The 57,409-nt window shown below is 56.7% G+C and carries 55 protein-coding genes (1 of these 55 cut by a window edge); 16 read left to right on the top strand and 39 right to left on the bottom strand.

Annotated elements, in window-relative coordinates:
* Both ytfR and ytfQ read right to left on the bottom strand, forming a co-directional pair.
* Positions 1-625, bottom strand: the 5' portion of a protein-coding gene (gene ytfR / locus G9X48_RS19725) for a galactofuranose ABC transporter, ATP-binding protein YtfR (protein ID WP_097641365.1). 878 nt of this gene lie to the left of the window's left edge; only the first 625 of its 1,503 coding nucleotides appear in the window; its start codon is at positions 623-625; the stop codon falls past the left edge of the window.
* Positions 626-915: 290 nt separating this feature from the next.
* Positions 916-1,872 carry a galactofuranose ABC transporter, galactofuranose-binding protein YtfQ gene (gene ytfQ, locus G9X48_RS19730; protein ID WP_012123718.1) on the bottom strand — a complete coding sequence of 319 codons (957 nt, stop codon included), beginning with the start codon at positions 1,870-1,872 and terminating at the stop codon, positions 916-918.
* 401 nt (positions 1,873-2,273) lie between these two features.
* Here ytfQ and ppa point away from each other — a divergent pair, with 401 nt between their 5' ends.
* A complete protein-coding gene (gene ppa / locus G9X48_RS19735; protein WP_004388179.1) occupies positions 2,274-2,801 on the top strand; it encodes an inorganic diphosphatase in 528 nt (175 codons plus the stop codon).
* Between the two features lie 51 nt (positions 2,802-2,852).
* On the opposite strand, the gene G9X48_RS19740 is transcribed toward ppa, so the two are convergent.
* The 13 genes from G9X48_RS19740 to tamA form a co-directional block, all read right to left on the bottom strand.
* Positions 2,853-4,448, bottom strand: a complete 1,596-nt coding sequence (locus tag G9X48_RS19740; RefSeq protein WP_012123717.1) for a methyl-accepting chemotaxis protein — start codon at positions 4,446-4,448, stop codon at positions 2,853-2,855.
* Positions 4,449-4,612: 164 nt separating this feature from the next.
* Positions 4,613-6,232, bottom strand: a complete 1,620-nt coding sequence (locus G9X48_RS19745; protein ID WP_097640956.1) for an O-antigen ligase family protein — start codon at positions 6,230-6,232, stop codon at positions 4,613-4,615.
* 243 nt (positions 6,233-6,475) lie between these two features.
* Positions 6,476-7,003 carry a fimbrial protein gene (locus G9X48_RS19750; RefSeq protein WP_165770211.1) on the bottom strand — a complete coding sequence of 176 codons (528 nt, stop codon included), beginning with the start codon at positions 7,001-7,003 and terminating at the stop codon, positions 6,476-6,478.
* 8 nt (positions 7,004-7,011) lie between these two features.
* The gene (locus G9X48_RS19755; RefSeq protein ID WP_015386328.1) at positions 7,012-7,503 is read right to left on the bottom strand and encodes a fimbrial protein; all 492 of its coding nucleotides are present in this window, start codon (positions 7,501-7,503) and stop codon (positions 7,012-7,014) included.
* The gene (locus G9X48_RS19760; protein ID WP_097640961.1) at positions 7,500-8,429 is read right to left on the bottom strand and encodes a fimbrial protein; all 930 of its coding nucleotides are present in this window, start codon (positions 8,427-8,429) and stop codon (positions 7,500-7,502) included. Before G9X48_RS19760 ends, G9X48_RS19755 begins: the two co-directional genes overlap by 4 nt.
* A 29-nt stretch (positions 8,430-8,458) precedes the next feature.
* On the bottom strand, positions 8,459-9,013 hold the full coding sequence (locus G9X48_RS19765) for a fimbrial protein (RefSeq protein ID WP_097640955.1): 555 nt from the start codon (positions 9,011-9,013) through the stop codon (positions 8,459-8,461).
* Between the two features lie 43 nt (positions 9,014-9,056).
* The gene (locus G9X48_RS19770; protein WP_097640954.1) at positions 9,057-9,815 is read right to left on the bottom strand and encodes a fimbria/pilus periplasmic chaperone; all 759 of its coding nucleotides are present in this window, start codon (positions 9,813-9,815) and stop codon (positions 9,057-9,059) included.
* A gap of 40 nt (positions 9,816-9,855) precedes the next feature.
* On the bottom strand, positions 9,856-12,363 hold the full coding sequence (locus tag G9X48_RS19775; RefSeq protein ID WP_158686275.1) for an outer membrane usher protein: 2,508 nt from the start codon (positions 12,361-12,363) through the stop codon (positions 9,856-9,858).
* A gap of 72 nt (positions 12,364-12,435) precedes the next feature.
* Positions 12,436-12,996 carry a fimbrial protein gene (locus G9X48_RS19780; RefSeq protein WP_237728413.1) on the bottom strand — a complete coding sequence of 187 codons (561 nt, stop codon included), beginning with the start codon at positions 12,994-12,996 and terminating at the stop codon, positions 12,436-12,438.
* Positions 12,997-13,067: 71 nt separating this feature from the next.
* Complete coding sequence (locus G9X48_RS19785) at positions 13,068-13,601, bottom strand: fimbrial protein (RefSeq protein ID WP_007852288.1); 534 nt, start codon at positions 13,599-13,601, stop codon at positions 13,068-13,070.
* A gap of 386 nt (positions 13,602-13,987) precedes the next feature.
* Complete coding sequence (locus G9X48_RS19790; RefSeq protein ID WP_004387569.1) at positions 13,988-14,323, bottom strand: gamma-glutamylcyclotransferase; 336 nt, start codon at positions 14,321-14,323, stop codon at positions 13,988-13,990.
* 2 nt (positions 14,324-14,325) lie between these two features.
* Positions 14,326-18,102, bottom strand: a complete 3,777-nt coding sequence (locus G9X48_RS19795) for a translocation/assembly module TamB domain-containing protein (protein WP_097640952.1) — start codon at positions 18,100-18,102, stop codon at positions 14,326-14,328.
* Positions 18,099-19,832: an autotransporter assembly complex protein TamA gene (gene tamA, locus G9X48_RS19800; protein WP_014728014.1), complete on the bottom strand. Its 1,734-nt coding sequence runs from the start codon at positions 19,830-19,832 to the stop codon at positions 18,099-18,101. Before tamA ends, G9X48_RS19795 begins: the two co-directional genes overlap by 4 nt.
* Before the next feature lie 224 nt (positions 19,833-20,056).
* Between tamA and msrA the strand changes: the two genes are divergently transcribed.
* From msrA to G9X48_RS19815, 3 genes are all read left to right on the top strand, one after another.
* Complete coding sequence (gene msrA / locus G9X48_RS19805; protein WP_097640951.1) at positions 20,057-20,695, top strand: peptide-methionine (S)-S-oxide reductase MsrA; 639 nt, start codon at positions 20,057-20,059, stop codon at positions 20,693-20,695.
* Between the two features lie 105 nt (positions 20,696-20,800).
* Positions 20,801-22,216 carry a DUF1996 domain-containing protein gene (locus G9X48_RS19810; RefSeq protein ID WP_097640950.1) on the top strand — a complete coding sequence of 472 codons (1,416 nt, stop codon included), beginning with the start codon at positions 20,801-20,803 and terminating at the stop codon, positions 22,214-22,216.
* A 198-nt stretch (positions 22,217-22,414) separates the two neighbouring features.
* Entirely contained in the window at positions 22,415-23,746 is a 1,332-nt protein-coding gene (locus G9X48_RS19815) for a hemolysin family protein (protein ID WP_004387563.1), read from the top strand.
* Between the two features lie 63 nt (positions 23,747-23,809).
* Here G9X48_RS19815 and G9X48_RS19820 read toward each other — a convergent pair whose 3' ends face one another.
* A complete protein-coding gene (locus G9X48_RS19820) occupies positions 23,810-24,016 on the bottom strand; it encodes a DUF1107 domain-containing protein (RefSeq protein WP_004387562.1) in 207 nt (68 codons plus the stop codon).
* A gap of 327 nt (positions 24,017-24,343) precedes the next feature.
* On the opposite strand from G9X48_RS19820, the gene G9X48_RS19825 reads away from it, so the two are divergent.
* Entirely contained in the window at positions 24,344-24,901 is a 558-nt protein-coding gene (locus G9X48_RS19825) for a YtfJ family protein (RefSeq protein ID WP_012123710.1), read from the top strand.
* On the opposite strand, the gene cysQ is transcribed toward G9X48_RS19825, so the two are convergent.
* Positions 24,891-25,634, bottom strand: a complete 744-nt coding sequence (gene cysQ, locus G9X48_RS19830) for a 3'(2'),5'-bisphosphate nucleotidase CysQ (RefSeq protein ID WP_007702003.1) — start codon at positions 25,632-25,634, stop codon at positions 24,891-24,893. The two genes, G9X48_RS19825 and cysQ, sit on opposite strands and share 11 nt — an antisense overlap.
* Positions 25,635-25,855: 221 nt before the next feature.
* Between cysQ and G9X48_RS19835 the strand changes: the two genes are divergently transcribed.
* Positions 25,856-27,799, top strand: coding sequence for a bifunctional 2',3'-cyclic-nucleotide 2'-phosphodiesterase/3'-nucleotidase (locus G9X48_RS19835; RefSeq protein ID WP_097640949.1), 1,944 nt, complete (start codon positions 25,856-25,858; stop codon positions 27,797-27,799).
* A gap of 244 nt (positions 27,800-28,043) precedes the next feature.
* Here G9X48_RS19835 and G9X48_RS19840 read toward each other — a convergent pair whose 3' ends face one another.
* Positions 28,044-28,424 (bottom strand): helix-turn-helix domain-containing protein, encoded by a 381-nt coding sequence (locus tag G9X48_RS19840; protein WP_014728010.1) that lies wholly within the window; start codon positions 28,422-28,424, stop codon positions 28,044-28,046.
* An 88-nt stretch (positions 28,425-28,512) separates the two neighbouring features.
* Here G9X48_RS19840 and G9X48_RS19845 point away from each other — a divergent pair, with 88 nt between their 5' ends.
* From G9X48_RS19845 to G9X48_RS19865, 5 genes are all read left to right on the top strand, one after another.
* The gene (locus G9X48_RS19845; protein WP_097640948.1) at positions 28,513-29,367 is read left to right on the top strand and encodes an SDR family oxidoreductase; all 855 of its coding nucleotides are present in this window, start codon (positions 28,513-28,515) and stop codon (positions 29,365-29,367) included.
* A 97-nt stretch (positions 29,368-29,464) separates the two neighbouring features.
* Complete coding sequence (locus G9X48_RS19850; RefSeq protein WP_004385319.1) at positions 29,465-29,836, top strand: lysozyme inhibitor LprI family protein; 372 nt, start codon at positions 29,465-29,467, stop codon at positions 29,834-29,836.
* Positions 29,837-29,921: 85 nt separating this feature from the next.
* Positions 29,922-30,779 carry an AraC family transcriptional regulator gene (locus G9X48_RS19855; protein WP_097640947.1) on the top strand — a complete coding sequence of 286 codons (858 nt, stop codon included), beginning with the start codon at positions 29,922-29,924 and terminating at the stop codon, positions 30,777-30,779.
* Between the two features lie 12 nt (positions 30,780-30,791).
* Complete coding sequence (locus G9X48_RS19860) at positions 30,792-31,373, top strand: DUF1349 domain-containing protein (RefSeq protein ID WP_012123703.1); 582 nt, start codon at positions 30,792-30,794, stop codon at positions 31,371-31,373.
* Positions 31,374-31,452: 79 nt separating this feature from the next.
* The gene (locus G9X48_RS19865; protein ID WP_097640959.1) at positions 31,453-32,421 is read left to right on the top strand and encodes a DMT family transporter; all 969 of its coding nucleotides are present in this window, start codon (positions 31,453-31,455) and stop codon (positions 32,419-32,421) included.
* Positions 32,422-32,452: 31 nt separating this feature from the next.
* Here G9X48_RS19865 and G9X48_RS19870 read toward each other — a convergent pair whose 3' ends face one another.
* On the bottom strand, positions 32,453-34,126 hold the full coding sequence (locus G9X48_RS19870) for a methyl-accepting chemotaxis protein (RefSeq protein ID WP_097640946.1): 1,674 nt from the start codon (positions 34,124-34,126) through the stop codon (positions 32,453-32,455).
* Between the two features lie 242 nt (positions 34,127-34,368).
* On the opposite strand from G9X48_RS19870, the gene ytfE reads away from it, so the two are divergent.
* Positions 34,369-35,034 carry an iron-sulfur cluster repair protein YtfE gene (gene ytfE, locus G9X48_RS19875; RefSeq protein WP_014728005.1) on the top strand — a complete coding sequence of 222 codons (666 nt, stop codon included), beginning with the start codon at positions 34,369-34,371 and terminating at the stop codon, positions 35,032-35,034.
* Between the two features lie 69 nt (positions 35,035-35,103).
* Here the strand turns inward: ytfE and cycA are convergent, their stop codons facing one another.
* Entirely contained in the window at positions 35,104-36,516 is a 1,413-nt protein-coding gene (cycA, locus tag G9X48_RS19880; RefSeq protein ID WP_004385314.1) for a D-serine/D-alanine/glycine transporter, read from the bottom strand.
* Between the two features lie 289 nt (positions 36,517-36,805).
* Positions 36,806-37,426 carry an FKBP-type peptidyl-prolyl cis-trans isomerase gene (gene fklB / locus G9X48_RS19885; RefSeq protein ID WP_007702034.1) on the bottom strand — a complete coding sequence of 207 codons (621 nt, stop codon included), beginning with the start codon at positions 37,424-37,426 and terminating at the stop codon, positions 36,806-36,808.
* A 201-nt stretch (positions 37,427-37,627) separates the two neighbouring features.
* Here fklB and G9X48_RS19890 point away from each other — a divergent pair, with 201 nt between their 5' ends.
* Complete coding sequence (locus tag G9X48_RS19890) at positions 37,628-38,206, top strand: LysM-like peptidoglycan-binding domain-containing protein (protein WP_038878617.1); 579 nt, start codon at positions 37,628-37,630, stop codon at positions 38,204-38,206.
* A 72-nt stretch (positions 38,207-38,278) separates the two neighbouring features.
* On the opposite strand, the gene rplI is transcribed toward G9X48_RS19890, so the two are convergent.
* The 5 genes from rplI to yjfP form a co-directional block, all read right to left on the bottom strand.
* Positions 38,279-38,728 (bottom strand): 50S ribosomal protein L9, encoded by a 450-nt coding sequence (rplI, locus tag G9X48_RS19895; protein WP_004385310.1) that lies wholly within the window; start codon positions 38,726-38,728, stop codon positions 38,279-38,281.
* A gap of 41 nt (positions 38,729-38,769) precedes the next feature.
* Positions 38,770-38,997: a 30S ribosomal protein S18 gene (rpsR, locus tag G9X48_RS19900; RefSeq protein WP_000135199.1), complete on the bottom strand. Its 228-nt coding sequence runs from the start codon at positions 38,995-38,997 to the stop codon at positions 38,770-38,772.
* Positions 38,998-39,001: 4 nt separating this feature from the next.
* On the bottom strand, positions 39,002-39,316 hold the full coding sequence (priB, locus tag G9X48_RS19905; protein ID WP_015742584.1) for a primosomal replication protein N: 315 nt from the start codon (positions 39,314-39,316) through the stop codon (positions 39,002-39,004).
* 5 nt (positions 39,317-39,321) lie between these two features.
* Positions 39,322-39,717 (bottom strand): 30S ribosomal protein S6, encoded by a 396-nt coding sequence (gene rpsF / locus G9X48_RS19910; RefSeq protein ID WP_001216673.1) that lies wholly within the window; start codon positions 39,715-39,717, stop codon positions 39,322-39,324.
* Between the two features lie 171 nt (positions 39,718-39,888).
* Complete coding sequence (gene yjfP, locus G9X48_RS19915; RefSeq protein ID WP_097640945.1) at positions 39,889-40,617, bottom strand: esterase; 729 nt, start codon at positions 40,615-40,617, stop codon at positions 39,889-39,891.
* 202 nt (positions 40,618-40,819) lie between these two features.
* On the opposite strand from yjfP, the gene bsmA reads away from it, so the two are divergent.
* From bsmA to G9X48_RS19930, 3 genes are all read left to right on the top strand, one after another.
* The gene (bsmA, locus tag G9X48_RS19920) at positions 40,820-41,128 is read left to right on the top strand and encodes a biofilm peroxide resistance protein BsmA (protein WP_007852316.1); all 309 of its coding nucleotides are present in this window, start codon (positions 40,820-40,822) and stop codon (positions 41,126-41,128) included.
* Positions 41,129-41,263: 135 nt separating this feature from the next.
* A complete protein-coding gene (locus tag G9X48_RS19925) occupies positions 41,264-41,539 on the top strand; it encodes a DUF1471 domain-containing protein (protein ID WP_004385306.1) in 276 nt (91 codons plus the stop codon).
* Between the two features lie 147 nt (positions 41,540-41,686).
* Entirely contained in the window at positions 41,687-43,618 is a 1,932-nt protein-coding gene (locus G9X48_RS19930; RefSeq protein ID WP_012123695.1) for a methyl-accepting chemotaxis protein, read from the top strand.
* Here G9X48_RS19930 and G9X48_RS19935 read toward each other — a convergent pair whose 3' ends face one another.
* The 13 genes from G9X48_RS19935 to hfq all read right to left on the bottom strand — a co-directional run bounded on the left by G9X48_RS19935 (position 43,619) and on the right by hfq (position 57,406).
* A complete protein-coding gene (locus tag G9X48_RS19935; protein ID WP_097640943.1) occupies positions 43,619-45,253 on the bottom strand; it encodes an isovaleryl-CoA dehydrogenase in 1,635 nt (544 codons plus the stop codon).
* A gap of 90 nt (positions 45,254-45,343) precedes the next feature.
* Positions 45,344-46,531: a glutathionylspermidine synthase family protein gene (locus tag G9X48_RS19940; RefSeq protein WP_097640942.1), complete on the bottom strand. Its 1,188-nt coding sequence runs from the start codon at positions 46,529-46,531 to the stop codon at positions 45,344-45,346.
* Positions 46,532-47,188 carry a DUF1190 domain-containing protein gene (locus G9X48_RS19945; RefSeq protein WP_004385302.1) on the bottom strand — a complete coding sequence of 219 codons (657 nt, stop codon included), beginning with the start codon at positions 47,186-47,188 and terminating at the stop codon, positions 46,532-46,534. It lies immediately after the preceding gene.
* Positions 47,189-47,209: 21 nt separating this feature from the next.
* Positions 47,210-47,608, bottom strand: a complete 399-nt coding sequence (locus G9X48_RS19950; RefSeq protein WP_004385301.1) for a DUF350 domain-containing protein — start codon at positions 47,606-47,608, stop codon at positions 47,210-47,212.
* Between the two features lie 156 nt (positions 47,609-47,764).
* The gene (gene rlmB / locus G9X48_RS19955; protein WP_004385300.1) at positions 47,765-48,496 is read right to left on the bottom strand and encodes a 23S rRNA (guanosine(2251)-2'-O)-methyltransferase RlmB; all 732 of its coding nucleotides are present in this window, start codon (positions 48,494-48,496) and stop codon (positions 47,765-47,767) included.
* A gap of 81 nt (positions 48,497-48,577) precedes the next feature.
* The gene (rnr, locus tag G9X48_RS19960) at positions 48,578-51,043 is read right to left on the bottom strand and encodes a ribonuclease R (RefSeq protein ID WP_097640941.1); all 2,466 of its coding nucleotides are present in this window, start codon (positions 51,041-51,043) and stop codon (positions 48,578-48,580) included.
* Between the two features lie 36 nt (positions 51,044-51,079).
* Positions 51,080-51,505 carry a nitric oxide-sensing transcriptional repressor NsrR gene (gene nsrR, locus G9X48_RS19965; RefSeq protein ID WP_004385299.1) on the bottom strand — a complete coding sequence of 142 codons (426 nt, stop codon included), beginning with the start codon at positions 51,503-51,505 and terminating at the stop codon, positions 51,080-51,082.
* Between the two features lie 154 nt (positions 51,506-51,659).
* Positions 51,660-52,958: an adenylosuccinate synthase gene (locus G9X48_RS19970; RefSeq protein ID WP_004385298.1), complete on the bottom strand. Its 1,299-nt coding sequence runs from the start codon at positions 52,956-52,958 to the stop codon at positions 51,660-51,662.
* Between the two features lie 102 nt (positions 52,959-53,060).
* A complete protein-coding gene (locus G9X48_RS19975) occupies positions 53,061-53,276 on the bottom strand; it encodes a DUF2065 domain-containing protein (RefSeq protein ID WP_097640940.1) in 216 nt (71 codons plus the stop codon).
* A 44-nt stretch (positions 53,277-53,320) separates the two neighbouring features.
* Entirely contained in the window at positions 53,321-54,325 is a 1,005-nt protein-coding gene (gene hflC / locus G9X48_RS19980) for a protease modulator HflC (protein ID WP_007778385.1), read from the bottom strand.
* A 2-nt stretch (positions 54,326-54,327) separates the two neighbouring features.
* Entirely contained in the window at positions 54,328-55,572 is a 1,245-nt protein-coding gene (gene hflK / locus G9X48_RS19985) for an FtsH protease activity modulator HflK (protein ID WP_004385295.1), read from the bottom strand.
* Positions 55,573-55,743: 171 nt separating this feature from the next.
* Entirely contained in the window at positions 55,744-57,024 is a 1,281-nt protein-coding gene (gene hflX / locus G9X48_RS19990; protein WP_004385294.1) for a ribosome rescue GTPase HflX, read from the bottom strand.
* A gap of 73 nt (positions 57,025-57,097) precedes the next feature.
* Positions 57,098-57,406, bottom strand: a complete 309-nt coding sequence (gene hfq / locus G9X48_RS19995; RefSeq protein WP_004385293.1) for an RNA chaperone Hfq — start codon at positions 57,404-57,406, stop codon at positions 57,098-57,100.
* Between the last annotated feature and the right edge of the window lie 3 nt (positions 57,407-57,409).

A 57,409-nucleotide genomic window follows, 5' to 3' on the forward strand; every position in this document is an offset into this window, starting at 1 on the left:
AGACCTGATCGAGAAAGTGCGTGACGAAGACAAGGCTGACGCCCTGGGCGCGCAGCTGGCGCATCAGGGTAAAGAGCATCTCGACCTCTTTGGCGTCGAGGCTCGCGGTGGGTTCATCAAGGATCAGCACGCGCGCGGAGAGATCGATGGCGCGGCAGATAGCGACGATCTGCTGCATCGCCACCGAAAAGCGGTTCAGCGGCTCGCGGACGTCAAGATGAAAGCCGTAGGATTCAAGTAGCGCCGTGGCGCGCTTTTCCATCTCTTTGCGGCGCAGCAGGCCGAAGCGGCGCGGCTCGCGGCCAATAAACAGGTTGTCCGCCACCGACATGTTGGGCAGCAGGTTAACTTCCTGGTATACGGTGCCGATGCCAAGCTGTTGCGCGTGCGCGGTGTTGCGCGGCCGCACGGCCTCGCCGCCGAGATAAATAGTGCCACCATCGGGCTGATAAACGCCGGTGAGCGCTTTAATGAGCGTCGATTTTCCGGCCCCGTTTTCCCCGAGCAGCGCCATGATCTCCCCGCGCCGCAGGCTGAAATCGACATGGTCGAGCGCCTTTACGCCGGGAAACGTTTTGCTCAGGCCTTCCGTTCGCAGGATTTCCTGATGGTTATCGTTATGCATGGTCGGACTCTCCTGTTGCCTGAGCCTGGCGTGTTGCGGTTAGCGTGATGTTGGTTGGCGCGGCGGGTGCGCTGCCTGGACACGGCGGGTGCGCTACGCTTACCCGCCCTACAAAACTTACGCCTGCTGGCGGGTGCGCTACGCTTACCCGCCCTACAAAACTCACACCTGCTGGCGGGTGCGCTGCGCTTACCCGCCCTACATATTGCCCGCTTTTTGACAGGTAGGGCGGGTAAGCAACGCGCACCCGCCGCCGTAAGAACACCTCAAAAACCCGTCACGCTGGTCAATCAATACCCCATCGTTTTCTTCTTCTCTAACATCTCTTTGGCGGTATCCGGCAGGTAGAGCACCGACTCGGTAATCGTCAGCTTCGGAGGCTGCGTGCCGTCTTTCTTGAATTTCTCCAGCGCGTCGAACGCCGGGCCGGCCATGTTCGGCGTCAACTCTACGCTCGCGTTCGCCTCGCCATCCGCCATCGCTTTGAAAATATCCGGCACGCCGTCGATGGAGCCGGTCAGGATATCTTTGCCCGGCTTCAGCCCGGCCTCTTTGATGGCCTGAATCGCGCCGATCGCCATATCGTCGTTATGCGCGTAAACCATGCAGATGTTTTTGCCGTTGTTCTCGGCTTTGATAAAGCTCTCCATCACTTCCTTACCCTTTGAGCGGGTAAAGTCGCCGGACTGCGAGCGAATAATCTTGATGTTCGGCGCTTTGGAAATCGCCTCGGCAAACCCTTTCTTACGATCGATAGCCACGCTCGCGCCCACGGTGCCCTGCAACTCCACGACGTTACACGGTTTGCCCGCAACGGTTTTCACCAGCCAGTCGCCGATAAGCTTGCCTTCCAGCACGTTGTTGGCGGTAACGGTAGTCATGTAGAGCGACTTGTCTTTAACATCAATCGAACGGTCGAGGAGGATCACCGGGATTTCCGCGTCTTTTGCCTCTTTCAGCACCGGCTCCCAGCCGGTCGCCACCACAGGCGCGATAAAGATCGCGTCCACGCCCTGGGCGATAAACGAACGCACCGCTTTAATCTGGTTTTCCTGCTTCTGCTGGCCATCAGCGACTTTCAGCGTAATGCCGCGCTTCTGCGCCTCGCTTTTCGCAACGCTGGTTTCCGCCGCGCGCCAGCCCGATTCAGAGCCGACCTGAGAAAATCCCACGGTTAACGGGGCAGCCAATGCCATAGACGACATGGCTGCCGAAACTGCTGTGACAACAAGTAAGCGCTTCCACATAAGGGTATCCTCGTAGGGTTATTGTTGGGTAAGAGTCCACCTGTGGCGAAACTATAGACAAGCGTGGATGTAACTGAATGCGTTACATCACAATTCAAAAAAGTAACGAAAAAGTTAAAATTCAGAAATGACGGGATTTAACGCCAGCCGGGATACGGCGCGGCAAGCGCCAGCGCGGCATCGGCCAAAAATTTTTAGCGTAAAAAGGGTTACCAGACACGTAATGTAAACGTTTTCAGTAATTTATTGAGGATGCAGCTGGCTTTATGGATGAACGTGTCATGGGAAAACGCTGAAAGGTGCAGCAGGCTCACCGGTGAAACAAAAGAGTCCACGACTTTCCATTGCAGTTGGCTATAATACCTGGCACTTGTTTGCCATACATTTTTAAGGAAACAGACATGAGCTTACTGAACGTACCTGCGGGCAAAGATCTGCCGGAAGACATCTACGTTATTATTGAAATTCCGGCTAACGCTGATCCTATCAAATACGAAGTGGACAAAGAGAGCGGCGCGCTGTTCGTTGACCGTTTTATGTCCACCGCGATGTTCTACCCGTGCAATTACGGCTACATCAACCACACCCTGTCTCTGGACGGCGACCCGGTTGACGTGCTGGTCCCGACGCCGTACCCGCTGCAGCCTGGCTCTGTGATCCGCTGCCGTCCGGTTGGCGTACTGAAAATGACCGACGAGTCTGGCGAAGACGCCAAACTGGTTGCGGTACCGCACACCAAGCTCTCTAAAGAGTACGATCACATCAAAGACGTGAACGATCTGCCGGAACTGCTGAAAGCGCAGATCACCCACTTCTTTGAACACTACAAAGATCTGGAAAAAGGCAAGTGGGTTAAAGTGGAAGGCTGGGATAACGCCGAAGCCGCTAAAGAAGAGATCCGCGCCTCTTTCGAACGCGCGAAGAAGTAATTCGCCGCGAATGAAAAAACACCGCCCGAAGGCGGTGTTTTTTTATGGGCGTTACGCCAGCGCTTCGTCCCGGTGCGCCGCCAGACGGAAGACGCTGACGGAATCCAGCAGCTTCTCGGCCTGATACTGCATCGACTGCGCCGCCGCGGCGGACTCCTGCGACAGCGCGGCATTCTGCTGCGTCGAGGCGTCCATCTGCGTCACGGCAATATTAACCTGATCGATACCGGTGCTCTGCTCGCGGTTCGCCATCGAAATCGTCTCGACCAGTTCACTCACGCGCTGCACGCTTTTCAGAATATCTTCCATCGCGCTGCCTGCGCCTTTCACCAGGCTGTTGCCCTCGGCGATACGGCTCACGGAACGGTCAATCAGGTTACGGATATCCTGCGCCGCCGAGCTGGAACGCTGCGCCAGCGCGCGGACTTCCGCCGCCACGACCGCAAAGCCGCGTCCTTCCGCGCCTGCGCGTGCCGCTTCGACCGCCGCGTTGAGCGCCAGAATATTAGTCTGGAAGGCAATACCGTCGATAACGCTGATAATGTTGCTGATTTCGGTAGAGAACTGGTGGATTTCGCTCATGGTCTGCACCACGCGCTCAACCACTTCGCCACCCTGCCCGGCCACCTGGCAGGCATCGCGCGCGATATCGCTCGCAAAGCGCGAGTTCTCAGCGTTGTTTTTCACCACCGACGTCAGCTCTTCCATCGACGCCGCGGTCTCTTCCAGCGCGCTCGCCTGCGCTTCGTTGCGTGCTGAAAGCTCACGGCTACCGGTGGCGATTTGCGCCGACGCGGTGGCGATGGTCTCTGTGCCGCTGCGCACGCCAGAGACGATGCGGGTGAGGTTACCGTTCATCTCCTGGAGCGCGCCCATCAGCTCTGCGGTCTCATCGCGGCCGCTGACGGTGATTGTCGTTTGCAAATCACCGGCAGCAACGTTACGAGCAATAATCACGGCCTGCGCCAGCGGGCGCGTGATGCTGCGCACCAGCCAGAAGGTGATCAGAATGCTCGCGATAAGCGTCAGCGCCATCGTAATAAGCAGCATCGTGCGAGTCTGCTGATACTGCGCCAGGTTGCGCGCCTCGGTCTGACGGGTCAGCGCATCCGCCTGCTTCAGCGTTTTCGCGACGACGTCATCAATCATCCGGGTCGGCTCGCGGTCGATACCGCTCACCAGCTTATCGACATGCTGGGCGCTCGTCGGGTCGGCGATATTGTATTGCGCAATCGCCGCCAGATAGCTTTTTTCAAGCTCCTCGTGCTTTGCGATAGTCTGGCGCACCTCATCCACGCCCATGCCAAGCTGCGGCAGCAGCGTCGCAAGACGGTTTAACAGCGCCTGGGTTTTATCGCTCTGATCGACAAACGCGGCTTTGTATTTATCAAACGCCGCCTGCCCCTGCGTGCCGCGCAGCAGCGTGTTTTTCCACTCCTGTACCTGGATTTTGAACTGCACCTGCGCGTTCCGCGCGGTGTCGATGCTCTCTGCTATCACCTTTTCCGTGGCCATAATGTTGTTGTTTTGCTCAAGCCCGTCGGCGTTGATAGTCAGACCGCGAATGCCGATAAAGAGCACCGCGACAAGCAGTAACGCCGCCAGCAGACCGAGTCGTTGCCCGATTGTCAGGTGGTTTAATTTCATACTCTGTTTCCCATGGTGAAGGCACGCCTGAAAGGGGCGCTTCGGATCTATCGGCCTGCGAAATACGAGCTTTATGGGGCGGAAACACGCGGAAATGGTAGCAGAAGTTAAGTACTTAATTAGTCACGCTAAAACTTTTATGGCAGTTTTATGACAGCGCAGATTTACGGCGAATCGCTGGTTTGAACAACAGGAAACAGGCGATTGTACTGCGCGCGCAGACGGGCTGCCGCAGCGGTATCGCCTTTATATTGCGTAATCACGATCATGCTCTGCCAGACGTTTTTGTCGTTATGACGCAGTGAATACCGCGCAGCCCAGGTCATAAACGTGTCGAGATCGGCGCTGTTATGGGTGCGATTGTAGTCGATCAGGCGTGACACATTTTCATCAAATTCTGCCCGTTCGCCCTGCAGCGCGAAATACCACGGCGCAGGGCGCGGGAAATTCGCCAGATGGCCGCGCTCAAGCATCGTGAGCTGATAACCGGCGTAGTGCGCCGTCAGGCTAAAGGCCATCAGCGCAGCCGCCGCAGCAGCGATCGTGACGCGCAGGCTCAGCTTTGCGCGCTGTGTCTGGCAATGCGGTTTGTCGATAACGCCGAGGCGCAGCAGCAGAATAAACAGCCCGAAGTGTACGAACGACTGGTAAAACGGATACTCCAGATTAAGATGCACCAGCAGCGGAATAATCAGCAGCGCGTAGCCTGTCTGCACACGGCCCTGCCGCCAGGCGCTCATTACGATTTTCACCCAACCCGCGAAGAGCAATAACATCCCCGACAGCGCCACCACACCGCCCTGGAACCAGGCGTAAAGCAGTTCGTTATGGGGGTGAGTGACGATGCTGGAATAGGTGTAACCATATTCCGGATGCGCCAGCACAAAGCGGCTGAACGCATATTCAAACGTGCCGTAGCCCCAGCCAGCCCAGGGATGCAACATAATCATATGCCAGGTAATACACAGCATCTGCCAGCGTTCGCGCGTCGATTCACCATAACTGCGCGCCAGCGAATATGGCACGCCGTTGACCAGCACCGTCGTATGCTGCGTGATGTACCAGGCTGAGGCCGCGCTTATTATCATGAGCGTTAACGCCGACGCGCTGCGTGCCGGATGCTGACGCCATAGCAGGGCTGCGAGGCAGAGTACAATCAATAGCGCGCCAATGGCTCCGGCGCGGGACTGATTCAGCACCAGTACAAACGTCAGCAGGCTCAACCCGGCGGTACACAGCAGCACGTTCCTGCGCAGTCGTTGTTGCATTAGCAGCAAAAAACCGCAGCCGATGCCGGAGGCCAGAAAACTCGCGAGCAGATTCACCTGCTGGAAAATACCATAAGGGCGGCCGTGATTACGCAGCCAGTCATATTCATAAAGCCGCATGGCGAGAGGTGGACAGAAAACCTGAAGCAGGCTCACCGTTGTCTGGCCGAGCGCCAGCACAAATACAACCACCAGAATCGTACGCCTGTAGCGTGATGTGAATGACAGATGCCGCAGGCCCTGCCACAGAAAGACAGCACCCAGCAGCACCCATACGCCGGGATTTACCTTTACCTGCATAAAGCCGGATACCAGAAGTAACAACCCACCCGCTAACAACAATGGCTGGCGATCTGCATCGCCTTTTCTGTACCTCCAGATGAGCAGCATCACAAGGCTCCCCAGCCAGCACAGGAAAGTCAGATTAAAAGGCAGCGCGATACCGTAACCGCCAGAGTTGGCAATATAAAACAACGTCAGAATAAACAGAGGGATAACGGAAAATAAAGGAGTCATAGTGTTCTAATTTAATCATAGAAAAAGGAAAGCCCCGCCTTTCCTTTTATTTCTGACTGAAAAGCATATCCTGAAGATGTTTATTAACAGATTATGGCCATGCTTTATAAAATATTAATAAAAAGGCCAACAAAACCGATTACGATCTCTTTTTAAGGAGGCTTAGCCTTTCTGTATGAAAGTTATGTTAGTTTCTATAAAATTTAAATTTTATAAATACCCCATCTCTTTTATAAATAAAGCTTACTGATAATCCAGCACAAAACTGCTGGTGGCGGTAAAGTCACCCACTTTCAAAGATTCATTTGTTATTACTGATGGCTGCGCCTGTATATAAGCATTAAAAGTAAGCGGGTTATTACCACTAGTCAGCTGGAAATAAGGCGTCGGTTTGTTGATCGGCAGTGGTGTGCCATCCATTCTTTCCAGGCCGATAGCTACGCCTTGAGCAGTACTTCCCGCATCCAACGAGAGTGAATCGGTTAATTCGCTATCTGCCGCACCTTCAAAAGTAATATTTACCGTTTCGGCGATGGCCGGATTACAATTTTCCAGATGAATCGTAAATGACTGGCTTTTGGTACGATGATATTGATAAAGGGCCTTTTCAGTTACCGTACCAAAATCGAGATGAATATCCTGGTCGCTTTCCGGAAGTGTGCAGGACTCTGCAACCAGTGCGCCCGAAAAATGCACGTTATCTGCTGCCTTAACATAATTAAATAAAGCTAATGCTATTAGCGAGACAGTCAACAGAGCAGAGCTTTTCATAAACGTCCTCACATATAATCGACGCGCAGCGTCATCGATGCTTCAAATGCACCGGCAGTCAGCATGACATTACCCGACTGTACCGGTACCGCCTGAATCAGGGGCGGCGTGCCAATGTCAGTAATAGCGACACGTTGTCCAAAGGTCACCGGCAACCCATTCACCAGAATATGGAGACCCAGGTCCGTTTTACTGGTCTGAATCGCTGATTCATCGAATGAGGTCGGGCTTGCCGTCTCTATTACGATAGCGAGATTATTTGGCGTATAGCCTGCTGCGCAGACGACGTTGTAATTCACTGGCTGCAGATAGTGAGTACCATCAATTTTTTCGATGGCCAGATAGTCGCCAAACGTTACCTCGATCGTCTGTTCATTACTGATAGTGCAAGGAGGCGCTACCAAAGTTCCGTGAAAAGACATATTTGCATCCTCGGCAGCGACCGAATAAGCCACGTAAGCCGCCGACGCAAAACATACCGCACGCAGAAAATGCTTCATTGATATTCCACTCTCATCGTTGCACTGGCTGTAAAATCGCCGGCAGGCAAGTGTGAGCCAGCTTGTTGGGTTAATATCGCTTTCAGCACAGGTTTTGCGGCGGCAGAAGCAAAATTAAATTCGGTATTAAGTGGAAAATCTATTCCATCCGCTTTGAATTTAATACCCAGTTCATTAATGTTTGTCTGGAGAAGATCATTATTAAATGCCGCTCCTGTGCCTAATATTCGAACCTTAAGGCCGTAGTTGTCGTAGCTACAAGTAAGTTTATAATCAATGGATCTTTCAATTTTTCCGCTTGCTACGTCAGTTGTGGCTATAGCGCTACCAAAATCAACATCAATGGGTTTGCCATCATTCAAATTACATGCGGGTAAAGAAATTGATGCGTTATTGAGCCACACTTCAACAGCGTGGGTGCCAAAGTCATCCGCAATATATCCCACAAACCCCGTATCAAGGCTGCCGCCAGAGGTCACTTCACCCGTTTTAATAATTGAAAATTCAACATATCCAGAGTGTACGTTATTGTAACTGTCCCATATTGCAGGATGTCCATCAATGGGAGAGAACCACCAGTCTCCACCACGAGCCCCCACCCTGATGCCGACGCCAGGTATATTGGTTGCATAGGTATTATCAACACTTGTGGAGGTTACCCACGGTGGATTCAGCCAATAATGAATTGTGCCGCCAGTCTGGCAGTAGATATGGACATCGCCATTATTCCCTTTTGCTTGTGAGGCCAGTACCGTTCCTACAGGAGCATTAGGCGGAACGACAATATTTCCAAAGTCGAAATGATGATTAAGCATATTCGGTGTTTCAGCCGTCCAGAACTGGCACGTGGCAAAAACAGACGAGGAGTAGAGGCTTGCAATAAAAAAACCGAAAAAGCAGAAAAAATAAAATCTAACCTTTTTCATATAACACCTCACGTCGGGAATTATCATTTTCACTCATACATCATGCTGAAATGGATCAGTGCATGATAAGAGCCCGGAACTAATGGCGCATTGGTACGCTCGACCTGCAGCGTATAGGTCACGCTATCCTGGCCTGGGTTGAGCAAAACGGTGTCTCCCTGCTGCCCCATGTTCACGGTTTGCCCGCGACTGTCTTTCAACCGCAACCCGATGCCGGATGCGCCCGTCACTTTGATAAGCTCCGGCCTCAGCGTATCGGTCGCAGCCAAAAAGCGCGCCTGGTACGCAGGCTGCTGTGTACTGCGGGTGTGCGTCAGCGGCGTGATATTCGCACTGCGAGTCGGGATTTCCGGACAGTCACGCAGATAGAGCGTCACCGGAATCGGCTTCGTCATTTTGCCCACAAGGTTCACATCCGCGCGGGTGATATTGCCAAGATCGATGTCCTGCCACGCGGAATCCATCTCCAGTCGACAGGTATTTTCACGCAAAGCCCCATGCACATAGAGCGTACCGCCATCGGCTGAAACCGGCTCATCAGCAAACACAGGCGGTATGACACAGAGCGCCGCGCCGAGCGCCATAAGTTGAGTCATCCTTTTCATCACAATGGTTTCCCGTGGCTGATTAGTTTTGATCTTTCAGCAATTTCGCTGTGCAGGTCGTTCCGCTACAGGCGAACTGCAGGTGCGGGCGTCCACCGTAATCATTCACATACGTCAGCACCGGGTTATTACCAAAAGCGGCAGCAGACGCTTCAATCGTCGCGCTGGATTTCGGGCTGACCATCACAGGCTCAAAGCCCACCGTTTTCCCTTTGACGCCAGTAGCGCCTTCGACAATGGTCAGGAAATAAGGCGTCGGGTTATTGACCATAAATTTATCGCCCTGGCGCGTCAGCGTGACTTTTTCCACCCAGTCGCCCTGCGCCGCCTGCGTTTTATCGAGCGCGATAGCTTTCGGACGGTAAAACAGTTTGATGCGGGTCTGCAGAGCAATTTGCAGCGTGTTCGGTTTATTGCTGCGCGGCGGAATTTCACGCAGGTTGAAATAAAAAAGCGATTCTCTGTCTTGCGGCAACGACGCGATCGCTGGCGAAGCCTGCACTTTCACCTGGCTTTTCGCGCCCGCTTCTACGCGCTGCACAGGGGGCAGCACATTCAACGGCGAGGTAATTTTGTTCCCTTGCGCATCTTCAATCCAGGCCTGGGCAAGATAAGGCAGATTCTTGTTTTCATTGCTGATGCCCAGGCTAATGGATTTCTCTTCGCCGTTATAAACTACGCGGGTGCGATCGAGCGCGATGGCCGCAAAAGCCTGTTGAGTTGCCATTACGCCAGACAGCGCCAGCGCGGCGGCAAATATGGTTTTATTCATGGTTAACATAATTAATGACCTGTTAAGTTAATCGGTTAACCGCCCCGCCTTAGCGGCACGGCAGCAGCAGATTTTCGTTCTGGCTTGTTCCCTGAAGATTTTTCGGCAGGGTGACGGCGCATTGCACATTGCCATTCCAGCTAACCCTTAACTGGTGGCCCGGTTGCAAACCGCTCAGGTATGCCTGGCCCTCATCATTGACGATGCCAATTTCCTGATTTTCCGCATTGAGCACGCTGGCACCGAACGGCGGGTAAGTTCCATCCGCAAGGCGGATAATCGCCATCGCTTTCAGGCCTGAAATCACATTAAATTTGCGATAGCCAATGGCGCCTTCGGTGAGCGTTGCCTGAACCACCGAAGCAGACGCTTCGGCATCTTCTGGCAGATGGTTAATATCAATGCTCAGGCTATTTTTGCTGTAATCACTCACGTCTGTGATTACCGCATTACCGAAATGGTTGGTGGTCGTCGCATTGGCATAACCCTGTACCGGGATATCCGCGGCGTCACCGGTGTCGAGCAGAACGCGCGTCCCGCCGATCACGTTAGTGCGATGTAATGCCGCGCCTTTCGCCGTCGCCGTCATCCCGCCGCGCAGTGATAACCCGGCCGAACTGTATTGACCGTGCTGGTAATCAACGTTGCCGCTGACCTCTGCCAGGTCTCCGGGGTGATCGTAATAACCGCTCAGGTTACCGCCATCATTGCTGCCGCCTGCGGCAATACGATAGTTATCGCCGTTATCCAGCCGGTTGAAATAACTCAGGCTATGGCTGTTATTGTCGGCGTCATAGGATGAGTTAAGTCCCAGCGTACCGGTATCGCCCATCGGCATAGAGACGGAGACATACATACCATCATCGTTTTCGCCGTTGAATTTGTTACGGTACGCCGTCAGCGACGCGCTGATATTTTTCATTTTCCCGATATCGAAATAGCGAGACAGCGACAGGCTATAGCGATCTTCCGCCGGGTTACTCCAGTAAGTCTGGTGTGAATAGTTCAGATAAGCGCTAAGCCCGATACTTTCAAACTGCTGATTAAAGGAGATGGTGTACATCTCTTTGCTCTGCATAAAGCTGCCGTTATCTGCACGGTAATTCAGATAATCGTTAAAGCTCATGAAGTCTTTTTCGGAGAAGCGATAACCCGCAAATGTCACCTGACTTCCTGTGTCATCGAAACGCTTCGAATAGCTCAGGCGATAAGACTGACCATGCCGGTCTTCACCGTTATCGAGCTTCGCGCCGGAGCGGGTAATATCGAACGCCAGCGCACCCAGCGCCATTAGATCGCGGCCGACACCCAACGCCGTGGCCAGATAATTGCGGCTCGCCACAAGACCGCCATAAAGCGACCAACCGTTGCTGATACCCCAGGAAAATTCCCCCGAACCAAAACCACTGCCTTCGCTATGGTGATCATAAGTGCTTGGTCTGCCGGCATACATTTTGTAACGCAGGCTGCCAGGTCTTGTCAGATAAGGAATAGAAGCCGTATTGACTTTATATTCCTGTACCGAGCCATCCTGTTCCTGAACACGCACATCCAGCGCCCCGGAGACTGAGTTATTGAGATCCTGAATGGCAAATGGGCCTGCCGCGACCTGCGTTTCATAGATAACCCGGCCTTGCTGCGAAATGGTGACTTTGGCGTTAGTCTTCGCTACACCAGTCACTTCCGGCGCGTAACCGCGCAGGTTCGGCGGCAACATATTGTCGTCAGACACGACGCTTGCGCCGGTGTAACGCACGCTGTCGAACATATCTGAATTCATGTAGTCTTCGCCGACAGTCAGCTTCGCGCCCATTTTGGGCAGCGCGCGGTACATCTGGAACCGGCTCCACGTCCACTTTTTCTGACCGCTGCTACCTGAGCGATCGTCATAGTTGGTCTGCCAGTCTGCACGCAGACGCCACGGCCCCATATTGGCGCCAAACGTACCATTGCCGGACACCGAGTTATCGTCACCGCCTTCACGCCCTTCGTTATGGCGCGTCTGGGCGTTGACGTTGTAATCCGCGATAACGCCGGGAATACCGTTATCCCACATTGACGGCGGCACCCAGTTATCGGAGGTATATTCCAGATAAGCCTGGGGTACGCTTATCATCAGCATACTGTTGCCAAGGTCCGGTGTGACTTCAACGCCTTTTAATGCCGTGATATCGACACACTGACCGTTATGCCAGACTTTAAATTGCCCGAGGTATTTTTCTTTAAAGCCAAATTTTTTGATCTGGTCCGTCGTAAAGCAAACCAGTGACTGGTTTTTATCATTTTCGGCAGCAAAAACACTGACCGTCTGCTCTTCCAGTTCGTTTTGATTAACTTTAATTTTAAATCCGTAATCGCCCGGCATAATATAACCGCGCTTTGAAAAACGGCTAAGATCGATATTTTGCTTATCTTTTACGTCAAGCACATCGGTATTAAACTGAATATCGTCTGCGGCTATTGCCGCTGTCCGTAAACACGCGCAGATGCATAAAGCCAATGCTGACGGCACAATCAGTTTTGATAGAGAGGCTTGTTTATTGTGTGATCTGGCCATATCCCTTTCGCCGGTTTGTTTACGGGCAATCTCTGCCTTTATTATTAAATTAAGACTGAAGAACAGCGGTATTTAAAAATAATCAATGCGATATTTAATTATTGACGAATAGGCGCCGGGTTTTAACTCGTCATGCGTTGTTTTCAAGCGTAATTCGTAATCCAGCTTAATATCTTCGGTAGAGATTTCCGTATAAGGCAGTGGTTGACCCGGGTGAATCTCTTTTCCGTTTTTGCTCTCAATCGCTAACGCAACGCCACCAGCCTCGCCCGTGATTTTGAATAATCCGTCATCGTCCGCGCCGTCAAAGGTGACCTGCAAAAACTGCCATGGTGCGCTGTCCGGCTCGCCAGTATCAAAGGTGCAATTTACCAGGTGAATGGAAAATGGCATTGCGACACCTTCACCCGCACGTTTAATCACATTGACAGATTCATCTGGCATTTCGATAGACTGATAGCGACTTTCCATGGCGATATCACAGGCTTTTGAAACGATCGTGCCTTGCATATTTACGCGGCCATTCAAGCCGATATCAAATTCTGAAGCAGGTCTGGCTGACGGTGACGCCTGTGTGGCAGCAGTAGCGATTCCGAGGGTCAGCGCTATCGCATAACACGTTAATCTGGTCATGAAGTCCGTCTCTGGAAGCGAAAAATCATACGCCCGCCTGAGCGGACGTATGCAGCCCGGTGGCACCAGACTTACTGGTAAGCCAGCGTAAAGTCTGCGACAGCAGTAAAATCACCCGGGACGATGGTTGCAGATGCGCCATCACCCTGCAGATAAGCAGAAAACAGCAGCGTGTTGTTGCCTTCCTGCAGCTGATGCGCTGCAGACGCTTCGCCAAGTTTGAGCTGCTGGCCGTCGCCGTTGGTCAGGATAATGCTGGCGCCTTTAGCGGTACCGGTGATGCCCAGAGAGCCGTCAGTTGCCCCTTCTGCGCCGGTAAACGTGGTTTTTACGGTTTTCAGCGTGCTGACATCGCAGTTTTCCAGTTTGATTTCAAAGTTGCGCGGTACGGAAGTACCGGTGTTGCCGTTTGCTTTCAGCGCAACGTTAGAAATCTGCCCCATGCCGACAGTCTGATCGATGCTGTCAGGATGAATGGAGCACGGTGCATCGATGATAGAACCGGTGAAAGTGACTTTTCCGTGGCCCTGATCTTGTGCGTTCGCCATGCCTGCCGCCAGCATTAATCCCATTGCCGCTGCCAGAGAAACCTTGCTGAATTTCATGTTATTTCCTTGAGTAAATAAAAACGATTCCTTACAGACTATTCAAGAGCCGTATTTATAAAATTCACCAAATCAATGCATGGAGTATTTTATATTTACCCGCCATTGAATTCGCGAGAATTTTAAATTTCAGGATGGGATGCGGCAACATATATAAATTCTAAAAAAAGAACAGCCGGAAACACACATAAAGCTACTATCTAAGGCATTGATACCAGCATGAAAAGGACATAATGCAGGAATATTTTAATAAGGAAAAATCAGATAAAAGCCCAGGTATTTTCCATTTAAAAAAGATCATCCGGTTTACTGATAATCGTTTTCTTAAAATATATTACCGATAATAAAAAACCACGCCGAAGCGTGGTTTTCGAGGAAGAACGATTTTACCTGTCGAGCCAGTTGCCGCTTTCGATGCGGGTCAGCCCTTCAGTTGGTCGTTGGTAAACATACATCCAGGCGCTGCCGTACGGCGTCTGGATAAGCTGGCGTTTATACTCGCCGCGCGCGGTGCGCAACGCATCCAGCTCCGCAAGCGTCGTGGCATCGATGCGATACACTTCGCCGACTACCGAGCCTTCGCCTGGCACTGCCCCAGGGTAATGCCCCAGGCTGAAGAGCTGGTAGTTTTCGATGTCATAATCGCCCAGCCACTGGGCGTTGGTCATCCAGTGGCTGTTGCCTTGTTTGCGTCGTAAACTGCCGTAGACAAATATTCGCATTGCTAAAACTCAAACTGATAGAGCACATCAAGTGCCTGATCTACGCCAGACACCGCTTCCAGATATAGCTTAGGCATCAGGCGATACCTTAGCGTGAGCGTCGCCAGCGAGTCAAAAATGCCCACGCCGTATTTCACCTGGAGACCCGGCAGTACATAGCCGCTGACCACCACCTGGGAGGAATCGCCCACCCCTTCGGTGTCCAGCGCCAGATTGCTTACGCCAAACGTCTCGCCGATTTTACCCACAACCTGACCACTTTGTGCAACCCCCAGGCCAATCAGCATAGACGTCATGGCGTCGCTGTCGCTCTGCCCGCTCTCAAGCCCCTGCCCGCGCAAGAGATAAGAGAGCGCCTCCTGCTGCGACATTGCCGGGTCGGAGAAGACTTCCACCTTCGGCTCGTCGGTTTCGCCAGTTACGCGCACGCCAGCGATCACATCGTTTTCGGTGGCGTCAGGGTTACGGATCGCCTCGATATTCAGGAGTGGCCGGTCCGGCGGGCCGGAGAACAGCAGCTCACCCTTACGCACCAGCAGATCCTGGCCGTAAGCGTGGAAGCGCCCTTCCGGGATGTTGATCTGCCCGTTCAGGCCCAGGCCCTGTTTATCCTGCGCGACTTTCAGATCGCCGGTGAGACGCGCCTTCAGCCCAAAAGCATCTATCCGCACGTTGTTCCCAACGTGAACGATGAGATTACTATTGATCGGAATGGAAGCGTGCTGCTCCTCTTCCGGTTTCAGATTTTCATCGAGCAGAACTTCATCACTGGAGACGCCCACCGCGCTTTCCGGCAGATCGTGCACCACGATGCGCGCCCACGGCACATCCACGCGGCCATCAAGCGTAATCAGGCTTGGCGTCGCCTCCAGCACCACATCCGGCGAAACGTCCAGGCGCACCATCGGTGGCACGGTGATCCGCACGCGGCTGCCGCGCGCCGCCACTCGGGCGCGCCAGTTATCGATCTGGCTCCAGTCGGCGTTACCGTTCAGCGCGATTTCGCCCTGCTTCGTGCGCACCACGCCCTGCAGCGTCGAACTCATGCCATTGAAGTTCATGGCAAGCTGGCTCGGCTGCATATCGAACGGCATAAAGTTGCCCTCGATATCCACACCGTTAAGCTGCATCTGGCCGAACAGCTGCGGCTGGCGGGCATCGCCGCCGAGCCGCAGGTTCGCGCTCAGAATACCCGCCGCTTTCTCGCCGCGCGAAAAGACCGGGTTGGCGATAGCGAGCGAGAAATTACGGATATTGATATTCCCGGAAAGATTGCGGCGCTCCTGTGGGTCCGCCACCTGAATATCACCGTCGAACTGGCCATTATTAGCGAGACGAATCAGCCAGTTGAGCCGCGCACGGTTATTGCGCAGCTCCGCGTTCAGGTTCAGCGTGTCGAACGCCACCAGCAGCGGATTACCGTTCACCAGTTGCGTCACACGAACCCCGCGCCCGGCGAGCTGCACCTGTCCCTGCGGCAGCCCTTCTTTTGTGGTATCCCAGCTGACATCCGCTTTACCGGTGAAAAGCCCGCTCGCCTGGGTCTCTTCCGGCATAAACGGTTTGATCATGGCCAGATCGAAACGGTTGAGATTTACCTGCGCCCGGCCAGTCGCGCCAGCATCGATGGTTTGCGGAACGCAGAGCTCGGCGTTCGGGTTACGCCAGCAGTGCGGGCCGATGGCGATTTTCTGCTCCTGCCCGCGGTAGTCGAGCGTCAGCGCGCGGCTTAGCGCCCATGGGCCGACTGGCGTGGCGAAGCGCGTATTATCAATCTCGCCGCGCCAGCGCATCGCCTGACGGTCAAAGCTGCCGCGCAGGTCGAGCTGCCCGGAGACCGGCTCGCCCTGCACGCGCAGCGCCATCTGATGTGACTTTTCATTGCCTTTGGCGGCGAGCGTAATCAGCCGCAGGTTGATATCGCCCTGCACCAGACGCTCAACGCGCAGATCCAGCGAGCCGCCGATCTGATCGGTGGATTTCACATCGCCAAGCAGGCGCACCTGCGCGACGGAGAGCTCCTGCCAGCGCAGGTTGCGCGCGGTGACATCGGCGTTAAGTTCCGGTGCCTCGACGTTACCGCGAATTTTCACCAGCCCTTTCGCTGTGCCGCCGAGCCCCGGCAGCGCGTTATCCAGCGCCGGCGCGTCAATCGTGGCGTCCAGCGCCAGATCTTTAACGCCCAGCTCGCCCTTCACGTCCGCTTTATTGCGCCCTAATTCCAGATGCAGGCCGGGGATAGTCCACTGAAGATAGCTGTTGCCCTTAAGCTGCCCGTCGACCTTCACCTTATTCTGCTTAACGTTGCCCGCGAGCTTCAGCTCCGGCACATCAAGCTGCCAGGTGCCGCCATAGAGGCTGCCGCGCAGCTTCATCAGCCCGTCAAGCTTCGACGGCCACTCCGGGTACTGTTTGGCGGTGTTAATGCCTTTCAGCGCCAGCTCGCCGCGCCAGCTGATGGCCTGCTGCCAGTCGAGCAACGCGGTCAGCGTGGTGTGGCCCTGCAGCGCCGCGACATCCAGCTTATCAATGTTGATCTGCTGTTCATTGCCCTTACCGTCAAGCATAATGGTGGCGGACGGCAGCTGATCGCCTTTCACGGCGGTACGGAACGACAGCGCGTAATCGGTCATTTTGCCTGAAAGCTTCAGTTTAAGATCGTCAGCCTGATACTGTTTCGGGCCAGTGAGCGGCCAGTAGAGCTGCTCGCTGGTAATATCCAGATTGAGCGGCAAGCCCGCTTCGGCAAGTTTCGTCTGCCCGCGCAGCACTACATCCACCGGGCCGGAGAGATTAACGCCGAACTCCAGCTGGTCGCGCAGTGCGCCGCCCACTTTGAGCTTCACTTTCTCGCCCTTGAGCGGCTCCACGTTCAGCGTGCTGTTAAGCGTAATATCGACCGGCCAGTTGTTGCGCAGCTCCGCGCTGCCGGTGGCGTTAACCGTGCCCTGATTCGAATCGATATCCAGCGTATCGAGCTTCGTGACGCCATCCACGCTGCTGATTTTCACCAGCAGATTGCTGACCGTAATATCGGTGTCGCCAGTCAGGCGCAGCTGTTCGCCGTGAAAATTTTCCACCGTCAGGTTCAGCGGCAGATGGACATCCGTCATCTCCGGCAGGACAGGTTTAGCGAACAGCTCGCGCAGCGTTTCACCGAGCGGTTTCTCCTGCGGCTGCGGGTTATTCACCTTCGGCTCGATCACCTCCTCCTGCGCCACATCCGCCGCTTTGGGCAGCGCGATGAGCAGCCCCTGTAACGAGGTCGGTTTGAGTGTCAGATTGCGGCTCTCCCAGGCGAGGCCCGAGCTGAAATCCATCACCGACACCAGCGTATCGTCGATTTTGATATTGACGTTATGCAGCGCCGCCCGGCTCAGCGTAATCGGGTACGGCGTGGAGAGATCAAGCGGCCCGCTCTCTTCTTCTTCCACTTTCGCCGCTGGCGGCATTTTTTTGGTATCGACGACCACGTTGATATCTTTCAGTGAGAAATCATTCACGCACAGGCTGCTGTCACGCAGGCAGGAGAGCTTCACGGAAAGATGGATTTCGCCGGCGTTAACGTCCACGCCCGGCTGCTGGTAGCGCAGCGAGGTGATAGTCAGGTCGCGCCAGCCGCCGGTGACGCGCCCGATATCCAGCCCCGGCACCCAGCGATTAGCGGCGTTGAAAACCAGATGTAAACCTGTCGTGGTGCCCACCAGAAAGCCAACGGTTGCGATAAGCAGCACGACAACGGCCAGAACGGCGAGGCTGATTTTTTTCATACGACTCATAATTCAGGCCCCAGACCGATGTAAAACTGCAAACCATGCTCCTCTTTGTCGCCAACGGGCACCGCGAAATCGACCTTAATGGGCCCGACCGGCGACTGCCAGCGCACCCCGACGCCCGCGCCGGTTTTGAAATTGCTTTGCTTGATGTCGTTGACGGCTTCACCGGAATCGACAAACACCGCGCCCCACCATTTGCCGGTCACGTTGTACTGGTATTCCAGCGAGCCGGTAGCGAGCTTCGAGGCGCCGGTCAGCTTGCCGTCGTCATCTTTGGGAGAGATAGATTTATATTTATAACCGCGGATGCTGCGGTCGCCGCCCGCGAAGAAGCGCAGGTCCGGCGGTACGCGCTCAAAGTCGTTGGTTTCTATCCAGCCGAGGTTGCCGCGCGCCACAAAGCGATGTTTGTCATAGAGCGTGCGTATCCAGACGTTTTGCGCCTGCAGGACGACGAAATCGACGTCAGAGCCCCAGGCGGAGTCAGAGTAGTCAATGGAATAGCGCTGTGAATCGCCCCAGGTCGGCATCAGGCCGCCGCGTGAACGAGTGCGGCTTAGCATCACGCCCGGATAGAGCAGCATCGTGGTATGGGTGACGTTGGCCTGGGTAAAGTGATCCAGACTCCAGCGCAGGTTAATGGCGCGCTGCCAGCCGCTGGAGAGATCCCAGTAGCGGGAGACGGCAAGCGTGGTGGAATCTGCTTCGGTATCGTTGAGATCGGTGCGCTTAAAGCCGCCCTGCACCAGATAATATTGCTCCAGCGGGTTCTTCAGCAGCGGCATTTTATAGCTGAAATCGAGCTGCTGCTCCGGCGCGGAGATACTGGTCGAGGTGGTCAGGCTGTGACCGTAAGAGTTGATCCACGGTTTGCGCCAGTTCGCTTTGAGACGCGGACCGACGTCAGTGGAGTACCCCGCGCCCACTTCGACGGTATTTTTAATGCGCGGCGAGACCACGCCCCGCAACGGCAGCACTTTGGTCTTCCGGGATTTTTCAAATTCCGGCGCCACGACGACCGAGTTAAACCAGCCGGTGGCGGATAAACGGCGGCTGAGCTCCGCCACGTCGCTTGACTGGTAATAATCGCCCTTTTTAAACGGCACCAGGTTTTGCAGATACTCTTCGCGGATCTGCGAGCCGCTGAAGGTGACATCGCCGAAGCGATAGCGCTGCCCGCTATCGTAATCGATATCCCAGAACGCCTCGCGACGCTCCACCGAAACGCCAAGCTGGCTTTTTTTATATTCGCTGTCGAAATAGCCCCGACGCAGCGCCAGGCTGGTCAGCCCTTTTTTGAAACTGTCGTAGTCGTTATGGTTCAGCACTGTGCCGATGGCGGGACGCTTTTTCAGCAGCGCCAGATACTCTTTATCGTCGCGCGCGCCGCCGCGCAGAATCACATTCGTTCCGGCGATAAGCACCGGTTTGCCCGCGTTAACCCGCGCCAGCAACACCTGGCGACGCCCGCCCGGCGGCGGTTCACGCAGTTCGAAATCAATGGTCGGTTCGTAGTAGCCCAGCGCTTTCAGGCCGTTGCGGATGGCGTCATCGACGCGCGCGCGAAAGCGGCGGTCCGGCGTGACCTCATCCGTCTGAATCGTGGAAAGCTGAGCGCGGACGTTTTTTTGTAGCGCGCCGGTCAACCCTTCCACCTGCAAACGGACAGGCGCAGCGGTCGAGGCGCCCGCCACCAGCAGCGTGGCCCAGCACAAGTTACGGATTAATGGCACGTTCTCTCCTGAATATCCCTTATTCCCACTCCCGGGAGGAAACCTGATGCCGCTCCGCGGCCTGACAAAACTCCGGTAAATGGAGTTGAAATGAAGACGATCACCCAAATATTTCTTATGTTTAATTTAGTCGCATTTAAGAGGTTTATTGTGGGCAAAGAGCCGCTTCGTGACAACCGCAGGCGAGAATTTGCACGCTTAACATTTTTCAGGAGGTCGGCCCTATGAGTTTTTTTGATAAGAAACAAATGATTACCGAAGAAGAGGCTCTGCCGGGGCGTAACACCCGTATGCCGGTGGCAGCGTTGCATACCGTGACCGGACACTCAATGACCAATGTGCCGGAGGGAGTGGAGGTGGCGTTATTCGCGATGGGCTGCTTCTGGGGCGTGGAGAGACTCTTCTGGGCGCTACCGGGCGTCTACAGCACCGCGGCAGGCTACACCGGCGGTTATACGCCAAACCCGACCTACCGCGAAGTCTGCAGCGGGCAGACGGGGCACGCCGAAGCGGTGCGCGTGGTCTATGACCCGAACGTCATCAGCTACGAACAGCTGTTGCAGGTGTTCTGGGAAAACCACGATCCGGCGCAGGGGATGCGTCAGGGCAACGATGTCGGAACGCAATACCGTTCGGCGATCTACCCGTTAACGCCGGAGCAAGAGGCCGCGGCACAGGCGAGCCTCGAACGGTTCCGCGCGGCGATGGAAGCGGCGGGCGACTATCGCCATATCACGACAGAAATCGCGCCGGCCAAACCGTTTTACTATGCCGAAGACGAACACCAGCAGTATCTGCACAAAAATCCGTACGGCTATTGCGGCATCGGCGGCATCGGCGTGTGCCTGCCCCCCGAGGCGTAACAATTCATCAATCATTGTATTATCAGGATTTGTGATAAGTGATGAGAGGCGTTAAGCGGCGCGCCCATGCTATCCCTCAACCGACACTGGTTGCGGAGAACTGCTATGAAACTCATCACGCTGTTACGCTCGTTTATCCCGGTGGTGACCGGTCTTAGTGCGCTTTCCGCCTGGGCCGGTCCCCAGGCGGATGTTGACTGTGCTTACCACCATACCGCTGGCGACGATGCCATCATGATGTATGGCATGCCAAACCACGCCATGCTGCATGACTTCTTTGGCAATACCCATACCGACGCTTATTCCGATTATGTCCGGCTGCGAAACCAGCCGGATAATACCTGTAATAACAAAGCGGACAGCTCCGCCTGGTGGGTTCCCACCATGAAGTTGCCCGACGGACAAATCGTCAAACCTGCCTACCAGAAAACCTACTATCAAAGCACCAGTGTAGATACTTACCCTCTGCCCCCCTTCCCGCCCGGTCTTGAGCTGCTGGCGGGCGATCATTACGGCACCGGGCCTAACCGGCACATCACCTTTCTGTGCGCCAATGGCAAGGGGTATACCAATACGGCAGGCGAAGTCTGCGGGTTACGCCAGAAAGGCGATGCGGTACAGTTTAATATCGGTATCCAGTTCCCGAACTGCTGGGATGGCGTCAACCTCAAACCCGCACGCGGCAGGATGAACGCCACCTACACCAACGACGCAGGCGCGTGCCCGGCGGAGTTCCCGGTGAAAATCCCGACGGTGAATATGAACGTCGCCTGGGTTCTGCCGCAGATTACCTCGCTTGATACCGCGAAAATCCAGCTGTCGATGGACCCGCAGATGGATGGCGAAACCCGTATTGAGAAATGGGGCAGTATCTATACGGCTCACGGCGATTTCATGAATGGCTGGCCGGTGCAATCGGCGCAGTTTATGACCGAAGAATGCATGAACAAAAATATGGACTGCGGCACCAATATTCCGTTCAGTTACCAACGCGCCAGCGCCGATACGTTTGTCAGCAGCGCGGAGCCGGGCCGTAACTTTGGTGACGAGCCGACGCTGCAGGTGCAGGATGACTGGCGCAACGGGGGACGCACCGCCAATAAAGAGGTCATGTCGCTGGTGAAATTTTCCATCCCGCCGCTGCCTGAAGGCTATTCCGACGCCGATGCCGCGCTGTTTAAATATAAAATTCGCATTTATGGCGGGAAAAACGGCGAAGGCGCGAATCAGATCTTTTTCTACCCGGCCGATACGCAGTGGGATGAGCATCAGGTGAACTGGAATAATCGTCCGGCGTGTAACTACAAATCTGACGGCATTCTGTATCTCGATAACGCGCGAATCTATCGCTACGTGGATGTTGATAAAGCCGTGCGGGCCGCGCTGGCTGCCGGGAAAACCGAAATCGCCTGGTACATTGGCGGTGACCGCCAGGGCGGCAATTACAGCTTTAACCCGGCAGGCACCAAAGAAAATCTGCTGCTGATGCTGACAGGCTACGAAAACGTACCGGAGATCTGACCGTTTACGCCCGCCGTAATTTCCCTACGCGGCGGGCGCTTTCTTCACCCGTTGCGCAAGCCCTCTGGCAGCCCCGCAGGGGCTTACGCTATACTACCCTTTGAATTTGCAGGCCTCCTTCTCTACAGCCTGCATTCACCGTGTTTTCACACAATAATCAACTTCCCTTCCGAGGATCCGGCGATGGCTGGATAAGATATGTTAAACAGTATTTTACTGATACTTTGTCTCATTGGCGTCAGCTCCTTTTTCTCGCTTTCCGAGATCTCGCTTGCCGCCTCCCGTAAAATCAAACTCAAGCTGCTGGCCGATGACGGCAACATCAACGCCCAACGGGTGCTGAAGATGCAGGAAAACCCCGGCACCTTCTTTACCGTGGTGCAGATTGGCCTGAACGCCGTCGCCATTCTTGGCGGTATCGTGGGCGATGCGGCGTTTTCCCCGGCGTTCTACACGCTGCTGGTGCGGTTTATCTCCCCCGAGGCCGCCGAGCAGGTGAGCTTTATCCTCTCCTTTACGCTCGTCACCAGCCTGTTCATTCTTTTCGCTGACCTGACCCCGAAACGCATCGGTATGATTGCGCCTGAAGCCGTGGCTTTGCGTATCATCAACCCGATGCGCTTCTGTCTGTTCATCTTCCGCCCACTGGTGTGGTTCTTTAACGGCATGGCGAATGTGATTTTCCGCCTCTTCAAACTGCCGATGGAGCGTAAAGATGACATCACTTCTGATGATATCTACGCGGTGGTGGAAGCTGGCGCGCTCGCGGGCGTGCTGCGCAAACAGGAGCATGAGCTTATCGAAAACGTGTTTGAGCTGGAGTCGCGCACCGTGCCGTCCTCCATGACCTCACGTGAAAACATCGTCTGGTTCGATCTCCATGAAGATGAGCAGAGCCTGAAGAACAAAGTGGCGGAGCATCCGCACTCCAAGTTTCTGGTCTGTAATCAGGATATCGACCACATCATCGGTTATGTCGATTCCAAAGACCTGCTGAACCGCGTGCTGGCCAACCAGAGCCTGGCGCTGACCAGCGGCGTGCAGATCCGCAACACGCTTATCGTGCCGGATACGCTGACGCTCTCCGAGGCGCTGGAAAGCTTCAAAACGGCGGGTGAAGACTTCGCGGTTATCATGAACGAATATGCGCTGGTGGTAGGGCTTATCACGCTGAACGACGTGATGACCACGCTGATGGGCGATCTGGTCGGTCAGGGGCTGGAAGAGCAGATCGTCGCGCGCGACGAAAACTCCTGGCTGATTGACGGCGGCACGCCGATCGATGACGTCATGCGTGTGCTGGATATCGACGAGTTCCCGCAGTCCGGCAACTACGAAACCATCGGCGGCTTTATGATGTTTATGCTGCGTAAAATCCCGAAACGCACCGACGCGGTGAAGTTCTCCGGGTATAAGTTTGAAGTGGTGGATATCGATAACTACCGCATCGACCAGCTGCTGGTGACGCGCATCGACAACAAGCCGGGTGTGCTGACGCCTAAACTGCCAGACGAGCAGAACGCCGCCTGAGCCTCAAAACACTAACGGCCCCATCGGGGCCGTTTGTCTTACTGCATACGCACAACGCTGTCGTTACGCCATCTCGGTCTGGAGACGCATAACCTGACGGTTGACTTCGGACATGACGGAGTAGTGCTGTTTGTCCTTCACTTTCGGGACGAGGATTTTGCCTTTATCGAACTCGAAAGCGCCTACATCCTTAATATACAACCGTCCACGAAACAGGATCTTCACGTACTTCGCCACCTGAAGCGGGTTGTAACGTTGGAAAATTTTCATTGTTCTCTCCTGCTGAATTACGCCCTCGTGGTGCCACATTTGGACCATCATGATTAAGACGCAAAATTTGTTGCCAGATGACTATAGACCAGAAGTTCGGGAGCACCCACTCTGCCTGACTTTATTTACGCTTTTATTACATTCTTTCAGAATTTTCTTTTCAAAACTCTACGGAGCGCAGGAGAATGCCGCTTTTTTTAACGGTTTCTGTGCGTTCGCCCGCAAACTGGCACTGTGGTTGCGTGAAAACAGAAAATTAACAATTAAGCTAAAAAGCAATGGGCCCAAGTGGTCCGATCACCTGCAAAATCGAAAAAGGAGCCACCTATGACCCTGCGCGGAATGCTGGCGCTGAGCTGCCTGCTGCTGCCGCTGATGGCCTCGGCACATAACTTCAAAGAGAACGACCGCGTGCCGCCCATCGGCATTAACGACAAAGGCGAGCTGATGCTGAATAAAGATCAGTTTAGCTACAAAAACTGGAACAGCGCGCAGTTACCTGGAAAAGTGCGAGTGCTGCAACATATTGCCGGGCGCACCTCGGCAAAAGAGAAAAATGCGGGGCTGATTGAAGCCATCAAAGCCGCGAAATTCCCGCACGACCGCTACCAGACCACAACGATTGTGAACAGCGACGACGCCATTCCCGGCACCGGGATGTTTGTTCGCAACAGCATTGAGAGCAATAAACAGCAGTATCCGTGGTCGCAGTTTATCGTTGACAGCAACGGCGTGGCCCAGAAAGCCTGGAAGCTTGAGCCGGGAAGCTCGGCGATTGTGGTGCTGGATAAAGACGGGCGCGTACGGTACGCGAAAGATGGCGGCCTGACCCAGGAAGAAGTGCAGCAGGTCATGAACCTGCTGCAACAGTTACTCAGTAAATAGTGACCCGGAAGCTGGGGTTCAGGAACGACTCACGCGGCGTGTAATCCAGCGTTTTGCCCTGCCAGTCGTGAACCTGCGCCCCGGCGGCGACCGCCACGGCGTGACCCGCAGCCGTATCCCAGATATTCGTCGGCCCGAAGCGCGGGTAAAGCTGCGCTTCTCCTTCCGCCACCAGGCAGAACTTCAGCGACGAGCCTACCGACGTGGTCTGGTGTTCGCCAAGCTGCTGCAGATAGTCCTGCAATTCGGCGTTATCGCCGTGGGAGCGGCTTATTACCACACGCGGTGGACGCGCGTCGCGCACCTGGATCTGCTTGCGCACGCCGCACTCTTCTTTCCACGCCTTGCCTTCCGCCGCGCTGTACATGACGTTCAGCACGGGCGCGTAGACCACGCCAAGCACCGGCTTGCCGTCTTCAATCAGCGCGATATTAACGGTGAATTCGCCGTTGCGCTTGAGAAACTCTTTGGTGCCGTCGAGCGGGTCCACCAGCCAGTAGCGCTGCCAGTGCTGACGCACGTCCCAGCCTGGCGGATCTTCTTCGGAGAGCACCGGCACCTGCGGCGTCAGCGCTTTCAGCCCGGCGACAATCACCGCGTGCGCTGCGATATCCGCCGCCGTCACCGGCGAATCATCAACCTTTTGGGTGGCTTCCAGCGGTTTGTGACCCTCGTAGACTTCCATGATGGCGCTGCCGGCTTCGCGCGCCAGTTGGCAAATCTGTTCTAACATTGTCATCCACCTCTTTCTCGTTTCGCAGTCCGTCCCGGCTGCGGATTTAACACCTTGTTTTATCGATATGATTTTTATATCGCATTGCGTCTTGTTCCGCTATCTGTGAAGCGATTCCGGTTTCCCTGCCCGTTTTTCTGGCAGGATTCACATTTTTGTAAGCAACAAACGATAGATACATAAACTTTTGTGGCTTCGCTCTGAAAAAAAGGACCTGCCTGATGATTAAGTTTAGTGCAACGATGATAGCCACGCTGGTTGCCGCCAGCGTGAACGCCGCCACGGTGGACCTGCGCATCCTGGAAACCACCGACCTGCACAGTAACATGATGGACTTTGACTATTACAAAGACGCGCCCACCGAAAAATTCGGCCTGGTGCGTACCGCAAGCTTAATCAAAGCCGCACGCCAGGAGGCCGCCAACAGCGTGCTGGTGGATAACGGCGACCTCATCCAGGGCAGCCCGCTTGGCGATTACATGGCCGCGAAGGGCCTGAAAGACGGCGATGTGCATCCCGTATATAAAGCGCTGAACACGCTGGATTACGCCGTCGGCAACCTCGGCAACCATGAATTCAATTACGGCCTCGATTACCTGCATAAGGCGCTTTCAGGCGCAAAATTCCCTTACGTCAACGCGAACATCATTGATGCCAAAACCCAAAAGCCGCTTTTTACGCCGTACCTGATTAAAGAAACCGAAGTAAAAGATAAAGACGGCAAGCCGCATACGCTGAAAATTGGCTACATCGGGTTTGTGCCACCGCAAATCATGACCTGGGATAAGGCGAATCTCAGCGGCAAAGTCACGGTTAACGATATCACCGAAACCGCCCGTAAATATGTGCCGCAAATGCGCGCGGAAGGCGCCGATCTGGTGGTGGTGGTGGCGCACTCGGGGCTCTCCGCCGAGCCATACAAAGCGATGGCGGAAAACTCGGTGTACTACTTAAGCCAGGTGCCGGGCGTGGACGCCATTCTTTTCGGCCATGCGCACGCGGTGTTCCCGGGTAAAGATTTCGCCGCCATCAAAGGCGCGGATATCGCCAAAGGCACGCTGAACGGCGTACCGGCGGTAATGCCGGGCATGTGGGGCGATCATCTGGGGATCGTCGATCTGGTGCTGAATAACGACAGCGGCAAGTGGAAAGTGACGCAAAGCAAAGCCGAAGCCCGCCCGATCTACGACACCCAGGCGAAGAAATCGCTCGCCGCTGAAGATCCGGCGCTGGTGAAAGTGCTGAAAGCGGATCACGACGCCACGCGCGAATTTGTCAGCCAGCCGGTCGGGAAATCCGCCGATCCGATGTACAGCTATCTGGCGCTGGTGCAGGACGATCCAACCGTGCAGGTGGTGAACAACGCGCAGAAAGCTTACGTGGAACACTTTATTCAGGGCGATCCGGATCTGGCGCAGTTACCGGTGCTCTCCGCCGCCGCGCCGTTTAAAGTGGGCGGGCGTAAAAACGATCCGGCAAGCTTCGTGGAAGTGGAAAAAGGCCAGCTGACGCTGCGTAACGCCGCCGATCTTTACCTTTACCCCAACACGCTGGTGGTGGTGAAGGCAACGGGCGCGGAAGTAAAAGCGTGGCTGGAGTGCTCCGCCGGGCAGTTTAACCAGATTGACGTCAACAGCACGAAGCCGCAGTCGCTGCTGAACTGGGACGGTTTTCGCACCTATAACTTCGACGTTATCGACGGCGTAAATTATCAGATAGACGTGACGCAGCCTGCCCGCTATGACGGTGAATGCCAGACGATCAACCCGAAAGCGGAACGCATCAAAAACCTGACGTTTAACGGCAAGCCTATCGATCCGAACGCGACGTTCCTGGTCGCCACCAATAATTATCGCGCTTACGGCGGCAAGTTTGCCGGCACCGGCGACAGCCATATCGCGTTTGCCTCGCCGGACGAGAACCGCGCGGTGCTGGCGGCATGGATTGGTGCCGAAACCAAACGCGCGGGGGAAATTCACCCGGCCGCGGATAACAACTGGCGTCTCGCGCCGATTGCAGGTAACCACAAACTGGATATCCGCTTTGAAACCTCGCCTTCTGACAAAGCGGCGGCGTTCATCAAAGAGAAAGCGCAATATCCGATGACCAGCGTCGGCAAAGACGATATCGGTTTTGCGGTGTATCAGCTGGATCTGTCGAAGTAACGGCACTCACGCCAACCACTCCCCCCCAGGCCGGGTAAGGCGCAGCCGCACCCGGCACTCACGCCAACCAATCCCCTCCCAGGCCGGGTAAGGCGCAGCCGCACCCGGCACTCAGGCAAACCATTCCCCCCGTAGGCCGGGTAAGGCGCAGCCGCACCCGGCACTCAGGCCAACCACTCCCCTCCTAGGCCGGGTAAGGCGCAGCCGCACCCGGCATCCTGTCTTCAGCACCAGAACCCGGCGCTCACGCCGCTTGCTCTCCACGGTTCGCCATTACCTGCGGCAGATTAACTTCAATCCAGTCGGCCAGCGCGGCCACCTTCTCGCTCACCTCCACGCCGAGCGGCGTCAGGCTGTATTCCACATGCGGCGGCACCACCGGATACGAGACGCGATCGACAAAACCGTCCTGCTCCAGCGCCTGTAACGACTGCGCCAGCATCTTCTCGCTCACGCCGCCCATTTTCCGGCGCAGATCGCTGAAACGGTGCGTGCCGTCGCGCAGCGCCACCAGGATCAGCACGCCCCAGCGGCTGGTGACATGTTTCAGCACATCGCGTGACGGGCATTCTTCGGCGAACAGATTGCCGTCGCGTAACTGCTCACTCAGGGTAGAACGGGTCATTTCATACTTACCTTTTTGTACGTACTTACTAAAAGTTAGTTTGAATGATAGTGTGCCACAACACCCAACCGAGACAAAGGAAAAGACCATGATTGCGATTACCGGCGCTACCGGCCAGCTTGGCCAGCGCGTGATTGATACCCTGCTGAACACCGTCGCGGCACAGGAGATTGTCGCGATTGTCCGCAACCCGGCGAAAGCCGCCGCGCTTAGCGCCAGAGGCGTCCAGGTTCGCGCGGCCGATTACAACGACGCGGCGGCGCTTACCGCGGCACTCGCGGGCGTGGAAAAAGTGCTGCTCATCTCATCAAGTGAAGTCGGCCAGCGCGCGACGCAGCACCGTAATGTTATCGACGCCGCGAAAACCGCAGGCGTGAAACTCATCGCTTACACCAGCCTGCTGCATGCCGATCGCTCTCCGCTGGGGCTTGCTGACGAACATGTCGCTACTGAAAAGATGCTCGCGGATGCCGGTATTCCTTATGTGCTGCTGCGTAACGGCTGGTACACCGAAAACTATCTGGCGAGCGTGCCGCCGGCGCTTGAGCACGGCGCGTTTATCGGCAGCGCAGGCGACGGGAAAATCGCCTCCGCCAGCCGTCAGGATTACGCCGAAGCCGCAGCGAAAGTGCTGACGCTCGATAACCAGGCCGGGCGCGTTTATGAGCTGGCGGGCGACCATGCCTGGACGCTTCGCGATCTGACCGCGCTGTTAAGTAAAGAGACCGGCAAAACGGTTTCATACCAGAATCTCAGCGAGGCGGATTTCGCCGCGGCGCTCACGGGCGCGGGTCTGCCGGAAGGCTTTGCGAAGCTGCTCGCGGATTCCGATATCGGCGCGTCCAAAGGCGGCCTGTTTGATGACAGCCGCCAGCTCAGCGCGCTCATCGGCCGCCCGACTACCTCGCTTGAAGCGAGCCTGCACGAGAGTCTCAAACCGTAATATTAAATCTGGCAGGCTGCTTTCCCTGTGCCTGCCGGATACAATGCGAGCGCCTGCCACAGGCGCTCAAAACAATAAACCGAAAACAGGGATCCTCATGAAAGCACACCTTCTCGCACTTCCGTTGCTGCTGTGCAGCGCCGCCGCGTGGTCCATGAGCTGTGACAATCCGCGCAGCCCGTATGACACCACCTACTGCGCCGCGCTGGAAATGGTTCAGGGCGACCGCGACCTCAACCAGCAATATAAAAACACCATGTCCGTGCTCTCGCCTGCGCAGAAGCAGGTCGTGAAAAACGCCCAGATCTCCTGGCTGAAAGTGCGCGATCACGAGTGCGCGGAAGGCTCCACGCTGCTGCTCGGCTGCGCGAATGAGAAAATGGCCGCTCGTATTGCGCTGCTGAAAAGCATTGAGCGCGAGTGCCGCAACGCCGGTTGCAACGACGCCGACCTCTCCCGCATCGAATAACCGTCAGGTTAATTAATTGTTAATTACGGTGGCGAAGGCCACCGTTGTTCTTATAATGGGGGCTTACCCTTCGTGGAGAGCTCCAGTGCACGGCGTACCCGATCAGTTCACCGACGAACGCGACAGCGCCCGCTTCCGGCAACTGCCTGCGCTGCCGGGCGTGGAGCTTTATCACGCCCATATCGCGCATTACGCTTTTGAGCCCCACACCCATGAAGCCTTTGGCATCGGCGCGATTGAGCTTGGCGCCGAGCGCTTTCGCTACCGCGGCGCGCAGCACGTGGCGGCGGTGAATTCGCTCGTCACCATGAACCCCGATGAACTGCACACCGGCGAAGCGGCGACCCAGCAGGGCTGGCGCTACCGAATGATTTATCTGGAGCCCGAGACGCTGGCGCAGCTCACCGGCGAGCGCCACTGGTGGTTTGCCGAGGTGGAGCGACACGATCCGCTACGCGCCCGCCAGACCGGCCAGCTTATCGCCGCACTCTGGTCCGCGCCGGATACGCTCGCGCAGCAGGGGTTGCTGCTTGATCTTATCGATACCTTCCGTCCGTACGCGCGCCATACGCCGCAGGCTGCCGAAGGCGCGCACCGCTTCGACCGGGTGCGCGAGTTTCTCTACGAAAACTACATGCTGCCGCTGACGCTCGATGAGATTGCCGCCGAAGCGGCGTTAAGCCCTTATCATTTCCAGCGCCAGTTCAAAGCGCGCTATGACGTCACGCCGCACCAGATGCTGATGGCGGTGCGCCTGTGGCGCGCCAAACAGTTTCTCGCCGCTGGCCTGCCCGCCGCTGATGTCGCGGCGGCCGTGGGCCTTACCGATCAGCCGCACCTGACCCGCGCCTTCACCCGCCGCTACGGCATTACGCCCGTCCGCTACCAGAAACAGGTGGCTCGCCAGATCTTCAGCCCGGCTATAATTCAGACACCGTTGTAAGGGAGAAGAGTGATGGAAAATCTGGCGAACTGGCGCTGGCTGAATGAACCCGCACGCTGGCGGCGCGAAAGTGACGCGCTGCATGTCACCACCGATGCGCAAACCGATTTCTGGCAAACCACCTGGTATGGCTTTCAGCGCCATTCCGGGCACGTTTTTGGTACGGAGGTTGCCGGTGAGTTTACTTTCCAGGTGCGCGTCGAGGGCGATTTCACCACGCTGTATGACCAGGCGGGGCTGTTCCTGATGGCGGATGAACAACACTGGCTGAAAGCGGGCATTGAGTATAACGACGCGCAGCCGATGATAGGCAGCGTGCTGACGCTTGAACGCTCCGACTGGGCGACCGGCATTTTCCCCGCCGCGCAGAAGCACTTCTGGCTGCGCCTGACGCACCAGAACCAGAGCCTGCGCCTGCAATACTCCACCGACGGCGACACCTGGCCGCTGCTGCGCCTGTGCCCGTTTCCGCAAGCGGAGCGCTATTTCCTTGGCGCGATGTGTTGTTCGCCGTCGCGCGCCGGGCTTGAGATCGTCTTTTCCGATTTTCATCTCGGGCCACCCAACGGCAAAGATCTGCACGATCTGAGCTGATGCGCAGCAAGCTGGTACAAGACGCCCGTTTTCACCCGCCGCTACACTCAGGCAATAAACAGCGACGTGGGTGGTGATGATGTTAACGGGTGTGTTGTATGCCCTGCTGGCGGGGATGATGTGGGGGCTGATTTTCGTCGGCCCTTTGCTGGTGCCGGAATACCCGGCGGTATTGCAGTCGATGGGGCGCTACCTGGCGCTGGGCCTGCTGGCGCTGCCGCTGGCGTGGGCCGGGCGCAGGCGGTTGAAACAGCTTACCGCGCGCGACTGGCTGACCGCGCTGGCGCTGACCATGATGGGCAATCTTATCTATTACGTGTGTCTTGCGAGCGCCATTCAGCGCACCGGCGCGCCGGTCTCCACGATGATCATCGGCACGCTGCCGGTGGTCATCCCGGTCTTCGCCAATCTGCTCTACAGCCGTCGCGACGGCAGGCTGCCCTGGCGGCGGTTGTGCCCGGCGCTGGGGGCGATTTTCTGCGGGCTGGTCTGCGTCAATTTCGCCGAGCTGCGCCACGGTTTGCCGGGCTTTACGCCGGGCCGCTACGCAAGCGGCATCGCGCTGGCAAGCGTGTCGGTTGTCTGCTGGGCGTGGTATGCGCTGCGTAACGCCCGCTGGCTGCGGGAAAACCCCGACAAGCACCCGATGATGTGGGCGACCGCGCAGGGGCTGGTGACGCTGCCGGTTTCGCTGGCGGGGTATATCGCCGCGTGCCTGTGGCTCTCTGCGGATAACAGCAGTTTCGCGCTGCCCTTCGGCCCGCGTCCTGGCGTGTTTATTGGCCTAATGATCGCCATTGCGCTCTGCTGTTCGTGGATTGGCGCGCTGTGCTGGAATATCGCAAGCCAGCGCCTGCCGACCGTGATCCTCGGCCCGCTTATCGTTTTTGAAACGCTGGCCGGGCTGCTCTACACCTTCTTGCTGCGCCAGAGCCTGCCACCGCTGCTGACCCTGACCGGCATTGCGCTGCTGGCGGCAGGCGTGGTGATGGCGGTGCGGGTGAAAATCGTGCCGGTCGCGGAGCGCGTGACGCAGGAGGCGTCATAAAAAAAGGCCCGTCGGTGACGGGCCTTCAGGCTTAGAACGTTTCCCAGTTATCGCTACCGCCAGCCGGTGCGGCTTTGAGGCTCGCCACTGGCGCTGGCGCGCTGAAGGACGATGCCTGCGGCGCAACGCTCGCCGCGCGCGCCTGGGCGCGGTTGAGTTTGAACACCGCGACCGCTTCATTGAGCTTGCCGGCCTGATCTTCAAGGGCTGCTGCTGCGGCGGCGGACTCTTCCACCAGCGCGGCGTTCTGCTGCGTCACTTTATCCATCTCGGAGACCGCCAGGCCCACCTGATCGATACCGCGGCTCTGCTCATCGGACGCCGAGGCGATTTCCCCCATGATATCGGTCACACGCGTCACCGCGCCGACCACTTCTTTCATGGTTTCGCCCGCTTCGCGCACCAGCTGCGAGCCCGCGTCGACGCGGTTGCCGGAGTTTTCGATAAGCGCTTTGATCTCTTTCGCCGCCTGCGCGCTGCGGCTTGCCAGCGTACGGACTTCGCCCGCCACCACCGCAAAACCACGGCCCTGCTCGCCTGCGCGCGCCGCTTCCACCGCCGCGTTGAGCGCGAGGATGTTGGTCTGGAACGCGATGCCGTCGATCACGTTGGTTATCTGCGCGATCTGGTTAGAGCTGGCGGCGATTTCGTCCATGGTACGAACGACGCCATCCACCACTTCCCCGCCTTTCAGCGCGGTTTCCGACGCGGTACGCGCCAGTTGCGTCGCCTGACGGGCGTTATCGGCGTTCTGTTTCACGGTCGCGGTCAGCTGTTCCATGCTGGCGGCGGTCTCTTCGAGCGACGCGGCCTGCTGCTCGGTGCGCGAGGAGAGATCGTTACTGCCCGCGGAGATTTCGCTGGCACCGGTGAAGATAGTGTCGGTGCTGTCGCGCACGGTGCTGACCGTACGGGCCAGCGCCTGCTGCATCTCGTGAACGTTGCGCGCCAGCAGCGCCATTTCGTTATGGCCTTGCGCATCGATAGGCTGCGTCAGATCGCCTGCGGCAATCGCACGAATGTGACCCATGACGTCATGCAGCGGCAGCAGCAGCACACGGCGCATCGCCACCCAGCTGATAATAATCACAGCCAGCACCATCACCATAATCGCCGACAGGATCCACAGAATGCGCTCGTAGTCGCTTTCGTTGTCTTTCACGCCTTTGCTGGCAAGCTTCGCCTGCTCGGCGCGCCACTCGCGATAAACGACCTGCATGGCGTTCTGCTTCTGCTCGGCATTCTGCTTGAACATCCCTTCCAGATTGCCTTCGGCCAGGAATTTGTTCATTTGCGCAAGCGTCGAGGAGTAGATGCGGTATTGCTCTTCCAGACGATCGACCAGACGCTCGTCCATTCCCGGCGTTTCCGGCAGGCCATAGTATTTGTCGTAATGGCTCTGCGCTTCCGCCAGCAGTTTGTTAGCGGTATCAACCAGTTGGCTAAGCTGACCGCCGTTAAGCTGGTTCGCCATGTTCCCCTGCAGACGCAGCATGCCGCGGTTAAGCGTGACGCGCGTCTGGTTGAGGCTTATCCAGGCGTCGGTAAATTCTGCCACGTTCTGGCTGGAGATTTGCGAGACGTTAAAGTTGTCTTTGTCATTATTGAGCGCCGTGATGAAAACGCCTGCCGCGATAAGCTGCATCGCGCCCAGAACGATCAATACGGTAATTAAAAGGGTTATGACTTTTATACGTTTAAACATGAAAGACCTTTTTGCAGGTGTAATCCAGGGTGTATCTATCGGCAGGTCATTCGGGTTGTTTAATCAGCAAAGCGGCATGGAGCGCGGTTTCCAGTTATTTCCTGATAGCGATCAGCCAGTTAGCTGGCAAAATATTTTTGTGACACACCTCACATTTTAATCCCCCTCCCCGAAAGGGTTATAGCCTCGCCTTAAAGATGTATTTAATATGCATCTTAATAAATCCTGAGTGAGGTACTGCTATGGCCTTCCGTGACCAACCCCTTGGCGAACTGGCGTTAACCATCCCGCGCGCCTCCGCGCTGTTCCGTAAATACAACCTGGATTTCTGCTGCGGCGGCAAACAGACGCTGCTGCGTGCGGCGACGCGCCAGGCGCTTGATTTGAACGCGATTGAAAGCGAACTGGCGGCATTGGCTGAAACACCTCTGGAGAAGGACTGGCAAGCCGCGCCGCTTGCTGAAATCATCGATCACATCCTTGTGCGCTACCACGACCGCCACCGTGAGCAGTTACCAGAGCTGATTTTGCAGGCCACCAAAGTGGAACGTGTTCACGCCGATAAACCGGGCGTGCCGAAGGGGCTCGCGAAGTATCTGAGCCTGCTGCATGAAGAGCTGACGAGCCACATGATGAAAGAGGAGCGCGTACTGTTCCCGATGATTAAACAGGGCATGGGCAGCCAGGCGGCGGGGCCGGTTAGCGTGATGGAGAGCGAGCACGACGAGGCGGGAGAACTGCTTGAGGTGATTAAGCACACCACGAATAACGTGACGCCGCCGCCGGAGGCCTGCACGACATGGCGCGCGCTGTATAACGGCATCAATGAGCTGATTGACGATCTGATGAACCACATCAGCCTTGAGAACAACACCCTTTTCCCGCGTGCCCTCGCAGGCGAAAAATAAAAGGCGCCCCGTCGAGCGCCTCTGTAACTTGACCTTTTGGGCCCGATACGTGGGCCCTTTTTTTATGGCTTAGCGGCGGAAGTTCGCCAGACGTTTCTTGCCGATAAACAACCAGCACACGCCCAGCACCACAAACCACAGCGGCGTCACCATCAGCGCCTGGCGGGTGTCGTCTTCCAGCGTCAGCAGCGCAATAACAAACACGAAGAACGCCATGCAGACCCAGCACATCAGTTTACCGAGCGGCATTTTGTAGATCGATTTCTCATGCAGTTGCGGACGCTGCTTCCGGTACACCAGATAAGAGCACAGGATGATGGTCCAGACGAACATAAACAGGATAGCCGACACGGTGGTGATCATCGTAAACGCGGTGATGACGTTCGGGTTGATATAGAGCATCACCACACCGCCCAGCAGGCAGATGCAGGAGAAGGTCAGCCCTTTCGCCGGTACGGCGCGTTTAGAGAGCTTCGCGAACGCTTTCGGCGCCACGCCGTCCTGCGCCAGGCCGTAGAGCATACGGCTGGTAGAGAAGACGCCGCTGTTGGCCGAAGAGGCCGCCGAGGTCAGCACCACGAAGTTAATCAGGCTCGCTGCCGCCGGCAGCCCCACCAGCACAAACAGCTCCACGAACGGGCTCTTGGTCGGCACGACGGAACTCCACGGCGTCACGGACATAATAATAATCAGCGCGAAGACGTAGAACATAATGATACGAACCGGAATCGAGTTGATCGCGCGCGGCAGCGATTTCTCCGGATCTTTGGTTTCGGCGGCGGTGGTGCCCACCAGCTCAATCCCCACAAACGCGAAGACCGCAATCTGGAAGCCCGCGAAGAACCCGCTCAGCCCTTTCGGGAACCAGCCGCCCTCATTCCACAGGTGCGTAAAGGACGCTTCAACGCCGGTCGGCGATTTAAAGTGCATCAGCACCATCACCAGCCCGACCACGATAAGCCCGACGATGGCGACGATTTTAATCATCGCGAACCAGAACTCCATCTCGCCAAACATTTTCACGGTGGCGAGGTTAAGGGAGAGCAGCAGCACGACCACCGCCAGCGACGCGACCCAGTCCGAAAGCCCAGGGAACCAGAACTGCGCATAAGCCGTGATGGCCACGACATCCGCCATGCCGGTGACCACCCAGCAGAACCAGTATGTCCAGCCGGTAAAATACCCCGCCCAGGGGCCGAGTAAATCGGCGGCGAAATCGCTGAACGATTTATATTCGAGATTAGAAAGCAGCAGCTCGCCCATCGCCCGCATGACGAAAAAGAGCATAAAGCCGATGATCATATAGACAAAAATGATCGACGGGCCAGCGAGGCTAATGGTTTTGCCAGAGCCCATAAATAACCCGGTGCCGATAGCGCCGCCGATAGCGATGAGCTGGATATGACGATTGGTTAGATTGCGCCGTAGCGACTGCTCAGCCGGTGCCTCAGCAGCATCAGCCACTTTGATCTGTTCTGACATGTTCGTTTCCTGTACCTGTCTGTGTTGTGGAGGCTCTGCTGGCCTCTATTTACGTGTTGAAATGACGATGTCCTTGGCGAAAGCAACATCGATATTAGGTAAGAATCGGAGGGTTGAATACTAAGATTTAAATATAATGTTAATTTTATGTTTAAAATGGGTGGCAAATCACTTTCACTTCGCGAAATGCATCACAAAAATACCCGCATTCCGCTTATTATCAAAATAAAATCGCGTCATTTCGCTTACGGGAAAACAATTCCCCGCCGCAGCGGGGAAAGGAAAAGCCTTACAGGATTTCCAGCAGTTCGACTTCAAAGACCAGCGTGCTGAACGGCGGAATGGATGCACCCGCGCCGCGCTCGCCGTAGGCCAGGTTGTGCGGAATGGTCAGTTCCCATTTGGAGCCGACCGGCATCAGCGTCAGCGCTTCGATCCAGCCTGCGATTACGCCGCTGACCGGAAATTCCGCGGGTTCGCCGCGCGCGACGGAGCTGTCAAACACGGTACCGTCGATAAGTTTACCGGTGTAGTGCACACGCACGCGATCCTTACGGGACGGGATCGGGCCATCACCCTGCGTCAGCACACGGAATTGCAGGCCGGATTCGGTGCTGTTCACCCCTTCGCGCTCGCGGTTTTCGTCCAGATATTTCTGGCCTTCTACCGCCATCTCCTGCTGGCGCTCGCGACGCACGGCGTCGGCGCGTTCGTGGATTTCACGCAGCGCGCGATGCACCACGTCAACAGGAACGGCTGGCTGGTTGCCTTCCAGCGCGTCACGCAGCCCCGCCACCAGTGCTTCCGGCAGCAGACCCTGTAAGCCCGACTCGCGCAGTTGCTGTCCGACCTGTAAGCCAATGCCGTAGCTTGCCTGGGCTTCGATGGTGTCAAAAGAAGGGGTTGTCATGGGGTTATCCTTTCTCAATGGGAAAATTAGCGGGCAGCATAACAGCAGCGCCACGTTGGGTAAAATAATCCTCCGGCAAGGTGATAAGGTCAGGGATGTCAGCGCGCTCACGAATGCGCGCTTTACTACCGGCATCAAACAGTTAGAACGCTATAATGGTACACTGGCGCGGCGATGCGTTTGAGTGAATGAGGAGAAGACATGCCTGGACGAATTAAACCGCTGCTGGCGCAGGTATGGCACGCCCCGGATCATATCCGGCTGATGGACCCGCTGCCGCCTGCGCACCGACGCGGCATTATTCTTTGCGCGGTCGTTATCGCGCTGTGCTTTTTATGGCCTTCTTCCAACGAGCCGGAAACGCCGCAGCGTCGCGACGCGCAGCTCGATTTAACACCTACGCCGGAAGCGCCGATGCAGCCGCAGGCGGTAGCACCTGTGGAAACGCCGGAGGCGAATGTCCAGCAGCCTGCGCCCAGCGCGCCGGTGCAGCCGTTCCAGAATAATGACATCGAGCAGCAGTGGCGTACTTATCGCGTGGAATCGGGCAAAACGCTGGCGCAACTGTTCCGCGATCACGGTCTGCCGCCGGAAGATGTGTACGCGATGGCGAAAGTGGAAGGCGACGGCAAGCCGCTCAGTAATCTTCAGCAGGGGCAGATGGTGCAGGTTCGTCAGAACGCCAGCGGCGTGGTGACGGCGCTGACCATTGATACCGGTGATAACCAGCAGGTGCTGTTTATCCGCCAGCCGGACGGCAGTTTCCTGCGCGTGCGCTGAGACTTTTCAGCATCTCAGAAAAGCAAAACGCCGGCACAAGGCCGGCGTCTTTACGTGTAGTTGAGTAAAAACTTACTCAGCAACCACGTTTACAGTCAGTTTAGCGAATACTTCGCTGTGAACCTGGAAGTCCACTTCGTGTTCGCCAGTGGTACGCAGAACGCCGTTCGGCAGACGAACTTCGCTCTTAGCCACGTCAACGCCAGCTGCAGTTACAGCGTCAGCGATGTCGCGAGTACCGATGGAACCGAACAGTTTACCTTCGTCGCCCGCTTTGGACGCGATGGTAACAGAGCCCAGCGCATTGATTTTCTCTGCGCGAGCTTCAGCAGCGGCCAGAACGTCAGCCAGTTTGGCTTCCAGTTCAGCGCGACGTGCTTCGAAGAACTCAACGTTTTTCTTGGTAGCCGGCACAGCTTTGCCCTGCGGAACCAGGAAGTTACGAGCGTAGCCCGCTTTAACGTTTACCTGGTCGCCCAGGCTGCCCAGGTTTGCTACTTTATCAAGCAGAATAACTTGCATTACCTTATCCTCTCAAAGTCGTATTAATGGACCGTGACCGATTACTGATGACGATCAGTGTACGGCAGCAGGGACAGGTAGCGAGCGCGTTTGATAGCGCGAGCCAGCTGACGCTGGTATTTTGCACGGGTACCGGTGATACGGCTCGGGACAATCTTACCGCTTTCGGTGATGTAGTTTTTCAGCGTAGCGATATCTTTATAGTCGATCTCTTGAACGCCTTCCGCGGTGAAACGGCAGAACTTGCGACGACGGAAATAACGTGCCATTTGGCTAGTCTCCAGAATCTATCAATTCAATCTGCTCGGCATGCAACACCATTTTGCTCAGTCCGTTCTTTGCCTTGTGGCAACTGATGAACCCCTGAACGGTGATTTGCGTGCCGACCGTTATACTGTGAGTAATGGCCTGGTTCTCGTGCCCGCTGATTATTACAGGCATCTGGCACCACGCCTGCCGGTGGAAACCGGCCTCCTCCTGCACAGAACGATGCTCAAGCACGAACTGGCAATGAGGAATTCCTGATGGGCTGACCTTACGAAGGGGTGCCCTGCACACGGTGCCGGACAACACCAGACGGTTGGCCATCAGAATTACTCTTCAGAATCCCCAGCTTCAGCATCATCAGCGGTTTCGTTAGCGAAATCATCGCGACGCTCACGGCGCTCGTCTTTCGCTTTAACCATCGGAGAGGCTTCAGTTACGGCGTGTTTGGTGCGCATAACCATGCTGCGGATAACGGCATCGTTGAAGCGGAAGGTAGTTTCCAGCTCATCGATAACTTCCTGCGGCGCTTCAACGTTCATCAGAACGTAGTGTGCTTTGTGCAGTTTGTTGATCGGGTAAGCCAGCTGACGGCGGCCCCAGTCTTCCAGACGGTGGATCTTGCCTTCTGCACCAGTGATGGCAGCAGAGTAGCGCTCGATCATGCCCGGAACCTGTTCGCTCTGGTCAGGATGGACCATAAAAACGATTTCGTAATGACGCATCGAATTGCTCCTTACGGATTATTCAGCCTCCTGTCTGGGTCAGCCGCGGCCCGGGGAGGCAAGGAACGTGATTAAAGGGCGGCTGAAAAATTGACGCGTCATTCTAATGGCGGACCATGACAAACACAAGGCCGCTGGTAAAAAAAGCCGCAATCCCGGTTTGCCCGGCTTTTAAAGAGAGCGGCGGAAAAACGCAACCGTCGCGTCGAGCGCTTCAGGCGTGATGCGGTGCTTCACGCCCGGCTGCCACTGGCAGGTCAGATTGTTATCCAGCGCCCGTTCGCGCAGCGCATCGGCTAAACGCAGGCTCTGCGCCGCCGGCACAACGTCGTCCTCTTCGCCATGCCATAAAAACAGCGGGCGATCCGAAAGAGATGGCAGGCGCGCGCCCACGTCCCAGGGTGCCAGCGCGGCTCTCACCGCGTCAGCGTCGGCGGCCTGCGGCGGGAAGAGCGTCTGTGAAAGCGCGCTAAACCAGCCGGAGCCCATCAGGCTCGCGACGCATTTCACTTCCGGATGATGGGATATGATGCCAAGCGCGGTCATGCCGCCCATCGACGCGCCGCCAACGGCGAGCCTGCCGTCCGCCACCAGCCCTTCATTGAGAATCGCGTCGCGCAGCGCCGGGTATTCCGTCAGCGTCGCGTGCAGGATTTGCCAGAACTGCGTCATCCGCCGTGGTGCATCGCCGCTAAAACGCGCGCCGTGATCGGGCGCGTCCGGCATAATGACGCGAAACCCGGCCTGCGCCAGGGCGACGGCGAAATAGCTGTAGACCGTTTTGGATGAGGTAAAGCCGTGATAAAACATGACCGTCGGCAATGCGTTATCGCAGCTTCCCGCAGGCACCGCGTGCAGCGCCTCAATCCCCGCAAAACGCCGGGTCGAAATTTCGATCATACTTATCTCCTGCAAAACGTCTTTAGACACAGACGCCATGATGCCAAAAACCCGCGCAACGCATGGATTTTTATCGTGTTGCGAGCCAGATTACGCTTTTACGATTTTCTACGGCCAAAAGCGCGCCTTCGTCGGCAGAACCGGGATATAGCGAACGCCTATTCCCTTACACTTACTACAATTAATCCCTGAGGTAACGATAATGCATATGCGACGGCTCATCCCTTTACTAATGGTGGCGACACTGACGGCCTGTAGCGCGCTTGAAGGCACGCCGCAGCCCGCGCCGCCGGTGGCGGATCATCCGCAGGAGATCCAGCGCTACCAGACGCAGGGGCTTGTCAAAATGGGCACCGTCACGACGCTGCAGTATGGATCACCGGATGACGCGCTGCGCGATATCGCCGCACAGGCAGGCGCCGCAGGCGCAGATTACTATCAGGTCATCTCCAATGATGACTCTCTGCTGCCTGGCCGCTGGCATGCCCGCGCGATTTTGTACCGAAAGTAAGCGTAAGCCGTCGTTTTATTTAGCGATATTTACACTGCCTTTGCGTGCATTGATCGTACCTGCTGCACAATAACTTTCGGACTGCGCGCGGAACCGGCGCGCTACATCTATCGAAAAGGTGTAAGGGAGCTGACAATGAAACGATCGCTGGCTTTAACGTCACTGCTGTTATCGGCGGGTCTGATTTCCACTTCTGCGCAGTCTGCCGAAGAGGTGAATGCTGACAGAGTGACGGGCTTAAATGAAATTGGCGTCATTTCGGTAAACGATATTTCCGGCACGCCGCAGGAGATTGAAAAAGTCATCGCCTATAAAGCGGACGAACAGGGCGCGGCGTATTATCGAATTATTCAGATGCATGAAAATCAGCGGGCCGATAACTGGCACGTGCAGGCAATTATCTATAGTTGAACGTTCTTTAGCTAAATTCTGGCTTTTATTTGGCCTTGCCATGATCTAAATCAAAATAGATTGAAACAAATAGTTACATTTACTCACTAAATATTAGGGCTCAACTGCCGTTGAAGGTGCCAAATACTGGCACTTTTGGGCTCTTTTATGACACTCTCATTTCAACGCTGGGGACTGGGCGCGAAGCTTTCATTCCTCACGGGCGTCGCGGTCGCGGCCCTTTTTTTATTGTTCACGTTTGCATTAAGTCACAAAGCCAGCGAACAGCTGGAAGCGCTGGCGCTTGAAGATCTCCATAACCAGACCACAAGCGTGGTGGATATGGCGCAGATGTTCGACAGCAGCCTCAGTGAGGAAGTGGCAAGCTTTACCAAACTCTTCAACAGCTTTATTCCGCAACCCATCAGCCGTGACGAAAGCCAGATGCAAAGCATCAATGGCATCAGCGTGCCAATGCTTAAAGGCGGCGAAACGTCGCTGCATGAAAACAACGCGCTGCCCGATGATTTCCTGACCCGCACCGGCGCTATCGCCACGCTGTTTGTCCGCAGCGGTGATAACTTCGTGCGCGTGGCGACCTCGCTGCGTAAAGAGGATGGCAGCCGCGCTATCGGCACGCAGCTCGATACCGCAAGTCCGGCGTTCGCGCCGGTCATGAAAGGCGAAACCTACCGCGGCCTGGCGCTGCTGTTCGGCAAACGCTACATCACGCAATACGAACCGGTGAAAGACGCCAGTGGCAAGGTGATCGCGATTCTGTTTGTCGGGGTGGATATCACCAACTCATGGCAAGTGATGCGCAATAAAATCCTCAATCGCCGTCTGGGCGAAAGCGGACATTTTTATGTCATTAACCGCGCGCCGGGCAAAACCTACGGCCAGTTCCTTTTCCATTCGAGCGATGAAGGCAAACGCCCGTCATGGCCGGACGCTATCTTAAAACCGGTGCTGAGCGAGCCGCAGGGGACGCTTGAGATGGAAAAAGAAGATGGCCGCACCGCCCTGCTGAGCTTCACGCAACTGCCGGGCTGGAACTGGGTGATTGTCGGCGAAGTGGATAAAGCGACGCTGCTGAGCGGTGTAACGAGCATGCGTAATCAGTTCCTTGCCGCAGGCGTTATCGTCTCGCTGTTGTTTGCCGCCGTGTTTGTCTGGACCGTTCGCCGCTGGCTTACCGCGCCGCTGCGTAATGTCATTACGCTTGCGCGCCAGTACGCCGCAGGCGATCTGCGCGAAACCATCGATACGCGTCGCCAGGATGAGGTCGGCCAGCTTATCGACGCCATCAACGGCATCGGCAACGGCTTACAGCAGATAGTGACCCAGGTGCGCGACGCCGCGGGCGATATCAGCCACGGCACCCGCGCGCTGGCCTCCGACAGCGGTGAAATCAGCGAGCAGATCAACAAGCAGGCCAGCAGCGTGGAGGAAACCTCCGCAAGTATGGAACAGCTGGCGGCCACGGTGTCGCAAAACGCCGCCAACATGGAGCAGACCCAGAGCCTGGTGAAAGAGGCGTCTGACGCCGTGCAGCACGGCGGCGAAACGGTCAGCAACGCAGTGACCACCATGAACGACATTCGCAGCGCTTCACAGCGCATCGCGGATATCACACATGTGATTGAATCTATTGCCTTCCAGACCAACATTCTGGCGCTGAACGCCGCCGTGGAAGCAGCCCGCGCGGGCGAGCACGGTAAAGGCTTCGCGGTCGTGGCGCAGGAAGTCCGCGCGCTGGCGGCGCGCAGCGCCAATGCGGTGAAAGAGATAGAGCAGCTCATCAGCGACACGCTGGCGAAAGTCAGCGAAGGCCACGCGCTCTCCGAGCAGACGCGCAAGGCGATGGAAGCGATCATAAGCCGCATCGGTCAGATCAATCAGCTGGTGACGGAAATCAACCACGCCTCGCACGAGCAGTCTGCCGGTATTGGCCAGGTGAATATCGCCATGCACCAGATTGGCGAAGCCACCCACATCAACGCCGAGCGCGTGACGCGCAGCGAGCAGACCGCGCAGGTGTTGCGTGAGAAAGGCAACCACCTGAACGAACTGGTGAGCCTGTTCCGCCTGAAGGCGTAATCAGCCCGCCCCACCCGTGGCGCGCAGTAGCGCCTGCGCCAGCACCGGCTCTGGTAGCGGGCTGTCGCCACGGGTATCCAGCATCATCCGGCACCAGGCCTGCGCCAGCGGCGGTGTCAGCGAGCGCAGCACCTGAGCGCCACTCGCCAGTAAAAAGAGCTGCGTGGTAATGGCGCGCCCGGCCGCTTCATCGGGCCTGCGCAACTGCCCGGCGAGCTGCCGCCATGCGCGATCGAAATGCCTGTCCTGCCCTTTTACCGCATCAAATTCATGGCTCAGCATCTCCAGCACGCCCGGCTGGCGCGTCAGCACGCGTAATACATCAAGACACATGATATTGCCGGAGCCTTCCCAGATACTGTTGACCGGCATTTCGCGGTAAAGCCGCGGCAGCTCGCTCTCTTCGCAATACCCGATGCCGCCGAGCGCTTCCATCGCCTCCGCCACAAACGGAATGCCGCGCTTGCAGACGCCATATTTCGCGGCGGGCGTAAAGAGCCGGGCGAACGCCACTTCATGCGGCGATTCGCGCTGCTCCCAGGCGCGCGCCAGACGAAACAGCAGCGCGGTCTGCCCTTCCAGCTCCAGCGCCATGCGTCCGAGCACCTGACGCATCAGCGGCTGATCGATAAGATTCTTGCCGAACGCCTGACGCTGATGGGTGTGATAAAGCGCCACCGCCAGGGCGCGGCGCATCAGTCCGTGGCTGCCGAGCGCGCAGTCAAAGCGCGTCATGCCGCCCATACGCAGGATCTGGCGCACGCCTTCGCCCTCTTCGCCAAGCAGCCAGCCGAGCGCGTCGAGAAACTCCGCCTCGCTGCTGGCGTTGGAGCGGTTGCCGAGTTTATCTTTCAGACGCTCAAGGCGCACCGCGTTGCGCTGGCCATCCGGCAGAAAGCGCGGCACGAAGAAACACGAAAGACCGCCTTTTGTCTGTGCGAGCACCAGATGCGCGTCGCTTTGCGGCACCGAGAAAAACCACTTATGGCCCACCAGCCGGTACGCCTCGCCGGGGCCGCGCCCTGCTACGGGTTCCGCGCGGGTGGTATTACTGAGCACATCCGAACCGCCCTGCTTTTCCGTCATGCCCATGCCGATGAGCAGCCCGCGTTTCTGCGCGCCGGGCAGCAGGTGGGAATCGTAGCGCTCGCTTGCCAGCGGGGTCTGCCAGTCGGCGAACAGCGGCGGCAGATGAGCCTGTAACAGCGGTGTCGCGGCGAACGTCATAGTAATCGGACACAGCGTGCCCGCTTCCACCTGAGCATGCAGGACGAAGCGCGCCGCGCGGGCGACCAGCGCGCCTTCGCGCGCCGTCTCAAGCCACGGCAGATTATGAACCCGGTTAGCGAACAGCCCCTGCATCAGCAGGTGCCAGGCCGGATGAAAGCGCACGTCGTCAAGACGCTCGCCGCGCGCGTCATAGCGCAACAGCTCTGGCGGATTGGCGTTCGCCAGTCGCCCTAATTCCAGCGATTCCGCCGTGCCGAGCTGCTGGCCGATGCTTGCAAGCAATTCAGCGTCCCAGCCTGCGCCTTCGCGCAGCACCGCCTCGCGCAGCGCGGTATCGGATAGAAACAGATTGCTGTTATTGAGCGTGACGGGCTGGTTAAACACCGTATGGGTTTGCCAGTGCATAAATCCCTCTCCTTACCTGTGACAACCGCGTTAAGTATGGAAGGAGAGGAAAAAGAAACCGCCTGCGTGCTTCACAAAAGTGAAAACCCGTCAGCCGGCGATATAGTGAGGAATGAAACGAGAGGTATCTTTAGTAATAAGCGAGACATCTTCGCGGATGCCAATACCCGCGGGCTCATTGCCGACAATCCAGCTGCCGAGCAGCGTATAGCTGTTGCCAAAACGCGGCAGCGCCTGAAACGCCTGCCAGATAACCGGCTCGTTGCCGTAATCACCCTCTTCGTGGGCCAGCACCTGGTCGGCGTTATCAAACAGCGTCACGTTGCCGCCTTCACGTGAGAACAGCGGTTTGCGAACGTACCCTGCGTAGCCCGCAAGCGCCTGAGCGACATCATGCCGCTCGCGCGCGAAATCGTCATGAAACCACGCCGGTAACAGGTTGGGATGGCCGGGGAACTGCGCCCAGAGCAGCGGCAGCAGTCCTTTATTGCTGAGAATGCTTTTCCACAGCGGCTCATACCAGCGCTCGGCGCGCTTACAGAGCAGCGGGCCGTTGTCGTCGCGCATCATCCACTCCAGCGGATAGAGCTTAAACGCCTGCCGGATAACGTTATCGTCCAAATCCGTCAGCACGCCGCCAAGGCCCAGGCCAATCTCTTCGATATAGATAAAACGCGTCTCAAGGCCCGCCTGGCGCGCGCAGTCTTCCAGGTACAGCACCGTGCCGCGATCCTCCTCAGACTCCTGGCAGCAGCTGAAATAGAGCGGTTCAGGCGTCGCTATCTCAGCCAGACGCGCGATGAGCTTCTCCTGAAGGCTGTTGAACTGATCGGCATCGCGCGGGATAACGCCCTGACGGCGCGCATCCTCCAGCCACTGCCACTGGAAATACGCGGATTCGTACAGCGAGGTGGGCGTATCGGCGTTGTACTCCAGCAGCTTCACCGGACCCTGCCCGGTCCAGACAAAATCCATGCGCCCGTAAAGCGACGGATCCTGGTCTTTCCAGCTTTGGGCGATGGCGTCCCAGTACAGCTCAGGAATGGCGAGCCGCTCAAGCAGGCGCGCATCGCGCACGGCTCTATCCACCACGTCAAGGCACATCTCGTGCAGCTCCGCGGTGGGCGCTTCTATCTGTTCTTCAATCTGGCGCAGCGTAAAGCGGTAGGCGCGGCTTTCATCCCAGTAGATTTCATCGTCAATAATATGAAAGTGAAAGCCGTGCTCGTGGGCGATACGCGCGAGATCCGGGCGCACCGGCGTGTGATGGCGCAGCATTTAGCCTCCCCAGCTACTGCGGGAGCTGGATGAACGGCCAAAGCCGCCGCGGGAAATCGTCGTGGCGCTGCGGGTGACGAGGCTGTGACTGCTGGCGCTGGCACCGGAGCGATTGCCGCCGCGCCAGACATAATCGCCAGATGCGTTTTGCCAGACGGGGCGCGTGTAGTAGTAGTGATAGCCGGAGCCTGAGGTGTAATACGACGACGAGGAGTCATCCAGCTCGCGCTTTTTGTCTCTGTTGCTCGCCAGCAGGAAGCCCGCCATCATCGGCACCCAGGTTTTCGCCACGCCGTCGTAATAGCAGTTATTGCCATACGCGGTGCTACAGGCGTCCCAGGTGAGCTTCGGCGGAATATCTTTTTCAAACTCGGCTTTAGCGGTATTCCAGGCGTTGGTGCAGAGATCTGCCGGGTTCCCGTCCTCACGGCACTCGTCGGGCGTCGAGTAATAGACGCCATCGCCGTCATTGTCGTTATCGCCGGTATCCTGACAGGCTTTGAGGCCGAAAAACGCCGCGCCGCCCATGATGGCGAGCGTGAGTATTTTCGGCCCTTTTCGTTCCGGCTCCGGGCGTGGAAGAAATTTCAGATCCGAGGTATTCGCAACCGGATGACCGCCATTTTTCTTTCCACGTCTTTTCCTTGCTGCCGACATAGCCTTCCTTGTTATTTCGTTTTACCAGGTCATACAGGCCGCGTTCAGAATACCGCCCGCCAGCGACGCCACGCCCATGAAAATAGCGGCCGCGACGTTGCGGTTAATGATTTTCTCGCTCAGTTTCGGCATATATAAACGCACGCCGCCGTAGATTATAAGCTGGACGACGAGCGCGATCGCCCCCCAAATCAGATAGTCCGTGATACTGACGGAGTTGATCGCCGCACTGGCGAGCGGCACCACGTAGCCTAAAATCGCGCCGCCGAAGGTAATCGCCGCCGCGCTGTTATTTTCTTTGATTAATTTCCACTCGTCGTGAGCGGTGATGCGGGTGTAGATGAACATGAAACAGTTGATCATCGCCAGCCCGATAAAAAAGTAAGCGCAAAACGCCATCAGTCCGTGGAATGTCTGCACGGTTGCATCTCCTGAGTCCAGTTAGAGGTATTGATTAAACAGGCAAATAGCCTGTGGCGCTTATAGTAGCAGCGGAGTTTAGGGTTTCTGGCGCTTTAATAAAACTTTACACAGGGAGCGGGGGCAATAAAAAACCCTCCGCAGAGGGTTTTACGATTAGCTGCGCTGACGCACGGCCTCGAAAAGGCAGATGCCTGTCGCCACCGAGACGTTCAGCGAGGAGACGCTGCCCGCCATCGGGATGCTGATAAGCTCATCGCAGTGTTCACGGGTGAGACGACGCATCCCTTCCCCTTCCGCGCCCATCACCAGCGCCAGCGGGCCGGTCATTTTGCTCTGGTAGAGCGTATGATCCGCCTCGCCCGCCGTGCCGACGATCCAGACATTCTCTTCCTGCAACAGACGCATGGTGCGCGCGAGGTTGGTCACGCGGATCAGCGGCACGCTTTCCGCCGCGCCACAGGCGACTTTTTTAGCGGTCGCGTTAAGCTGCGCGGAGCGATCTTTCGGCACGATCACGGCATGTACGCCCGCCGCGTCGGCGCTGCGCAGGCAGGCGCCGAGGTTATGCGGATCGGTCACGCCGTCCAGGATCAACAGGAATGGCTGCGCGTGCGCCGCCAGCAGATCCGGCAGATCGTTTTCGCCATACTGACGCCCCGGCTTGACGCGCGCGACGATACCCTGATGCACCGCGCCATCCGCTTTTTCATCCAGCCACTGGCGGTTTGCCACCTGCACTGGCACGCCCTGCGCTTCCAGCGCGTGGATCAGCGGCAGCAGACGTTTATCTTCACGCCCTTTCAGAATAAACACTTCCTGAAAGCGCTCGGGAGCGCGCTCCAGCAGGGCCTGCACCGCGTGGATGCCGTAAATCATTTCACTCATGAATGGTACTCGTTATGGGCGGCAAGCCGCCCGGTGTTAGGCAATACGTAATAAATCGGGCCTGGCTCGCAGGCCCCGCGATTAGTTGTCGCGCTGTTTCTTCGCCGCGCGCTTCGCTTTAGTAGCGGCCGCGATTTTCTGCGTTTTGGCCGACGGTTTTTTACTGCTTTTCGCCGGTTTGTCGCTCTTCTCTGCCCGCACCGCGCCGTCTTTCTTCACCTTTCCACGGCCTTTCTCGCTGCGAAATGCCTCGTTGGGTTCGAAATTCTGGCGCTTGCCGACCTGACGACGGCTGCGGTTTTTAGCGCCGCCGCCTCGCTTCTCGCGCTCGCGCGCGGTTTTACCCACGTTACGTGGCCCGCGTTCGCTGGAGATGAGCGAGAAATCGATTTTACGCTCGTCCATGTTAACCGCTTCGACTTTGACTTCGACGCGGTCGCCCAGACGATACGTCTGGCCGCCGGATTCGCCAATCAACCGCTGACCGACCTGATCAAAGCGGTAATAGTCGTTATCCAGCGACGAGACATGCACCAGGCCATCGATAAAGAGATCGGTCAGGCGCACGAAGAAACCAAAGCCGGTGACGCTTGAAATCACGCCGGAGAAGGTCTGGCCGACCTGATCCTGCATGAAGTCGCACTTCAGCCAGTCCGCCACTTCACGGGTGGCTTCGTCGGCGCGGCGTTCCGTCATGGAACAGTGCTGGCCCAGTTGCAGCATCTCTTCCATGGTGTAGTGCCAGCCACCGCTTTCGGTGGTGTTGCCTTCGTGGCCCTGCTCTTTGGCGATCAGGTATTTAATCGCGCGGTGCAGCGTGAGATCCGGGTAGCGGCGAATCGGCGAGGTAAAATGCGCGTAGGATTGCAGCGCGAGGCCAAAGTGGCCGCGGTTTTCCGGATCGTAAATCGCCTGCTTCATCGAGCGCAGCAGCATGGTTTGCAGCATCTCGTGATCGGGACGATCGGCGATGGAATCAAGCAGCTCGGCGTAGTCGCGCGGTTCCGGCTTGTTGCCGCCCGGCAGCTCCAGCCCCAGTTCTGCGAGCACGGAGCGGAACGAGGTGATCGCTTCGTTGGTCGGACGATCGTGAATACGGAACAACGCCGGCTCTTTGTGCTTCTCGACAAAGCGCGCCGCCGAAATGTTGGCGAGGATCATGCACTCTTCGACAAGCTTGTGCGCGTCGTTACGCTGGGTCTGCTCGATGCGATCGATACGGCGCTCGGCGTTGAAGATGAACTTCGCCTCTTCGCTCTCAAACGAGATACCGCCGCGCTCGGTGCGCGCCTCTTCCAGCGCTTTATACAGCGTGTGCAGCTCTTCAAGATGCTTCACCAGCGGTTGATACTGGCTGCGCAGATCTTCATCGCCCTGCAGAATATGCCACACCTTGGTGTAGGTCAGACGGGCGTGCGAGCTCATCACCGCTTCATAGAATTTATAGCCAGTGAGACGGCCTTTGGCGGAGATCGTCATCTCACAGACCATACAGAGGCGATCCACCTGCGGATTCAGCGAACACAGGCCGTTGGAGAGCACTTCCGGCAGCATCGGGACAACCTGCGACGGGAAGTAAACCGACGTGCCGCGGTTGCGCGCTTCGTTATCAAGCGGCGTTGGCGGACGTACATAGTAGCTGACGTCGGCGATAGCCACCCACAGGCGCCAGCCGCCGCCGCGTTTTTTCTCACAGAATACGGCGTCGTCAAAGTCGCGGGCGTCTTCGCCGTCGATGGTGACGAGCGGCAGGTTGCGCAAATCGACGCGCCCCACTTTGGCCTCTTCCGGCACTTCTTCTTTCAGGTGCGCAATCTGTTCTTCGACGGCTTTCGGCCAGACGTAAGGGATTTCATGGGTGCGCAGCGCCATATCGACGGCCATGCCGGTGCCCATGTTGTCGCCGAGCACTTCAACAATTTTACCGATAGCTTTGGTGCGGCGCGTCGGACGCTGTGTCAGCTCGACGACCACGACATAGCCCATGCGTGCGCCCATCACCTCTTCCGGCGGAATGAGGATATCAAAGCTCAGGCGGCTGTCGTCCGGCACCACGAAGCCGACGCCCGCGTCGGTGAAATAGCGCCCGACGATATTGCTCTGCTTCGGCACCAGCACGCGCACGATACGCGCTTCGCGGCGGCCTTTGCGGTCTGAACCGAGCGGCTGCGCCAGCACGATATCGCCGTGAATGCAGGTTTTCATCTGCTCAGACGAGAGATAAAGATCGTCTTTGCGTCCTTCGACGCGTAAAAACCCGTAACCGTCGCGATGGCCGATGACGGTGCCTTTTTGCAGATCAAGACGTTCCGGCAGCGCATAGCACTGGCGGCGGGTAAAGACTAACTGGCCGTCGCGCTCCATGGCGCGCAGGCGGCGACGCAGCGCTTCCAGCTGTTCCTCGCCTTCAATGCCGAGTTCAGACGCCAGTTCATCGCGGTTAGCCGGTTTTTCACGTTTGGTTAAATGCTCAAGGATGAATTCCCGGCTCGGGATGGGATTGGCGTACTTTTCAGCTTCTCGTTCCTGAAAAGGATCGTGTGACATAGCGGTTCCTCCGTTGTCATCAGTGGCGCGAATGCGTCATTCCACCAGCAGTAATTTGTAAAGCGGCTGGTTTTCCTGCACTAAATCGGCCAGCGTGTAGTTATCCAGTTCCTGAAGAAAGCGCGCCACCGCGTCGCCCAGCACCTGTTTCAGGCGACACGCGGGGGTGATGTGACAGAACGCGCTACTGCAGTTCACTATAGACAGGGGCTCCAGCTCACGCACGACATCACCAATACGGATGGTTGCGGCTGGTTTGCCAAGGCGGATCCCGCCGTTTTTACCCCTCACGGCGGTCACATAGCCCGCACGACTAAGTTGGTTGATTATTTTGACCATATGATTGCGGGAGACGCCGTACACCTCAGTGACTTCAGAAATGCTGGTCATGCGGCCTTCCGGCAAGGACGCCATATAGATCAAAGCCCGTAGCCCGAAATCGGTAAAACTCGTTAACTGCACATCAACCTCAGAATATGGGAGGGGAAAAACGCGGTTCGCCCAGTGGGCGATATATTGATGATAAACCAGCCACATGTCAGGCGGCTAATTTATTTGAAAAAGGCGGGTAAAAACCGGGAAAACAAAGGGCGCGTTTGCCGCGCCCCTGGTCATTTTATGCGTCGAACGGATCGCGCAGGATCATGGTTTCGGTACGATCCGGACCGGTAGAGATGATGTCGATCGGCACGCCGGTGACTTCTTCAATACGTTTGATATAGTTCAGCGCCGCCTGCGGCAGGCCGCTGCGCTCTTTCACGCCGAAGGTGGATTCAGACCAGCCCGGCATGGTTTCGTAAATCGGCTCGATACCTTCCCAGTCATCCGCCGCCATCGGGGTGGTGGTGACTTCGCGGCCATCCGGCATACGGTAAGCGACGCAGATTTTCACCTCTTCCAGACCGTCCAGGACGTCCAGTTTGGTCAGGCAGAAGCCGGACAGGGAGTTGATCTGCACGGCGCGGCGCACCGCTACCGCATCCAGCCAGCCGGTACGACGGCGACGACCGGTGGTGGCACCGAATTCATTGCCTTTTTTGCACAGGAATTCGCCGACATCGTCGAACAGCTCGGTCGGGAACGGGCCTGCGCCCACGCGGGTGGAGTAGGCTTTGATGATGCCGAGCACGTAATCCACATAACGCGGGCCAATGCCGGAACCGGTCGCGACGCCGCCAGCGGTGGTGTTGGAGGAGGTGACATACGGATAGGTGCCGTGGTCGATATCCAGCAGCGTACCCTGCGCGCCTTCAAACATGATGAAGTCGCCACGTTTACGCGCCTGATCCAGCAGATCGGAAACATCCACCACCATGCTGGTCAGCACGTCGGCAATCGCCATGACGTCGTCCAGCACTTTCTGGTAGTCAACCGCTTCGACTTTGTAGAAGTTCACCAGCTGGAAGTTGTGGTATTCCAGCACTTCTTTCAGTTTTTCAGCGAAAGTGGCTTTATCAAAGAGATCGCCCACGCGCAGACCGCGACGTGCGACTTTATCTTCATAGGCCGGGCCAATGCCGCGACCGGTGGTGCCGATGGCTTTGGCACCGCGCGCTTTCTCACGTGCGACGTCGAGCGCGACGTGGTAGTCGAGGATCAGCGGGCAGGCTTCAGATAACAGCAGACGTTCGCGAACCGGGATACCACGGTCTTCCAGTTCCTTCATCTCTTTCATCAGCGCGGCAGGCGACAGCACAACGCCGTTACCAATGATGCTGGTGACGTTATCGCGAAGAATGCCTGATGGAATAAGATGAAGGACGGTTTTTTCACCGTTGATTACGAGAGTATGGCCTGCGTTGTGACCGCCCTGGTAGCGTACAACATATTTAGCCCGTTCAGTCAGAAGATCGACGATCTTCCCTTTACCTTCGTCACCCCATTGGGTGCCCAGTACGACGACGTTGTTACCCATTTTTCAAAATCACCGTTTGCTTAAAAAAGGATTCTAACACCAGCTTTGCTGATGTTCAGCCCTTTTTGTATACAAATTTCGTCGATTTTGCCCGATTTTTATTCAGTTAATCGTTTTCCTCAACATGTAGTAGATAACAATCCCGGCAACCACAAGACCGCCACCGAAACGGCGCAGTAAGGTGTCCGGCATTTGCGCCACAGAGAGGATCATCCGCCGCCACAGACGTGGAAAAAGCAGCGGGCCGAGCCCCTCGACGACCAGTACCAGACCCAGCGCCAGCAAAACCGTTGTATTCGTTGTGCGTAAAACCTGCATAAAAAAAGAGCCGGTAATGACCGGCTCTTGTTTAGGGTAAGGGCTTAGCGTGCGCTATTGGCCGGCGTTTTCATATAGCGGAAAAAATCGCTGTCCGGGCTTAACACCATCACGTCCTGATTGGAGTTAAAGCTGCTCTCGTAGGCACGCAGGCTGCGGATAAAGGCGTAGAAATCCGGATCCTGGCTGAACGCGTCGGCGAACAGTTTCGCGGCTTCGGCATCACCTTCACCACGCAGGATACGCGCCTGACGCTCTGCTTCCGCAAGTGTACGGGTCACTTCGTAATCCGCCGCCGCGCGCAGTTTCTCGGCCTCTTCCTGGCCCTGCGAACGATGACGACGGGCGACCGCTTCACGCTCGGCGCGCATACGGTTGAAGATAGCTTCCGAAACTTCCGCCGGCAGGTTGATCTGCTTGATACGCACGTCAACCACTTCAATACCGAGTGCGGCCATGCTGTTCGGGTTGATCACCGGCACTTTGCCGTTGGTCTCTTCGGTCACGCGTTTCGCCGCAGAGGCGATAGCGTCATCCGCCGCCGGGGTTTCGACTTCATCTTCAGTGCCCGCAGAACCGGAGTTCAGCGCTTCGCGCACTTCAGACGTCAGACGACCACGAGAATCGGTCACGATGTCTTTCACGTCGAGACGACCAATTTCAGAACGCAGACGGTCAGAGAACTTACGTTTCAGCAGCACTTCCGCCTGAGAGAGATCGCCGCCGCCTGTCGCAAGGTAGTAACGGCTGAAATCGCTGATGCGCCATTTGATGTAAGAATCGACGATCAGGTCTTTCTTCTCTTTGGTGACGAAACGATCCGCCTGGTTATCCATGGTCTGGATACGGGCGTCCAGCGTCTTCACCGACTCGATAAACGGCAACTTAAAGTGCAGGCCAGGCTCATACACTTTCGGCTTATTATCGTTGTCGCGCACCACTTTACTGAACTGCAGGATGATGCCGCGCTCACCCTCTTTCACCACAAAAATCGAGGTGTAAAGCACCACCAACGCGATGATGATTACCGCAATGACTGACTTACGCATCGTTATTCACTCCCTTCGCGCTGGTAATCGTTACGCTGCGCGTTGGCACGGCGTTGATCCATAATATCGCCACGGCCAGAGGACGCGCTGTTGCTCGCGCCGCTGTTGCCGCTACCGGAAGCCGGCGGCAGACGCAGCAGCGGATTGCCGCTGTTGTTGTCGTCGCTCGCGGCAGGCGCGGAGCCGCCTTTCAGCATCTGATCCAGCGGTAACACCATCAGGTTTCCGCCTTTATCGTTGACCAGCACTTTACGGGTGTGGCTAAGCACTTTTTCCATGGTTTCGATATACAGACGCTCGCGGGTAATTTCCGGCGCGGCTTTATATTCCGGCAGGATCTTCGCAAAGCGCGCCACTTCACCCTGAGCTTCCAGGACAGTCTGCGTTTTATACGCGCGGGCTTCTTCCAGAATACGCTGCGCCTGACCGTTCGCTCGCGGCTGCACTTCGTTGCTGTACGCTTCCGCTTCACGGATGTACTGCTGTTCGTTTTCACGGGCGGCAATGGCATCGTCAAACGCGGCTTTTACCTCTTCCGGCGGACGGGCGGCCTGGAAGTTAACGTCGAGCAGCGTAATGCCCATGTTGTACGGACGAATGGTCTCTTCCAGCTCGCGCTGGGTATCGCTACGGATAACGGTACGGCCTTCCGTCAGAATGCGGTCCATCGTGTATTTACCGATGACGCCGCGCAGGGCGCTGTCGGTAGCCTGACGCAGGCTGTCGTCCGCGTTGGCGACGCTAAACAGGTAGCGCTGCGGATCGGTCACGCGGTACTGGACGTTCATCTCAACGCGCACGACGTTTTCATCAGACGTCAGCATGATGCCGGAGGCGGCCAGCTCACGCACGGCCTCTACGTTAACCGGCACCACTTCATCAATAAAGGTGGGCTTCCAGTTAAGGCCCGGCTCAACCAGATGGCTGAATTTGCCAAAACGCGTCACAACGCCGCGCTCAGCTTCTTTGATGGTATAGAACCCGGTGACGGCCCATAAGACGACCGCAGCGACCGCGACGATACCGACAATACGACCGCCGACCGGGCTACGTGGCTCCTGCGAAGCACCGCCGCCTTTACCACCGCCAATGCCGCCCAGCTTTTTGCTGAGTTTACGGAAGATATCATCCAGATCCGGCGGCCCCTGCTCGCGACCGCCTTTATTTCCCCCAGAGTTGCCGCCAGGCTTGCTGCTTCCCCACGGGTCGCGGTCCTGTCCGTTATTACCGGGCTGATTCCACGCCATGTTTATGCTCCATATTTGTTATGCGGTGATATACCTTTCGTCCTTCAGATGGCGTGATGGCGTGCGCTTTCATTCATTGTGCTAATGCGAAAAAGCGCAGGCGTCATCACGCCGCCTGAGTTCATCCGGGTACCCCCCAAAGGGGAATATTTTCAGGCTTCGGCCGGCCGGTTAGACCACGTAGTCAACCAATGCCGGTTCCTGTTTACAGAGGCGACGCCAGTCAACAATCGGCATGCGAACTTGCAGTCCGACGCAACCGTCCTCCTCCATCCACTCTTTTTCGATCGCCTGAAGCTGGTAAAACCGGCTCCGCAGACGCCCCGCTTCCGGCGGAAGACGCAGCGCACGCTGGACTATTTCGCCGGAGAGACGTTCCGTCAGGGCCTGGAAAAGCAGTGGCACGCCCGCCCCCGTCTGCGCGGAAAGCCACACGCGGATGGGCACATTCTCGTCGTTCCTGTCGATACGCGGCTCGAAATCCTCCAGCATGTCGACTTTATTCATCACCAGCAGCGTCGGGATCTCGTGGGCGTCGATTTCTTCGAGCACGGTATTAACCGCCTCGATATTCTCCGCCATGCGGACATCCGCCGCGTCGATCACATGCAGCAGCAGCGTCGCCTGACGCGTCTCCTGCAGCGTGGCTTTAAACGCCGCGACCAGATCGTGCGGCAGATGGCGGATAAACCCGACCGTATCCGCCAGCACCGTTTCGCCGACATCCGCGACGTCTATGCGGCGCAGCGTCGGGTCGAGTGTCGCAAACAGCTGATCCGCTGCATACACCTCAGCCGTGGTGATTTGGTTAAACAGGGTGGATTTGCCGGCGTTGGTGTAGCCCACCAGAGAGACGGTGGGAATATCGGCTTTGGTACGCGACCGACGTCCCTGCTCTCGCTGCTTCTCGACGCGCTCCAGCCGCGAGAGGATCTGAGTAATACGGTTACGCAGTAAACGACGGTCGGTTTCCAGCTGGGTTTCACCCGGGCCGCGCAGGCCGATACCGCCTTTCTGGCGCTCAAGGTGGGTCCAGCCGCGCACCAGTCGCGTGGCTAAATGGCGCAGCTGCGCCAGCTCAACCTGCAGCTTCCCTTCATGGGTGCGCGCACGCTGGGCGAAAATATCAAGAATCAGGCCGGTGCGGTCGATAACGCGACACTCGCACAGGCGCTCAAGATTACGTTCCTGAGCCGGGGTCAACGCATGATCAAAAAGGACAACAGACGCCCCAGTGGCTTTGACTGCATCGGCAATCTCAACGGCTTTACCTTCACCAACAAAATACTTTGGGTGCGGCGCTTTACGGCTACCGGTAATCACCTGTAATGCTTCGACACCGGCGGAAGAGACCAGAGATTCGAACTCCTGGAGGTCTTCCATATCTTTGTCTTGCGTAAAATAGATGTGTACCAGCACCGCCTGCTCACCGGCATCATAACGGTCAAACAAGCGTAAACCCTCTTAAAATACCAGCGGGGAACACAGACGAACTGGTCCCCCGACATGGAGCAACAGCCAGGCCTTACTCGGCGTCTTCGCTATCCTGAGAGGCAGCGGAAGATGGCTGTGCGTTGTTGCTGTGATGGTAGTTATTGGAACCGCCACCCGCGTTGTTACTATGGTGAGAAACCGGACGAGACGGCACCACGGTCGAGATCGCGTGCTTATAAACCATCTGGCTGACCGTGTTTTTCAACAGGATCACGAACTGATCGAAAGATTCAATCTGACCTTGCAGCTTAATACCATTCACCAAATAAATAGAAACTGGAACACGTTCCCGACGCAGCGCGTTGAGGAACGGATCTTGCAAAGATTGCCCCTTAGCCATTCT

This window comes from Cronobacter sp. HA18006, from assembly GCF_011605445.1.
Classification (GTDB): domain Bacteria; phylum Pseudomonadota; class Gammaproteobacteria; order Enterobacterales; family Enterobacteriaceae; genus Cronobacter; species Cronobacter sakazakii.

Bases quoted from the DNA above. Each gene is read 5' to 3' on its own strand.
- G9X48_RS19820 (WP_004387562.1), bottom strand. From the start codon at position 24,016: ATGAAAATTTTCCAACGTTACAACCCGCTTCAGGTGGCGAAGTACGTG.
- G9X48_RS19760 (WP_097640961.1), bottom strand. From the start codon at position 8,429: ATGAAAAAGGTTAGATTTTATTTTTTCTGCTTTTTCGGTTTTTTTATT.
- hflK (WP_004385295.1), bottom strand. From the start codon at position 55,572: ATGGCGTGGAATCAGCCCGGTAATAACGGACAGGACCGCGACCCGTGG.
- G9X48_RS19935 (WP_097640943.1), bottom strand. From the start codon at position 45,253: ATGCACTGGCAAACCCATACGGTGTTTAACCAGCCCGTCACGCTCAAT.
- G9X48_RS19850 (WP_004385319.1), top strand. From the start codon at position 29,465: ATGAAAGCACACCTTCTCGCACTTCCGTTGCTGCTGTGCAGCGCCGCC.
- fklB (WP_007702034.1), bottom strand. From the start codon at position 37,426: ATGACAACCCCTTCTTTTGACACCATCGAAGCCCAGGCAAGCTACGGC.
- G9X48_RS19745 (WP_097640956.1), bottom strand. From the start codon at position 6,232: ATGACTCCTTTATTTTCCGTTATCCCTCTGTTTATTCTGACGTTGTTT.
- G9X48_RS19970 (WP_004385298.1), bottom strand. From the start codon at position 52,958: ATGGGTAACAACGTCGTCGTACTGGGCACCCAATGGGGTGACGAAGGT.
- G9X48_RS19930 (WP_012123695.1), top strand. From the start codon at position 41,687: ATGACACTCTCATTTCAACGCTGGGGACTGGGCGCGAAGCTTTCATTC.
- G9X48_RS19825 (WP_012123710.1), top strand. From the start codon at position 24,344: ATGACCCTGCGCGGAATGCTGGCGCTGAGCTGCCTGCTGCTGCCGCTG.
- G9X48_RS19755 (WP_015386328.1), bottom strand. From the start codon at position 7,503: ATGAAGCATTTTCTGCGTGCGGTATGTTTTGCGTCGGCGGCTTACGTG.
- G9X48_RS19925 (WP_004385306.1), top strand. From the start codon at position 41,264: ATGAAACGATCGCTGGCTTTAACGTCACTGCTGTTATCGGCGGGTCTG.
- G9X48_RS19790 (WP_004387569.1), bottom strand. From the start codon at position 14,323: ATGCGAATATTTGTCTACGGCAGTTTACGACGCAAACAAGGCAACAGC.
- G9X48_RS19765 (WP_097640955.1), bottom strand. From the start codon at position 9,013: ATGGCGCTCGGCGCGGCGCTCTGTGTCATACCGCCTGTGTTTGCTGAT.
- G9X48_RS19945 (WP_004385302.1), bottom strand. From the start codon at position 47,188: ATGTCGGCAGCAAGGAAAAGACGTGGAAAGAAAAATGGCGGTCATCCG.
- G9X48_RS19865 (WP_097640959.1), top strand. From the start codon at position 31,453: ATGTTAACGGGTGTGTTGTATGCCCTGCTGGCGGGGATGATGTGGGGG.
- rpsR (WP_000135199.1), bottom strand. From the start codon at position 38,997: ATGGCACGTTATTTCCGTCGTCGCAAGTTCTGCCGTTTCACCGCGGAA.
- G9X48_RS19775 (WP_158686275.1), bottom strand. From the start codon at position 12,363: ATGGCCAGATCACACAATAAACAAGCCTCTCTATCAAAACTGATTGTG.
- G9X48_RS19740 (WP_012123717.1), bottom strand. From the start codon at position 4,448: ATGAAATTAAACCACCTGACAATCGGGCAACGACTCGGTCTGCTGGCG.
- ytfE (WP_014728005.1), top strand. From the start codon at position 34,369: ATGGCCTTCCGTGACCAACCCCTTGGCGAACTGGCGTTAACCATCCCG.
- G9X48_RS19870 (WP_097640946.1), bottom strand. From the start codon at position 34,126: ATGTTTAAACGTATAAAAGTCATAACCCTTTTAATTACCGTATTGATC.
- priB (WP_015742584.1), bottom strand. From the start codon at position 39,316: ATGGCCAACCGTCTGGTGTTGTCCGGCACCGTGTGCAGGGCACCCCTT.
- hflC (WP_007778385.1), bottom strand. From the start codon at position 54,325: ATGCGTAAGTCAGTCATTGCGGTAATCATCATCGCGTTGGTGGTGCTT.
- G9X48_RS19835 (WP_097640949.1), top strand. From the start codon at position 25,856: ATGATTAAGTTTAGTGCAACGATGATAGCCACGCTGGTTGCCGCCAGC.
- ppa (WP_004388179.1), top strand. From the start codon at position 2,274: ATGAGCTTACTGAACGTACCTGCGGGCAAAGATCTGCCGGAAGACATC.
- G9X48_RS19815 (WP_004387563.1), top strand. From the start codon at position 22,415: ATGTTAAACAGTATTTTACTGATACTTTGTCTCATTGGCGTCAGCTCC.
- hfq (WP_004385293.1), bottom strand. From the start codon at position 57,406: ATGGCTAAGGGGCAATCTTTGCAAGATCCGTTCCTCAACGCGCTGCGT.
- G9X48_RS19780 (WP_237728413.1), bottom strand. From the start codon at position 12,996: ATGACCAGATTAACGTGTTATGCGATAGCGCTGACCCTCGGAATCGCT.
- G9X48_RS19770 (WP_097640954.1), bottom strand. From the start codon at position 9,815: ATGTTAACCATGAATAAAACCATATTTGCCGCCGCGCTGGCGCTGTCT.
- rplI (WP_004385310.1), bottom strand. From the start codon at position 38,728: ATGCAAGTTATTCTGCTTGATAAAGTAGCAAACCTGGGCAGCCTGGGC.
- G9X48_RS19975 (WP_097640940.1), bottom strand. From the start codon at position 53,276: ATGCAGGTTTTACGCACAACGAATACAACGGTTTTGCTGGCGCTGGGT.
- G9X48_RS19860 (WP_012123703.1), top strand. From the start codon at position 30,792: ATGGAAAATCTGGCGAACTGGCGCTGGCTGAATGAACCCGCACGCTGG.
- yjfP (WP_097640945.1), bottom strand. From the start codon at position 40,617: ATGATCGAAATTTCGACCCGGCGTTTTGCGGGGATTGAGGCGCTGCAC.
- G9X48_RS19940 (WP_097640942.1), bottom strand. From the start codon at position 46,531: ATGCTGCGCCATCACACGCCGGTGCGCCCGGATCTCGCGCGTATCGCC.
- G9X48_RS19750 (WP_165770211.1), bottom strand. From the start codon at position 7,003: ATGAAAAGCTCTGCTCTGTTGACTGTCTCGCTAATAGCATTAGCTTTA.
- msrA (WP_097640951.1), top strand. From the start codon at position 20,057: ATGAGTTTTTTTGATAAGAAACAAATGATTACCGAAGAAGAGGCTCTG.
- rnr (WP_097640941.1), bottom strand. From the start codon at position 51,043: ATGTCACACGATCCTTTTCAGGAACGAGAAGCTGAAAAGTACGCCAAT.
- G9X48_RS19890 (WP_038878617.1), top strand. From the start codon at position 37,628: ATGCCTGGACGAATTAAACCGCTGCTGGCGCAGGTATGGCACGCCCCG.
- G9X48_RS19785 (WP_007852288.1), bottom strand. From the start codon at position 13,601: ATGAAATTCAGCAAGGTTTCTCTGGCAGCGGCAATGGGATTAATGCTG.
- bsmA (WP_007852316.1), top strand. From the start codon at position 40,820: ATGCATATGCGACGGCTCATCCCTTTACTAATGGTGGCGACACTGACG.
- rlmB (WP_004385300.1), bottom strand. From the start codon at position 48,496: ATGAGTGAAATGATTTACGGCATCCACGCGGTGCAGGCCCTGCTGGAG.
- G9X48_RS19840 (WP_014728010.1), bottom strand. From the start codon at position 28,424: ATGACCCGTTCTACCCTGAGTGAGCAGTTACGCGACGGCAATCTGTTC.
- cysQ (WP_007702003.1), bottom strand. From the start codon at position 25,634: ATGTTAGAACAGATTTGCCAACTGGCGCGCGAAGCCGGCAGCGCCATC.
- ytfQ (WP_012123718.1), bottom strand. From the start codon at position 1,872: ATGTGGAAGCGCTTACTTGTTGTCACAGCAGTTTCGGCAGCCATGTCG.
- G9X48_RS19845 (WP_097640948.1), top strand. From the start codon at position 28,513: ATGATTGCGATTACCGGCGCTACCGGCCAGCTTGGCCAGCGCGTGATT.
- G9X48_RS19810 (WP_097640950.1), top strand. From the start codon at position 20,801: ATGAAACTCATCACGCTGTTACGCTCGTTTATCCCGGTGGTGACCGGT.
- cycA (WP_004385314.1), bottom strand. From the start codon at position 36,516: ATGTCAGAACAGATCAAAGTGGCTGATGCTGCTGAGGCACCGGCTGAG.
- G9X48_RS19795 (WP_097640952.1), bottom strand. From the start codon at position 18,102: ATGAGTCGTATGAAAAAAATCAGCCTCGCCGTTCTGGCCGTTGTCGTG.
- rpsF (WP_001216673.1), bottom strand. From the start codon at position 39,717: ATGCGTCATTACGAAATCGTTTTTATGGTCCATCCTGACCAGAGCGAA.